Raw genomic sequence first — 57,671 nt, forward strand, 5'->3', positions numbered from 1 at the left:
TGGATATGGAATCTATCATTTGGCTGGAGAATTTCTTGAAGGATTATCCCGGTTCAATTGTTCTGGTAAGTCACGACAAACAGTTTATGACATCCATTTGTAACCGGACTTTTGATGTTAACAATAAAAAGATCGAGGACTACAAAGCCAATTATTCCAAATATCTGGAACTGAGAAAAGAACGTCGCGAAAAACTGGCGCAGGCCAAGAAAAATCAAGATGCGGAAATCAAGCAGATGGAAGATAACATCAATAAGTTCCGTGCGAGTGCGACCAAAGCTTCTTTTGCTCAGTCATTAATAAAGAAATTGGATAAAATTGAAAGAATCGAAATCGATAATGAAGATGTTTCTAAATTCAATATTCGTTTCCAACCTTCTGTTACGCCCGGAAAAGTAATTTTTGAGGCTAAAAATTTGGGAAAAGCTTATGGCAACAAACAGATTTTTGACAACGTAGATTTCTTTGTAGAACGTGGCGACAGAATTTCTCTTTTGGGACAAAACGGACAAGGAAAAACCACTTTGGCGAAGATTCTTGCTGGTGACATCAAGGATTATTCTGGAGAATGGAATCTTGGTCATAATGTAAGCATCGGTTATTTTGCTCAGAATCAGGAAGAGGTTTTGACACCGGATAAAACGGTTCTTCAGGAAGCAGAAGATTCTGCAACGGAAGAAACCAGACCGAGAGTTCGTGACCTTTTAGGATCTTTCTTGTTTCAAGGCGAAGATGTAACTAAGAAGACCAAAGTCCTTTCCGGAGGTGAGAGAAACCGTCTGGCACTTTGCAAATTGTTGCTTCGTCCGTTTAACACATTGATTATGGATGAGCCAACCAACCACTTGGATATTCAGTCAAAGGAAATTATCAAATTGGCACTTCAGAAATATGAAGGAACATTGATCGTTATTTCTCACGACCGTGAATTCCTGCAAGGTTTATCAGATAAAATCTTTGAATTCCGTGATGGAAAAATGAAAGAATTCCTTGGAAACATTGATGAATACTTAGAATACAGACAAAAAGAAAGCATCCGTGAAGTGTCTGCCGAAAGAGCAAAACTACATCAAGATGAAGTGGAAGAGCCAAGACAAAAGAAGCCAGAAACATCCGCTCCATCCGTAACTCCGACAGAAAACAGAACGGTTATTGTCAGTAAAGAGCAAAAGAACATTCAAAACAAACTGAAAAAAGTAGAAGAAAAGATCTCTGAACTTGAATTGAAAATCGAGGAATTCGAAAGTTCATTTACAAAAGATAATCCTTCTGAACAGGTTTTAGAAACTTACAACAAAACCAAAGAAGAACTGGATTTGACTTTGCAGGAATGGGAATATCTGGGGAGTCAATTGGAGAATTAATTAATTTTAAAATATTTAAATCCATTCATTTTGAATGGATTTTTTTATAAACCTATATAATTCTTATCTTCGACAAAGAAATTCAAAAATGAGCGACAAACTAAGACAACACATCGAAGAAATCACACCGATCACGGATAAGGAATTCGATTACTTGTTGTCCCATTTTTCTATCAAAAAACTTAAGAAACATCAGTTTTTGGTTCAGCAGGGCGACTTTGTCAGAAACGACCATTTCGTAATTTCAGGTTTATTGAAAGCTTGCCACACCGACCCTGTTGATGGCAAAGAACACATTCTCCAGTTCGCTTGGGAAAACTGGTGGATCACAGATTTCCAGGCCTATTTCAATCACACGAACTCTACTCTGAACATAGATTGTATAGAAGATGTCGAAGTTCTTTCCATCTCATTGGAAAATCGTGAAAAGATATGTGCAGACCTTCATAAGATTGAACATTTTTTCAGAAAGAAATCAAACTTCGGATACATTGCGTTGCAGCAAAGGATTCTTTCACTCTTGACTCACAGCGCAAGAGAACGCTATGACCAGATGCTCAGCAACTACCCTTCTCTTTTTCAGCGCGTTCCCAAATCTCTTATCGCATCTTATCTTGGTGTTTCCAGAGAAACGCTTAGCAGATTATCAAAATAATGTGACATACATCACAGAAAAACCTTGATCTACATCCTTTCTTTCGGTCTCGATTTTGTAGAATTTTGCGGTATCAAATTTTAAAATTATGATAATGAAAACCAAAGTTTTAATCTTTTCTGTTCTATTTGCATTCATTTCGATGTTGAATATTGTAAATGCACAGAATAAAAAATCTAACAAAGTTATGAGCAAAAAAATCTTATTCGTGGTGACAAGTCACGATAAAAAAGGAAGTACAAATGAACCAACCGGTTATTACTTTGGCGAAGTTTCTCATCCTTGGGAAGTTCTCCATTCTGGGGGTTACGATATCGATTTTGTAAGTCCAAAAGGTGAAAAAGCACCAGTTGATGGACTTAATCTAGAAGATGCTGTTAATAAAGAGTTCTGGGAGAATAAAGAATATCGTACAAAAATTGAAAACACAATGAAGCCTTCCGAAGTTGACCCGTCAAAATATGCAGCAATATTCTACGCCGGAGGACACGGAACAATGTGGGATTTTCCGGACAATGCAGAACTACAAGACATTGCAAGAAAAATCTATGAAAACGACGGCATCGTAAGTGCAGTTTGCCACGGTCCGTCTGCTCTTGTAAACCTTAAGTTATCAAGCGGAAAATATCTGGTTGACGGCAAAAAAGTAAATGCTTTCACCAACGAGGAAGAAACTGCTGTGAAACTGGAAAATGTAGTTCCTTTTCTTTTGGAAGATAAGCTGAAAGAACGCGGAGCAATCTTCGAAAAGTCTGGACTTTGGCAAAATCACGTGGTTGCTGACGGAAGATTGATCACTGGACAAAATCCACAATCTGCAAAAAGTGTTGGCGAAGAGATTCTAAAACAATTAAAACAGAAATAAACTTATTTCATCATATTCAATACATAAAAGCAAGACCGATTTTGGTTTTGCTTTTTTGTTCTTAAACTGTAATATTCGGTTTGGTTTTTGTAATTTCACATCAGATAAAAATCCGAATAATGATCAATAATCTCAAAAAATATCTAAACGAGGAACAAGATCCGAAAGCCGTAGAAAAGATCATAGAAAAAGTAAATGACCTGCTAACCAATGGAGAAACTGTGGAATACATTGCGGTGCAGAATAAACCAGCTATCAATATTTCTCCGGATTCGATCGTGCTTACTAATAAGAGAATCCTGTTTTTCCGCTCGAAATCATTCGGATTGGTGACGGATTTCAAGGATTACCTTTGGAAAGATGTTGCCGAGAGTCATATCAGCGAAGCCATCTTAGGCTCTACTTTCACAATGACAGCTATTACAGGATTCGTAGAAACAATAGATTATATTCCTAAATCACAAGCCAGAAAGCTCTATCAATATGCACAAGCTAAAGAAGAAGAAATGATAGAATACCGCCGACAAAAAGAATTGGAAGAGAAAAGAGCAGCTGCCGGCGGAATTACTGTCAATACACAAAATGAAAAACCTGAAGAACCACAAAAACCACAAGAAGTAAAACCAGAAGTACCTGCAGAAGACCCAATGGAAACCTTAATGAAACTAAAAGCTTTTCTGAACAATGATTTAATTTCTTTGGAAGATTACGAGACCAAAAAGAAAGAAATACTGGACAGGATGTAGAATATCATCAATAGATGCAAAGCAAAATATCAATCGGTGTTTTGCTTTTTTATTAAATTTACAATCAAATCACTAATCAATGTCCCAAGTCTTCAAATCCCATCTTGATAAATTCATCACCATAACCGATGAAGAATTTGCCTTGATATTAGATTATTTTGAGATCAAGACCTTCTGCAAAAAAGAAAACCTTTTGGAAGAGGGACAGATCTGCAGATCCAATTATTTTGTACTGAAAGGTCTTCTCCGCAAGTTTTTCCTCAATGAAAAGGGTGTTGAACAAACCACAGATTTTGCATTGGAAACATGGTGGATGACAGATAACTTCTCTTTTGAACGCAAAACCCTGGCCGATTTCAGCATTCAGGCTGTTGAAAAATCCGAAGTTCTTACGATCAGTGATGAATCACAGGAAAAGCTTCTTAATGATTTCCCCATTATGGAAAAGTATTTCAGGATCGTTTACCAAAGAGCTTTCGCCGCCAACCAAAGAAGGGTCAAATATATCTTCACCTACTCCAAAGAGGATTTTTATTTTTCATTAATTAAACAATATCCTGATTTTGTACAGCGTGTTCCACAATATCTCATCGCCTCTTTCCTCGGCTTCACGCCGGAATATCTGAGTGAAATCCGGAAGAAGAGTGTTTCTTAGTTTCACATCATCATTTTAAACACCAAAGTCGTATCCAATTTAAAATTTTGATTCTAATTAAATTATAGATTTTTAAATTGAGATGTATCGAATCTGTGATTAGCTAATGCTCCGAAAGAGCTAAATGTTTGTAGGATAAAGTAACCAAGCGTCAAAAAATGCCGTAGGCATGACACTTTCAGCGGATCTCAACAACATTTCAATTAGCAAATTACTAGGCAAGCCTTGCCTAAAAATATCGTACCTACGGCACTCCAATCTATTCATTGTTTTCCTACAAACATTTAGCTCCTCCGGAGCTTCTTAAAATACACATTAGATCCGTTCTTTTTCAAACCTTTGAAAAGGCTTTTTTCTTAAACCAGTTTAAGTTTTTCCCATTATCGATTTCTCAACTTTGTATCAACAAATTAAAACAATCAAAACAATGGAAAAACGTATCAATATCAGCAAAACAGATGCTACAGCTTACAAAGCAATGTTAGGACTAGAAGGTTACCTTGCACAGTCCGAAATATCTAAAACAATAAAAGAACTTATCAAGATCAGGGCTTCACAGATCAACGGATGTGCCTATTGTCTGGACATGCACACCAAAGATGCACTAAAATACGGCGAGACAGCGGAAAGGATATTCCTGATAAGTGCCTGGCATGAGGCAGACAGATTTTTCACAGAAGAAGAAAAGGTCGCACTTAAGATGACTGAAGAAATTACTTTTATCAGCCAAAATGGTCTTAGTGAGGAAACTTACCAAAAAGCAAGATCTGTCTTCTCCGAAAAACAAATTGCCGAAATCATTATGGCCATCGTAACCATCAATTCCTGGAACAGAATTGCACTGAGTACAAAACTGGAAATTGGTGAATTTTAGTTTTAATTAAACTTTCTCTTAAAAACATCCGTATGTTTTCATAAAAACATCAAGACCTTTTGAGTAAAACATCAGGACGTTTTAATGAAAACGTCCTGATGTTTTTTAATGCCTTTACAAACGCCCTATTCATAGGACTTGCAGAAGGCCATTTTTTTGAAATAATATTACTAAAATCCCGGCCGAATTGTGACCGGGACTTATAAGGAAAAATAAATCGAAAAATGAAAATTTATATATAAAAAACACTTACTTTCTTAGTCAGGAAATTCAAAGAAGAGGATTAGTGCGTCTTCGCTCAATGCTTCAAATTCCAGTTCTTCGAGATCCCATATCAAGATAGCATCACGAGTTTCCATCAATCTGTTTTGGAATTCGAAGGCACCATTGATAACCATTGTGAAAATTTTGTTACTGCTTCTCTTCAGAATATAACGTCCTTCTTCCCTACCATCAAAAACGCCAATGAATCCTGGAAAATTGAAACCTTCATCAATAAAATTCAGTTTGTTTCTGATTTCCAGATCAATGGTATTGACCCTGTAAGAATTCTCCGAAACCAGTTTATCAAAAACGATTACAAGAACATCGGTTTCCAGGTCCGACAAAGCATTACTGATAAAGATATCCTGCTCCACCACCGATTCCAGCACCACAACTTCGCCGGTTTCTATGATCTTATCAAAACTATTGATTCTTGCCTTTCCAAAAAGAGGAAGCACCAGCAGCTTTTGGTTGGATCTCAGACTTACAAAACTTTGAGAGTTTCCATAAATTACAAACTCTAAAACTTCATACAATTTATTGGGAAACAGTCCGCTTTTTACATCTTCATCTCTATATATCTCCGCAATAGCAGCACTGGGCGAAACATCCCAAAGCCTGTAATCTGATTTTAATATTTTTGAAGGACTTTGAACCAAAATATTTTTATTTATTGAATTAAAAAATTGATCGAATGTCTTCGAGAGCCTAAGACTAACGAGGTATCTCATATCAAGTTTGTCCTGATAACTTATCGAAACTTCTAAAAAATTCCGGAATTCTTTCAACAACCTATGAAAACGTGAACAAATCGAATTCCGGAAAAAAAATAAAAATTTATGAAATATCCTTTAAGACACTAGATATTAGACTTTCTTCTATCTTTATTCTTGTATCTTTATTATGCTTTAACTCTTATCGTATGTGCCAGAACAAAACCTGCACTTACAGAACCTGTGACGACACTCATCTCATTGGATGTCCCATCACTGAAGACATTGTCATTGGAATTATATGTATAACCGCTCATCCCTCTGTAACCACTGCTAGCATTTACCAGCTCCACGGCCGTTCCGGAACCTTCCGGAAAAGCAATCTGTGTTACCAGAAGTGATGTTCCCGCAGAATTATAAATATGAACGTGGATATGCGTTGCTCTTCCATCGTACCAACCCGGAAAAATAGACGTATAGCTCACCTTTCCGTTGGCATCTGTAGTTTGTCTGCCTCTCAGGAAATGATAGCCGGTATAATTGGTGGTTTGCATCTGCGTTCCGCCATACTCAGAATAGTTCCCGTCTTTGTCACAATGCCAGATATCTACAATCACGTCCTGCAAAACCGAACAGCTGCTATTCACATTCTCAACAACAATATTGATTTCAAAAGGAACACCCGTCCTGTCTCCTATAATATTGCTCTGTATAAGAGCCGATGGGGATTTGGTGGGGAAAGGTCCTTCCGTTTCCGAATTGGTAACCACACAATCTGTAGAAACAGAATTATCAATCGTTGCATTTCCAGCTGCATCATTCTCATCATCATTTCTGCAATTCAGAACAAATGGTGCGACGGCCATTGTAACGCCAGCCAGCCCCAGACTTTTAAGGAAGTCTTTCCTACTCACCATCCTCATCTTCTTAAATTCTTAAGTTTTACGAGTCAAAGGTATGTGTGATTAAAAAAAGGAAGAAATTTTTGAGGAAAACGACAGAAAAGTGTCGATTTTCAAGCGAAATCTTAAAAGAATCTTAATAATATCCAATGATTTTTTTCAAATCATCTTTGTAGGTTTCCCCAACAGGAATGATAAAATCATCGAGATGAATGTTCTTGTTTACAATACCTTTTATAGATCGGACAGGGAGAATATAAGATCTGTGAACACGCACAAAATCCTTCTCCGGAAGCTTTTCCATGATGCTTTTCATAGAAGACCTTGCCGTGAGCTTGGAAGAACTTTTCAAATGTATCTGGATATAATCGTCCAGACCTTCGATCAGTTTGATATCTTCAAACTCGATCTTATGAAGTTTGTAATCTGCACGGATAAGAAGAAACTGATTCTGAGTTTCCGATGTTGGCTTGATCTTAACCTTCTCAACAGCTTTCTGAAATCTGTCAAACGAAAAAGGCTTCACAAGATAATCGACAGCGTTAACATCAAAAGCATCGACTGCATATTCTGAAAAGGCAGTGGTGAAAATCACTTTGGTATCCTGGGAAAGACTTTTATAAAAGTCAAGACCATTTTTATTCGGCATCTGAATGTCCAAGAAAATCAAATCCACAGGAAACTTTCTGAGATACTTTTCAGCATCGCTTTGTTTGTTGAAAGTTTTCTCGAGACTCAAATTTTCAATCTTCGAAGCAAACGTTTCGATAATTTTCAGGGCAAGAATTTCGTCATCAATGGCAATGGCATTTATCATAAGCTAAGAACTAAGGTCAAGATTTAGTTCTACAAAATACGATTTTTTATTTTCATCGATGTTCAAAGAATATTTGCCTGCGTATAATTTATCCAAACGCTCTGTTGTATTCTTCATCCCGACCTTTGTAGATTCGTCCGCAGCGGAATAATTAACGATATTATTAAAAACTTTGAAGTTCAGTTTCTCTCCGTCAAGATTGACATTAATTGATATTTTCGAAGATTCTTCAGCATTATAACCATATTTGAAAGCGTTTTCAATAAAATTCAAAAGAATCATCGGAACAATTTTGACGCCTTCTGTATTTCCACTTTCTTCATAGGAAAAATCAAGACTGCTGTCTGTTCTTATGAGTTGCAAAGCAATATAATCCTTAATATAAAACAACTCTTTGGAAAGCAAAACAAAATCGTTTTCACTCTCTTCCACGATGTAGCGCATTACGTTTGACAACTTCAAAATCCCTTCCGAGGCATCATCTGACTTCATCAAAATCAGCGAATAGATGGAATTCAGTGTATTGAAAAGAAAATGTGGCTGAAGTTGATAACGCAGATTAAGCAAATCGGCTTTGGCTTTGGCACGTTCTATTTCTTTTTTCTTGATCGACTGATAAAGGAAAAAGGAACTAAGGAAGGAAAAGAGAAATGGTAAAAGTCCCGAGACATATTTTCTGGAAAAAGAGTCTTCCCCACCCATCATTTTTGGTGGAGGAAAACCTTTTCCATGAGGTCGAATCTTAGGAAGAGATGCAGGATGTTCCTTTTCGAAATAAGTTCTTTCTTCTTTGGAAATATCTTCAAAATGTCGTGGAGGACAATCTTCAAATCTTGGATGATCATTTTTATCGCCTGACATTTCATTTTGAAAAAAATCAAAACGCGGGTCGCCACCGTGATGATTTGGAAAAACAAAGAACGGGAGCGTGCAGATCCAGACGTATGAAACGAAAACACAAACCCAATATAAAAGTAGTTTCCTCTTGTCATAAAGCTTCGGCAAAAGCACTGCCAGATTGAGATAGAAAAAAACAATCAGAAAAACATATCTGGAAAAATCCCTTTGAAAAAAAGACGAACCCAACAATCGTAAACTACTGTCCAGCTCCGGCGATGACAAAACAGGAATCAGCAACAGAAGCAGGATCAGGATAATGTGATAGTAGATGTTTTTATTTTTCACTGAGGTTTAGTTTTTATTAAGAATTCTATAATTAATCGCACAATTGTTAAAATAGTTACAATTAAATTATTAAATCTGCAAAACGAAGTTAGTCAAAAAAATAGTTCAAAGTCAAAAACAAAAAAACGCTTCCAGATTTGGAAACGTTTTTCTTAAATTTTAAATAAGTCTTATTTGATAAAACCTCTGCTTCTGAGAAGTGGTTTAATATCGGCCTTATGACCTGTAAATTCCTCAAAAGCTTTGTTCAAATCTACACTGTTGCCGACAGACAGGATATACTTTCTGAATCTGTCACCATTTTCTCTCGTCAAACCGCCATTGGCCTTGATACATTCCCAAGCGTCTGAATCCAAAGTTTCTGACCAAAGATAAGCGTAATAACCAGCTGAGTATCCACCACCCCAAATGTGAGCAAAGTAAGGTGTATGATATCTAGGCGGAACTTGAGGAACAAGCAGTCCGTATCTGGACAAAGCCTGCTTTTCAAAATCCAGAACAGGAATTAGCTGGCTGTCAGAAGTCACCGTATGCCAGTTCATATCCAAAGTTGCAGCCGCTACTAATTCAGTCGTTGCATAACCTTGATTGAAGTTTGATGCTTTTTTAATCTTATCAATCAAAGCTTGTGGCATCGGTTGCTTGGTCTGATAATGCAAAGCATAATTTTTTAGAATCTCCGGCTCCAATGCAAAATGCTCATTGATCTGAGAAGGGAATTCTACAAAATCTCTCGGTGTATTAGCTCCGGAAATCGATGCATATTTTTGATCAGCAAACAAGCCGTGCAAGGTGTGACCAAACTCGTGAAACAAAGTCTCTACATCGTCATAAGAAATCAATGATGGTTTTCCCGGTGCAGGTTTTTGGAAATTATAAACGTTTACGATCACAGGCTTTTGTCCCAAAGAATGAGATTGTTGAACAAAATTATTCATCCAAGCACCTCCGCTTTTGTTGCTTCTTGTATAAAAATCAAGATAATATAATGCTAAAGATTTTCCATCTCTGTCAAAAACTTCATAGGCCACAACATCCGGATGGTAAACCGGAAGGTCTTTTCTCACTTTGAATGTGATTCCATAGAATTTCTCCGCAGCGTAGAAAACACCTTTTTCCAAAGCTGTTGTTACTTCAAAATAAGGTTTTATCTCGTTTTCATCAAGGTCATATTTTGCTTTTCTAACCTGCTCAGAATAGAAATTCCAGTCCCAAGGCTCAACTTGGAAACCACCTTTCTGAGCATCAATCACTTCCTGAATTTCCTTAGCTTCACGATTGGCCGTTTCAACTGCAGGTTTTGCCAATTGTGCCAAAAGCCCCATTGCAGCTTCCGGCGTTTTAGCCATTTGGTCTTGCAAGCTCCATTCTGCAAAGTTTTTCTTCCCGAATAATTGGGCTTTTTGTAATCTTAATTTGGCTAATTTTTCAACTGTTTCCCTTGTATCATTTTCGTCACCTTTCTCAGCTCTTGTCCAAGAAGCTTTGAAGAGTTTTTCTCTCGTAGTTCTGTTTTTAAGATTCTGCAAAAGTGGCTGTTGAGTCGTATTTTGTAAAGCTAAAAGATATTTTCCTTTTTGTCCCGCTTGTTCTGCATCAGTTGCGGCCGCAGCAATTTCGTCGGCAGAAAGGCCATCTAATTCTTTGACATCAGAAATCAGAACTGCTCCTTTTTTTCTCGCTTCTAATAATTTGTTACTGAATTGTGTCGATAAAGTAGCTAACTGCTGATTAATCTCCTTCAGTTTTTCTTTATTCTCGGCAGAAAGATTTGCTCCAGCGATTTCAAAATTAGTCAGATAAAATTCAGTCAGTCTTTTGCTTTCGGCGTCTAATTTATCGGTTTTTACAGCTTTTAATTTTTTATATAACTTTTCATTCAGTGTTATTTTGTCGCCGTGCGCTGCAAAGATTGGTGCATATTCTTCTTCTAATTTCTGAAGTCCGTCATTTGTATTAGAGCTAGTCAGATTATAAAAAAGAATGGTCGCTCTTCCTAAAATTGGCCCGCTATTTTCCAAAGCCAGAACAGTATTTTCGAATGTCGGTACCGCTTTATCATTCACAATTTTATCAATGTTGACCAATTGTTCTTTCAACCCCAATTCAAAAGCGGGTTTGAAATGCTCATCTTTTATTTTATCAAATTCCGGAGCTTGATATTGCAACGGACTTTTTTTAAGAAATGGATTACTGTTCATAGATTTTTCTGTAGTTGCAGAAGTTTTTTTCTGCTGAGCATTTATAATAACATTTCCTGCATTGAAAGCAATGAATGCGATTAACAAACTTGTTTTTATTTTCTTCATATATAATTTAGTTTTCAAAAAGTGCCGGTCTTTGTGTGATCTCATGATAACAGACAGAATTCTCATCAAAGAAATGAAATACCATGCTCTTCCTCGTCTTATCTTTGTTGGTATGAGGTTCTCCACCGTGTAAAACATTCGCATGCCAGATCAGCATATCTCCTTTTTTACATTCGAAAACCTCTTTTTTAAGGTTTAATTCTTTGACCTTCTCCTGAAGCATGATCTCGTAACCTTTGTTTCCTTTGTCGCCCAGCATCCAGAAATTACCCTCGTTATCATAATCAGAATTCATGTAATAAGGCAATTTGTGACTACCAGGATAATAATGGAGCGCACCCTGATCAGCTTTTATGTCTTCTAAAGCAATCCAAACCCCGATCAATCCTCCAACAGGAAAAGTAGTCATGTGGATGCTGTCAGAGTGTGTTTTTTGTTGGCTTCCATTGATGAAATTGATACTTTGAAAAAGCTTGGTTTTCCCATCTAATAAAAGGTCAAGCAATTCTAATAAAGATTTTTCCAAACCTATTTCTTTGATAATTTCTGACTTGTGTAACGCAAACATCAGCTTATTACCATATTTGAAACTGATCTCATTGTTATCCAAAAGCTTTTGGATCTCAGAATTGATCTGATCTGCCTGTTCTGCAGAAATGAAATTTCTGACAACGCTATAACCGTTCTCAAAAAACTGCGATAAACTTTGTTGATTTTCTGGCGTTTGATTTTTATAGAAATCTGTTTCAAGAATCGCTTCCGGTTTTTCTCTTCTAACGAACTGCTCTTCTACTTTTCTGAAATCTTTACTTGAAATAGGTGAAAAATAAAATTTATTGATCTTGAATTTTTTGTAAAGTGGAATATTGTGTTTTAATTTTTTTTTGTTGAATAAATTGAAAAATGCGTAGCTTAACTTACTATTTTTTATCAATGACATCATGGATCCTTATTTTTCTCAAATTTAAAAAAATAATTATTTATAAACGTTAAAAACAATTATTTATCATCCTCATCTCCATCGCCACTCCAATGATTTTCTTCGAAAGAAATGCTGTCCAAAGTCAATAGTTCGGCTTCACGTTCCAGAGATTCGCGGAGTGTGAAGGTAATCATATCCTTGTCTTTTTCTTTTGCCAAACGTCTGGTCATCGCTTTGTCAATCAGCATAAAACGTTTGCCCATTCTTCTGGCAGTATATTTTCTCATTCCGTTTTCCTGAAGTATATCTACTGCCATATCAACAGCAGTTCCGAGTGTTTCCCTATAGATATTATTGACTTTTTTATTAAGGAAATCATAAGCATCCAGACGGTTTTTGGCTCTTACAAAAATCTTGACATCAGGATAATTTTCTTTGACATAATCTACCAGAAATTTGTTTTTCTCCGGGTCGTCCAGACAAAGAACAAGAAGTTCTGCATCCTCAATTCCTGCTGAACGGAGCAATGCTGGTTTGGTAGCATCGCCGTAATAAACGTTGAAACCATTTGACCTCAACAAAGCAACTCTGTCCGGATCACTGTCCAAAACAGTTGAACGGATTCCGTTGGCTTTTAATAATCTTCCAACCGTACTTCCAAAAAATCCGAATCCAACAATAATTATTTTACGTTGCTTGATGATCCCAAGTTCGATATTCTCTTCAGTTTTTTGTTTGATGAATCGGCTGTCCAAAACCTTTTCCTTGAAAATCAGAAGTAGTGGAGAAATACACATCGTAATCGCTACAATCGCCATCAATTCTGAATTCGCCTGATAATCTATCAAATATAAACTCGCTGCAAAATTGACCAAAACAAAAGCAAACTCTCCAACCTGGGACAACGCAAAAGCGAGGAAAAAGCTTTGTTCATTATTCATTTTATAATACTTCCCAATCGCAAACAAAACAACCGCTTTGATTGCCAAAACGATAAATGCTGCCGAAAAAATAAAGACAGGTTTCGAAGCTATAATATTAAAGTTGATAGTTGCACCGACGCTTACGAAAAACACCGCCAGCAACAATCCTTTGAACGGGTCGATATCACTTTCCAACTCGTGCCGGAACTCACTGTTGGCCAACATCACCCCTGCAATGAAAGCGCCCAAAGCAGGACTCAATCCGACAGAAATCATCAGTTCAGAAACACCTATTACCAAAAATAAAGATGCTGCCGTCAGCAATTCATTTAGTCCGGACTTTGATACAAACCTCAAAAACGGAATGAAAATATATCTACCTAAAAGTATGAGCGCAGCAACGCCCAAGATCACCGTAAAAGGTTGCAACCAATCCGGAAGATATTGAAGTAATATTTTCTCGTGACCGGCTTGTTCCATTGCTCTCTTCGATTTAGACAAGAATGGCAACAATGCCAAAATAGGAATCACGGCCATATCCTGAAACAGCAAAATCGAAAAGGAAGATTCTCCGCTAACTGTCCGGAAAAGATTCTTCTCTTTCAGAGTCTGCAAAACAATCGCCGTGGATGACATCGCAAAACAAAGTGAAATAATGAATGATTTTTTAAGTCCAAACCCTGCAATATAAAACACGATAAAAATCCCGATAATACTGAGCAACATCTGGCTGACGCCCAAACCAAGTATCCGTTTTCTGATTTGCCAAAGTTTCTGAGGTTCCAGTTCCAGACCGACCAAAAACAATAGCATGATCACACCCAACTCCGAAGCGTGCATAATATCTTCTGCATCTCTTCCCGTCAATTGGAGACAAAACGGACCAATCAAAATCCCTCCCAAAAGATATCCGATAACCGAACTCAAACCCAATTTTTTTCCTAGCGGAACCATAATAATGGCTGCTCCAAGAAAAATCAGGATTGTCATTGCAATGGAACCTTGCATCTATTCTGTCTTTAGTATTTGAGATAATTCTTCACAATGTCTATCGAGTTCCGCATCGTTTAAATTATCGGCGTTGTAAATAATATGTATTTTTTTGAGGTCGATATTGTTGACGTCCAAAGAGATCTTGAGACCTGTCAGCAAGTCTTCTGCTTGGGATTTATATTTTCCTTCTAAAGAATAATTGTTTTCCCGTCCACCAACCGACGTAATGATTATCGCATCTTTCCCGGAAAGAATATTGAGTCCGTTTTCAGAAATCCAACGCATATCGAAAACCTCATCTATCCAGAGTTTCAATAAAGGAGGAAGCCCAAACCAAATAATGGGAAAATGGAAAATAATTCTTTCATATTCTACAATTCTTTTTCTTTCGCGAAAAGGCTGAATATGAAAATCGGGATAATCTTCGTACAAATCCCGAAGTGTGACATTGTCCATACCCTCATAACATTCTAACAATCTAACATTTGTGGTAGAATGTTCGAAGTAAGGATGCGCAAATAGAACCAATGTTTTTTTCAAAGAAATCTCGATTTTCGTAAATATAGTGATTTTTTGGTTTTATGTCAAGATTTGAACTGTTACGAAATTGAAAATAATTTTGTTGATGGGATTTATTTTGGGATATTTGAATAAACATTTACATTATTCTTGAGCATTATACTTTTAATTTCTATAAATGGTCAAAAGCATTTCATAATTTCAGGAAACCTTTCCGGATTTGAAACCAATGCCTTAGCAAAAATCACAAAAAACAATATCACTTTGGACAGTTGCATCATAAAGGATGGACAATTTTTACTCAAAGGAACTTTAGAAAATGTACCAACAAGTGTTGTCCTATTCATTAAAAATGGAGACAATTATAAATATTCCGAACTGTTTATTGGCAATGAATCGATAACCATCAATGCCGATATTGATGATTTCAAATGGAATGTAAGAACGAAAGGTTCAAAGTATGATGATCTGCGATTTGATTATTTCCAATTGATAAAAAATCTAAGTAAGGAAAGAGAAAATATTGAGAATGAAATATTTACCTTGAGAGACCATGGAAAATGGAATGATAGTTTGCAAAGTGCTTACTGGAATAGAAAAGAACCTTTCGGTAAAATAATTTTAGTTGACCGAGACATTGAAGAAATAAATAAAAAATTCATTGCAGACAACATCAATAATTACTATGGATTATATCTTCTGGATGCAAATAAAGTAGTACTTCCAAAGAAATTTGTTTCACAAACTTATAACAAAATCAAACCAGAGCTAAAAAAATCAGTTTCTGGAAAATCATTATATTCTTTTATCTATAATCCTGATTTAAACATTGGTGAAAGATTCCTTGATTTTGTTGCTTATAATAAAAGTGGTAAAAAAGTACGGTTCTCAAAATACTTTAATAGCAAATTTGTTTTGCTGGATTTTTCCACACCATATTGTGGTTTTTGCTTAGAATCTGTTCCGATTCTTAATAAATTAAAAAAAGATAATCCGAAGAAATTAGAAATTGTTACGTTTTATGTAGATGAAAACCCAAAGGGATTCGAAAAACTGGACAAAAAACACACTCCAGGCTGGGAAACAATTTGGGATAAAAAAGGAAGATTGGGAGAAACCTATTCCAAATACAAAATTGATGGAACCCCAATCTTATATCTCTTTAGCCCTGATGGAAAATTGATTGAAAAATTTGATGGCTTTGACGAAGATTTAGGAGCATTAATTGAGAAAAAATTATAAACTCTTCACAAAACTAAAAGATAAAAACCCAGACAAAAAATCCGGGTTTTATTGTATATTCATTTATCAATTTACCATCCACCGGAAGCACCGCCTCCACCGAAACTTCCGCCACCGCCGAAACCGCCGAAGCCTCCGCCTCCAGAACTTCCACCACCAAATCCTCCGCCGCCAAAACTTCCCGGAAATGGAAAAAATCCGCCTCTGTATCTTCGGTTTCCTTTTCTTGATAGCGTGTAATCATCATCGTCATTGCCCCAGCCACCTCCGTTGTTACCATTGATAATACTGAATAAAATAACAATTACGATAATAATGATGATAATCGAGCCAATACTGATTCCGCTTTCATTATTTTGTTTCTTGACAATCGGTTTGAATTTCCCTTGGACTGCCTCCATAATCGCAGAAGTTCCACGGTCAATCCCGTTATAGAACTCTCCTTTTTTGAAAGCCGGTGTTACAAGATAATCCAAGATCTGTCCCGCCACCGAAGCTGTTAAATATTGCTCTACCGCACGACCTTGCTGGATAGACATTGTATGGTCTTCTGTCGCAATCAGGAAAACCACACCATTATCTACACCTTTTTGTCCGATTCCCCACTTTTCGCCGTACATCGTTGCGAGATAATTGACATCTTCGCCACTTGTCGTTGGCAGAATAATGACCTCGATCTCTGTAGATGTAGAATCAGAGAACTTGATGAGTTTTTGATTCAGCGCATCTTTTTCAGATTCTGACAACAAATTTGCTTTATCATAAACAGGATAAAGAACCGCTGGTTTCTCCGGCACCAACTGAGCTTTGGAAAATAATCCAAAAATCAAGAATAATGCAAAAATGTATCGTTTAAGAGAAGCTGATATCATTGGGTAATTCATTGATATTTTCCCCAACTACAGGGAAATATTTTTTCAGTTCAAGTCCGGTTTTCAGAATGGCTTCTTTCAGACCTTTGTAATAATTTTCTTTGGCAAATTCAGACGTAATCTCATCGTGAAGATCGTCCCAGAATTGCTGCTTTACTTTTTTGTGAATGCCTTCGTCCCCAATAATCGTGAGATAATGCTGTTCAAAATTGACATAAAACAAAACACCATTTCTTTCCTTGGTCAAATGCATTTCCAAAGAACGGAAAATCGCAAACGCCTTTTTTGCAAAATCATCTTCAGCTGTAGAATCGATATGCACACGAATCTCTCCCGAAGAGTGGTCTTCTGCTAATTTAATGGCCTCCACAAGGGAAGCCATTTCTGTATCTGTGAGAAAATGATTCATTATTCTGAAAATACGCTTGGTGCTTTTTCTGCGCCAGCTTCAGCTTTGAAATATGGTTTTTCTTTGAAGTTGGAGAAATTAGCAATCACATTATTCGGGAATGTTTTGATATTCGTGTTATATTCTTTTGCAGCATCATTGTAATATACTGTTTCTGAACGGATACTGTTTTCAATCGCTGTATATTCTCTTTGGAAATTGATGTATTGCTGGTCAGCTTTCAGGTTTGGATAGCTTTCTACAACAGCCATCAATCTGCTCAATGAGCCACTCAATTCGCCTTGTGCTGCCTGGAATTTTGCCATATCAGCCTCGGTCATATTTGTTGGGTCGATGTTGATTGAAGTTGCTTTTGCCCTTGCTTCAACTACTTTTGTCAATGTCTCGGTTTCGAATTTTGCATAAGACTTTACTGTTCTTTCCAAGTTTGGAATCAGGTTCGCTCTTTTTTGGTAAACGGTTTCCACGTTTGACCATTTTGCATTCACATTTTGTTCCTGTCCAACAAATCCATTTCTAATGCCTACTGCCCAAAATCCGACAATAGCAATCAATGCAACAATTACGATTAATACAATACAACCTTTACCTTTCATAGTTTGATGTGTTTTAAAATTTTAATTAAATCAAATATACAAATTATATGCAATGATGGAATTTATTTTTAATTCCTGAAATCAATCAGGTTTCGATGATTTTTTTTCTGTGCTTAAGTCCCCATTCTACAAGATTTTCCGTGAGTGGCGTTACACTTTTTCCATATTCTGTGATCGCATAGAAAACCATTAACTGGTTGTCGTCTGTGACAGTTCTCGTGATGAGAAGATTAGTTTCCAATTCTTTCAGTTGTTTGCTCAGCATTTTTGCAGAGATTCCGTCAACTTCCCGTTCCAGTTTTTTGAAATGAATATCCTGATGCTGGCGGTTATTCAGATATCTTAAAATCATCAGTTTCCATTTTCCACCAAGGATTTCCAAGGAATCTCGCATTGCCCGAAGTTCCTCTCCACAAGTTGTTTCTCTTTCAGTATTGTTCTCTATTATTTTCATTCCGGTTTCATCAAGGTAAGTAGTTACCTTTGGTTAACTAGTAACAAATTTAAAGTATTTTACTAATAATTTTGTATTAAATTAAATGAAGATGAAAGCGATTATACTTAATAAAAATAATGAACTCAAAGATGAAAACATTGATTTAAGACCTATCTCTACTCACGAGGTAAAAGTCAAAATCATTGCTTCGGGATTTAATCCCATCGATTATCAGATGCGTGAAAATGAACACGAGCGACAATATCTTTTTTCGCCAATCTTAGGAAGAGAAGGCTCGGGAATCATTATCGAAATAGGAAAAAACGTTAATGATTTTAAAGTTGGTGATGAAGTTTTTTTCGCCTGTGGAAGTATGGGAAGCAACGGAACTTATGCAGAAGAAATCATCCTTCCGGAAGCAATCGTTGCTAAAAAACCAAATTCGATAACTTTTGAAGAAAGTGCAGGATTACCATCAATTGGAATCACGGCTTTTCAGATTTTTAATAGAGTTGATTGGAATCAAATAGAAAAAATTTTGATAACTGGTGCTTCTGGCGGAGTTGGAAACTTTATTCTTAGAATCTTATTGGGCAAATTCAGCAAAAAAATAATTATCACAGCGGGAAATAAAGAAAGTATCCAACAATTGATTCAGATTGGAATTAATGCTAATCAAATCATTAATTATAAACAAGAGAATTTGGCTGATAAAATTTTAGAAATTAACCAAAATCAAAAATTCGACATTGTGATTGATGCAGTTGGAATGCAATTTTCAGAAATTTCTGCCGAAGTTCTAAAGGCAAACGGAATCTATGTCAATATTACACATTTCATTACACCAAAAGCTAATGACTTACTTTTTGGGATTGGCGCAACGATTCTTAACATTTCAAATTTCATTTATGCACAGGAGAAGCAATATGATTATTTCAGAAGCTCACTAAATCAAATTAGAGAACTTATCGACAGTAAGATCATTCAACCATTACCCATAAAAATCGTTGGTGGACTTTTTGCAAAAACAGCGGAAGAAGCCAAGCAAGTATTGAAAGACAACAAAACACAGGGCAAAAAATTAATTATGAAAAATCAAGAATAAATGAGCAAAATAAAAGCAATCCCAAGACGAATCATCACAGGAACCAAAAACGGGAAATCCTTCATTGAAAAAGACGAAATCGTAACCAATGTTTCCGAACATTTTCCCGGATTAATTATCTCCGATGTTTGGCAAACCAGTAAAATGCCAGCCAGTTTTGAGCAGGAAAAACCGGTGGAAAATTCTGCCATTCCAACGGTTATCAAAAACGGAACTTATTTCCGTTATGTTCAGATTCCGCCAGATGAACAATTAGGAATCGAAGCGCCTGCCGGACAACCTCATCCGCTGATGCATCAAACCAAAAGTCTGGATTATATCATTATTCTATCCGGCGAAATTTATCTGATTACCGATACAGACGAAACACTTTTACAAGCTGGAGACATTGTTATCCAAACCGGGACTAATCACGCCTGGAGCAATCGTTCAAATGAAAATTGCATCCAATTAGCAGTTTTGATTGATGCTGAATAATCGATTAAAAAATCTCGCAGATTAAACTGATTTCGCAGATTTAATATAGATAAAAAATCTGGTCAATTTGCCAAATCTGCGAGATTATAAATTTCGACAGATAAGATTTATTTTTCAGAAACCTTCGCCTCTTCCCAAAGCTCATCCATTTCTACTAGATTAAGTTCAGCTAGGTTAAGATTTTTGGACAAAGCCAACTCCTCCATTTTCTGGAATCTCGAAATGAATTTTGAATTGGTTTTTTCCAAAGCCGTATCAGCATTCAGTCCGGAGATTCTGGCATAATTGATCAAAGAAAAAAACACATCGCCCAATTCCACTTCTTTTTTATCTTTTTCGGTTTCCTGATGGAACTCCTGCAATTCCTCCCGAACTTTCGCCCAGGCATCATCCGCAGAATCAAACTCAAAACCGATTCCTTTCACTTTATCCTGAATTCTATAAGCTTTTATAATCGGTGGTAAACCTTTCGGAACACCTTCTAAAACAGATTTGTTTCCTTCCTTCAATTTCAATTTTTCCCAATTTTGCTTCACCGCTTCTTCATCTTCCGCAACTGCGTCTCCATAAATATGTGGATGACGAAAAATCAGCTTCTCATTCAGAGAATTGATGACATCAGCGATATCAAAACTTTCCTTTTCCGAACCTATTTTTGCATAAAAAACCAAATGCAACAAAACATCGCCCAACTCTTTTTTGATTTCCTGCAAATCCTCATTCAGAAGCGCATCAGACAATTCGTAAGTCTCCTCCAAAGTCAGATGACGCAAAGTTTCAAAAGTCTGTTTCTGGTCCCACGGGCACTTTTCACGCAAATCATCCATTATATCGAGAAGCCTTCCAAAAGCTTCCATTTTTTCTTGACGTGTATTCATTTTGCTAACTGATAATTAAAATTAATAGTTAAAAATAGAAGCTTCAACTCCGCTCAGTTTGACAAAACTTAGAAACTTTTAGCACAAAAATTTGTCAAACTGAGCGGAGTCAACGTGTTTTCTATTTTAATGTGATTTATTCTGCAACATTGGGACAAATTTATAAACCCCAAATTCCTCTTTCTCAAACTGTGTATCTGATATTTTTGTAAATCTGTAAAGAATCTGTTCATCAGTTTTCCCTAATGGAATAACCATTTTTCCACCGACTTTTAATTGTTTTAATAATTCGGTTGGAAGAATTTCTGCACCACACGTCACCAATACTTTATCAAAAGGTGCAAACGTTGGCAAACCTGCAAATCCGTCTCCGAAGCTTTGGAATTTTGGCCGAAGATTCAATTCTCTAAAAATCTTGGTAGAAAAATTGTACAAATCCTTTTGGCGTTCAACCGTATAAACCAAAGCTTTCATTTGGATAAGAACCGCAGTTTGATAACCGCATCCTGTACCAATCTCTAATACTTTTTCGCCTTCATTCACCTCCAGCAATTCAGTTTGCTCGGCAACAGTTGACGGATGAGAAATCGTTTGTTTCGCAGCAATAGGAAAAGCGCGGTCTTCATAGGCATAATCTTCGAAAACACTTTCAATGAAAAGATGTCTCGGCACTTCGTTCATCGCATTGAGAACAAAAGAATCCGTAATCCCGATTTTCTGATGCAGATAATCGATCAATTGTTTTCTCTTGCCCTTGTGAACGTAAGTATCTCTCATTATTATAATTAGTAATTTTTCAAATCCAGTCTGCAATTTCGGAAGTAAAATTTTAAAATCCAAACCAGAACTTGTATTAAATTTATCAAAAATAGATTATTTGAAAAGAATAACTAATTTCATAAAAAACTTTTGATTTTATATTTTGCTTTCATAAAAATTATTACGACTTTGCATCTCCTAATTTATGTTTGAGATTATGAGACAAATAAAAACTGCTTTGTTGGCTTATGGCGGTTCTGGAAAACTATTTCATGCACCATTTCTTGAGGTCAATGATGGATTTGAATTAATAGGTGCTTACGAACGAAGCAAAAAAAACATACAGACCGACTATCCGAATGTTAAAAGCTTCGATTCTCTGGAAGAAGTTCTGGAAAGTGATGCGGAATTAATTGTTGTCAATACCCCAATTGAAACACATTTTGAATTTACTAAGAAAGTTTTGGAAGCCGGGAAACATGCTTTGGTGGAAAAGGCTTTTACCACAACATCCAAAGAAGCGGAAGAATTACATAAACTCGCCAAAGAGAACAATCTTAAACTCTGCGTGTATCAAAACCGAAGATATGACAGCGATTTCCGAACCGTGAAAAAAGTTTTGGAAGAAGATTATCTTGGCGATATTGTAGAAGCAGAAATCCGTTTCGAAAGATACAATCCGGAACTGAGTCCGAAAGCATGGAAAGAAGATGGAAATCCCGGCGCCAGTATTCTGATGGATCTGGGTTCACACGTGATAGACCAGGCATTGACCTTATTTGGAAATCCGGAAAAGGTTTTTGCTGATATCAGAAGAACAAGAGAAAATACTCAGATTGATGATTATTTTGACATTCTTCTTTATTACACGGATAAAAGAGTAAGATTAAAAGCAAGTTTCTTTGTGAAAGAAATGACCCCTTCTTATGTTTTCCACGGCAAGAAAGGAAGTTTTTTAAAACACAGAGCTGATGTTCAGGAAGACGAATTGAAAATCGGTAAAGTTCCGAATCGTGAGAACTGGGGAACGGAACCTGAGGAAAAAACAGGACTTTTGGTTTACAATGACAGAGTTGTCAACTTCCCAACGTTTCAAGGGAATTATCTGGATTTCTATGATGACCTTTACAACGCAATTGTAAATGACAAAAAAGTTCCCGTCACAGCAAAGCAAGCTTTCCACACGATGAAAGTGATTGAAGCAGCGAAGAAAAGTTCTGATAAGGGAGAAGTTATTTCTTTTTGATATTTTTATAAATCATTTGAAACCAGAATTCAATAAAAAATCGAACCTTCTAAAGTTCGATTTTTTATTTTGAGAAAGTCTAATATTTGATCATTAACACTCCACTTCCTTTGACTCTATACAAACCACCTTCTGGTAAGTCTTTATCATTTTGTGCTGTGGTCTCATTATCATAAGCCGGACATCCTTGGATAATGGCTGGCGTAATATCAGAGCTTTTCTTTATTACATGAAGTTGGGACGGAGGATTTTCTGCCAACGAAGCAGATTTAGCCAAAACTGAGCGATCAATTGTTTTCAAAACACCATTGGCGTCAACCACAACTATTCTGTCGCTTGGGTTGGTACTGATATAATTAGGGCGTTGGGCTGCCTGTAAAGTTTGCCATGCTGCTAATGTTCCATATCCTAATGCATCTATCCGTACTCCGCCTAATATCAAGTCCAATCTTTGGGTAGGATTTCTATAAAATGCCTCCGTTGGATCAGCTCCTAAAGCCCAATTACCTCTTTCATCCATAACAGCACGATAAACATTGGCTGCAGTAGATGATGCACTACCGTCACTATTTGCTCCTGAAGTTCCTAACCATATCTCTCCTCCAACTGATGTATACTTCCCTGTTCGTAAAACAATTCCGGCACGTTGTTGCGTAACCGCCGTGGTCAACCCATAATTATTACTGGACGTGGAAGTATGTCCCTCAAATGCAGCAATAGAAGTTCCATTTGGCCTGGCAGTCCTGGCTCCGATAGTTCCTGATGAGATAATATTGCGATGTACGATGGCCTGCGCATTATTGGTGGTCGCCAAACTATAATTGATGTCCAGATCGCTATTTGCCTGGAAGGTCCATTTATCATCAAACTGATTACTTCCAAATACAGTATCGGAAGGAGAATAACCAACTCCCACTCTTCCTTTTGGCGTTACAATGATATCGTCTAAAACCTGTGTAGCAGTTGGCGTTCCGGTCGTTGAGTTATCTTTTGCAGCATCGATATGAAAAGTTCCAACACCTTGGTTTGTTCCTATTGCAACATTACCCTTTTGATAAATATCTTGTGTATTAAGAGTCGCTTCTGTATCAGAAGTACGTACTTTCCAAGGTTCTGTTCCGCCAGAAGCTGTACCAACTGTAAACTTTTGCCAAAGAACTCCATCAAAATAGTAATAACCAGGAGCATCCACATTTGTTCTCGGAATATTTGTATCACCACCAGAAACATCGGTGACATACACAAGGGCTGCAGTTTGGTCTGTTCCATAAAGTGCGGTATTATTAGTAAGTTCGGCCCTGGTAAGCCTTGGAGACTGCAGACCGATATATTGAGTATTATCGGTAATAGTTCCCGAAACATCTCTTTTGGCACTGACGTCTAACGTAGTTTTTGGACTATTGGTATTGATACCAACTTGCCCAAAAGCATATCCAAATGCAACCATTGCAATGGACATATAACCTTTTTTCATCTTTTGTATTTTTGTTCAATGCAAATGTAAAAAAAATCAACAAAAAAATACCTTTATTATCTTTTTTAATAATTAAAATTAATATTATAAAAAATAAATTAAACAATAATTAATTAAAAACAACAAAACAACATCTATAATAAATAAAAAATACTTTTTATATAAAACTAACAGATTATGATTAGATTATTTGTATTTTAGAAAAGAAATATTACTAAGTATGTTTAAAATGAAATTGTTTGCCATCAATACTTGCTCTAAAAATTCCTGTAAATAACAAGACTCAAATCATGAAAAATTGTATGTCTTTTTTTTGATGCCGAGTTCCTATAATTCTTAAATTTACGCCTTAAGAAAAATTGAGCTATGATAAAAGCAGGACTTATAGGAGCAGGACATCTTGGGAAAATCCATTTGAGGTTACTGAATCAATCCGAGAAATATGAACTTGTTGGTTTTCACGATAAAGATGTAGAAAATGGTAAAAAACTGGCAGCCGAATTCGGTTATAAATATTTTGAAAGTTTTGAAGAATTATTGAACGAAATCGAAATGCTGGACATTGTAACCCCAACTGTTTATCACTACGATTATGCAATGGAAGCAATTGAAAAAGGAATCCATTTCTTCATCGAAAAACCCGTGACCCAAACCTTGCAGCAAGCAGAAGAAATTCTTTTCAAGTGCAGAGAATTTGGCATTAAAGCACAGGTGGGTCACGTTGAAAGATACAATCCGGCCTTCATTGCAACAAAAGATTACATCAAAAATCCAATGTTCATAGAGATTCACAGACTGGCGGAGTTCAACCCGAGAGGAACAGATGTTTCTGTGGTTTTGGACCTGATGATCCATGACCTGGATATTTTGCTAAGTCTTGTGAAGTCAAAAGTGAAACAGATCCACGCCAGCGGTGTTTCCGTGGTAAGCAAAACGCCGGACATCTGCAACGCCAGAATCGAGTTCGAAAATGGCTGTGTTGCGAATCTCACGACTTCCAGAATATCGATGAAAGCAATGAGAAAATCGAGGTTTTTCCAGCAAGATGCTTACGTTTCTGTAGATTTTCTGGAGAAAAAAGCAGAAGTTATCAGAATGAAACCTGCGCCGGAAAATCCTTCTGACTTTGACATGATCATTGAAAATGCGGAAGGTGAGAAAAACCAGATCCTTTTCGAATATCCGAACATCCAGCCAAACAATGCAATTCTTGATGAATTGGAAAGTTTCGCCAATGCTATCGAATATGATGTTCCCGTTCAGGTTTCTTTAGAGGACGGAACTGAGGCTTTGAAAGTTGCTTTGGAAATCGTGAGGTTGATATCGAAATAATTTAGAATTTGATAATGAAAAATCTTTTTGCTATTTTATTTTTAATTCCTCTGTCTGTATTTTCTCAAGAATCGCCGGACATAAAGTTCGACAAATATCAGGACAATCAAACCAATGTAATTTATGCGGACAATAATGAATCTTGCCCTATAAGTGTAGAGTATGAATATTCTGGTGAGAATGTATTGTCAAGCCAAGCTAATAAAAGTGTGATAGTTGTTCCTGCAAATGCTAAAAAGTTTATCATTTCCAAAATTGATGCTGAAAATATAACGAAAGGATTTAAGTTCAGTTATAATGTCTTTTATGTCTTTGGTGATATAAATGCAAAACCTTCAAATCCGGAAGAAGCTTATTGGTTACCGTATGCTGTTGGAACTTCACAATCAATTTATCAAGGGTACAACGGAAATTTTTCTCATCAGGATGCTTACGCATTAGATTTCAGTCATAAACTAGGAACAGAAATTTTTGCAGCAAGAAAGGGAAAAGTAGTTATCACAAAATCTGATTCTGACCAAGCTTGCTTTACAAAAGATTGTGCAAAATATAATAACAAAATCATAATCCTGCATGATGACGGAACTTTCGCAGAGTATGTCCATCTTAAAAAGAATGGTGTAATTGTAAAAATAAATGATGAAGTAAAACAAGGTCAACTTATCGGTTATAGTGGAAATACTGGCTGGAGTAAAGGACCTCACCTCCATTTTTCAGTTTTCTCCAATAAAATAGATGGGGAAAGGAATTATTATAAAACAAAATTCAAAGTAAAGGATAGTACGGAACCAATCTACCTTCAAGAAAAAAAGCGATATACACGAGATTATGAATAAAATCAGCCTAACTGACCCTTTATTTTTTGAACAGCTTGTTCCAACTTTTCTTTATCCTTGAGTTCACATTCCCAAATGGTTACAGACTTCCAATTCATCTCTTTCAACTGATCAATAGCTCTCAGATCTCTTGCTATAATATTTTCGAATTTGTTTTTCCAAAAATCTCTGTTGGTTTTCGGCAATTTGTATTGACAATGCGGACATCTATGCCAGAAGCAACCATTGACAAAAATCGCTATTTTTTTTGAGATAAAGGCAATATCCGGTTTGCCTGGAATTTTTTTTGAATGAAGTCTATATCCTCGGATTCCATTTTTCCATAGCTCTTTTCTAAGCAGCAATTCCGGTTTGGTATTTTTGCTTTTGTTCTTGCTCATAACCCTGGAAACACTCTCGTTTTTTGGTATCGGAGAACGTTTGTCCCGGATGTATGTTTCAGGTTGTTTCATTGGAAAAAGTCTGCTAATGGTCTGAATATTATGTTAAATCCAAAACTAAGACCAAAACTATCGATTATATATTATTTCCAAATTTTTATGATATATGAATAAGATCACTTTTCGGATTCGGAAAATATGATATATTTACAATCGAGTATCAGTATTAATAACAACAAGAATCCTTAATATTAATCAGAAAATTATATTGGAGTAATAAATCATTTTGAAAAGACAATCGAAATAATACTTTGCTTTCTCATATTATTTTCTTGTTCAGAAAATAAACAAACGGTTCTAAATTGTCAAGATGCTCAAAAATTAGCTAAATCAGATTTTGAAAAAGGCAAGTATGTATATTATGAATATCAATATTTGAATGACAATAAATCCTCAAATAAAGCATTTAGCAATATTTTGAAAGAGAACAATATTAAAGTAGTTTATAAAACAAAATACCCGCCTTCTTGTATAAGAACAGAAGCATTAAAACAAAATCAAAATATAGAATGAAAAACATCGTTGTCATCGGAGCTGGAACTATGGGAAATGGTATCGCTCATACATTTGCTCAAAGTGGATATCAAGTAAGTTTGGTGGATGTAAGCCAAGAAAGTCTTGACAAAGCTATCAAAACCATCACAACAAACCTCGATAGAATCATTGCTAAAGGTAATCTGACTGAAGATGAGAAAACAAACACACTTGGAAATATCATAACCTTTACAGATATCAAAGCCGTTGCTCCATCTGCCGACCTCATCGTAGAAGCAGCAACAGAAAATCTAGATCTTAAGCTTAAGATTTTCACTCAGATCGATGAATTGGCACCGCAGAATTGTATTCTTGCGACCAACACCTCTTCTATCTCTATTACGCAAATCGCCGCAGCAACCAAACGTCCGGAAAAAGTTATCGGGATGCATTTTATGAATCCAGTTCCGATCATGAAACTGGTGGAGATTATCAAAGGTTATTCGACATCTAAAGAAACATTTGATGCGATTTTTGAGATGTCAAAAAATCTGGGAAAAGTTCCTGTAGAAGTAAATGACTATCCAGGATTCGTAGCCAACAGAATCCTGATGCCAATGATCAATGAGGCTATCGAAACACTATATAACGGTGTTGCAGGCGTTGAAGAAATAGATACTGTCATGAAACTTGGGATGGCTCATCCAATGGGACCTTTGCAATTAGCAGATTTCATAGGTTTGGATGTTTGCCTTGCGATACTCAACGTGATGTACGACGGTTTCAAAAATCCTAAATATGCCCCAAATCCCCTATTGGTCAATATGGTAATGGCTGGTAAAAAAGGAGTAAAATCCGGTGAAGGTTTCTACGATTATTCCGAAAGTAAAAAGGCTGAGAAAGTATCAAAAATGTTTTTGAAATAATTCTAAAATCACCAATTAGTAATTTCGGATTACGATTTATAACTTTGTCAGAATCAGTTTTGACAAAGTTTTTTTATTTTTAAACTATGATTGCCATAAAACTCAATTCCAAATACGAGAAGATCCTTCAATTTTTTTTGATTGTTATAACTTATGTAATGATCATTCTAAGATTTCTCCTTAATGAAAAAGGACGTGTAAGTCCAGACTCGATAAGATATCTCCGGCAAGCTAATGTTTTCCCGATCATCGATGATACAATTGCACCTTTGGGCTATCCGCTATCTATCAAGTTCTTTACTTTCTTTGGTGTAGATGAATTTTGGGGAAGCAAGCTGGTAGGACTTTTCGCATATACTTTTATTCTGATCTTTTCTTATAATAAAAAGTTTTTTTTCAAAGAGCTTTTGGTAGTCTCTTCATTATTTAGTTTTGTGAGCATCTTTTCATTTACCATGAGCGAAGCTTTTACACTGCCATTTGTAATTCTGCTATTTTTTACAGCCCGGCAAATTTTCAAAAATAAATTGACCCAGATCCAGGGCATATTTTTTCTTACCCTATTACTTATAACCCTGCTCAATATCCGTTATAGTGCATTGTTCTTTTGCCTAGGTATTTTGGGGTTCGGGGTTATGAATTTCAGGAAAAACTACTGGAAGACCTTCGCCATTTCAGGAACTTTGGGAATCGGTTTTTATGGCCTTTATAAATTGATTTTCATTGATTATTTTAATGAGAATTATATTGCCCAATCTCTCGAAATCGGGTTGAAACCTACTTCTACTTTAGTCCCGGAATTATTTCAGGGACTTGCGACCACTTTTAATCCGTTTGTCCATATGACTGATCCCAATGGCGGAATAATCAATTATGGAATCTACGGAATTGGAGCTTTGACAATTGTTGCCATGATTTTCCTATTTGTAAAGACCAAACTATCTGAAACGGAGAAGTTTATTATTACTATTTCCCTTGTCTGCTTTATCTGTTCCTATTTCATCCAGTATTTTTATTGGATCAATCCTATGGATTACAGGTTGCTAGCTCCTTTTTCCATCGGGATATGGATAGTTTTTTTCAGGAAATTATTTCAGATATTTGATGACATTGTCTATTCTATTGCTTTTCTTAGTCTGATGGTGGGTTTCACATTCACCTGGCTATCCAGAGGTGATTATCTGGAAAACCGAAAAACAATTACAGAGTTCCTGGAAAAGGAAAAACTCAAAGACGAGACCTTCGAATATTATGTAAAAACTCTTGAAAATCTGGATGAAATTCAAGTTGCAGAGCTTATAAGTACCGTAAATCCCAGAGTTTATATCACCTTCAAAGCTGCAGATACTGTAAAAAACAATGTATTGACCAGATATAAAGTGGAAAGTAAGATCAGAATCAAAAAAAACAATTATCAATAATTCTTTTCGGGAAATTTTCTATCTTTGAACCATAGAGTGATGGTCACAAATGCTCTGATTTATATTAAAATTTTATATTATGAAATTACCTAAGTTTTTATTAGCCGACAATTCTGATTTCCCAGAAGATCTTTTTGTAGTACACACAGAGTATCCGCGTTTCATCCTTAACGTAGAAGAAGAGGATGTAGAATGGTTGGACGACTTGGAAGGAGATGATGAAGAAACTGTAGCAAACGAGGCTACAAAAGTTGTGGAGGAAGCCTTCAAATGGTGTGATGAAGAACTTGCAAAATACGATGACGAGGAAGACGAAGAATAATAAAAAAGGAACTCAAAATTGAGTTCCTTTTTTTGTTTAATTATTTTAATTTATTGTTGTTTATTGAACTTCAATAATAAAAGATTGTCTTTGTATAGTTCCAAAGTTGCTTCTGTTACCACATACTTGTTCACTTCTGGCAAAACGCTTAAGTAACTAGTTTCCGTGGTCATGTTGTTACACATTTTCCTTGTAGAACCAATAGCTTTAGCCGAGAAATTACCTGCAGAAGTGTCTATTGTAACGTCAGAAAAATAGTTATTGCAACCCGCATTTCCAGAAATCCTGTTTTGCTCGATCAATAACGTTGGCCTATTTGCGATATCGTCTGCCAAAACCCATTGTGTTCCCGTGATAGCTGCCTGACTTTTTCCGAGTTTGGAAGCATTTCCTACTCTGCTGGTACAGGAAACAATTGACAAAGCTAATATAGATGTAAAAAAAAGTTTTTTCATTTCTTATAGAATTACCTTTCAAAGATAAGATTTTATTCTTTAACATAATATTCATGCAGAAAAAAGGCAGTTTGAGGTCTTTCACAATCCTAGCACTAAATCATACCAATCAGGATTAAAAATATAATTTAACAAATTAATAATGAACACATTACTAAACTTTATTTTTAATAGCCTACTTTTGCGCCCGATAAAGAATTAGATTATGAAAAAAATTGGGGAATTCCGAAAGCTTCTTGGTATAGATAAAACAGCAACTTTGAAGGATTTGAAGACCATCTACAGGAATACGATGAAGGACACACATCCTGATAAATTCATCAATAATGAAGAAGGAAAACTGGAAGCAGAAGAAAAAAGCAAGACCGTGATAGAAGCTTATCATTTTTTAGTAAGCATCCACGAAGAAACTCAGGAAAAATATAAAGAAGAATATACAGAAACCATAACCAAGTCTAACATTCAGGATTTTTATCTTGAAAAATCGATTTTGACAGTTCAGCATCTCAATGGACAAATGTTCGAATACATCGGTGTTCCAAGAAATACTTATATCAAAATGGTCAACTCAGATTCGCCAAGTCGTTTTGCAAGAAGACACATCTACGGAAATTTTGTCTACAGAAAGTCCGGAGAGGTAATGGCGGATTAATTTTCTTGAATTAAAAAATACTTGAAGCTTTCAGTTTGGTCCGGAAGCTTTTTTTATTACTTCATCTCAGTTTATTTACATAGAAAAAGCGCATCAATTAATTGATGCGCTTCTCGGTTAACTTAATTAATTATATTAATCTACGTGTTTAGGCGTAAATCCGTCTTCACTTAGTTCTCTGTGTTCATAATCAGCTTTCATTTCAGCATCATAATCTATAGTTTCATGTTTACCCATTCTTCTCAAAATCGAATCAAATAAAGAGTAAACCACTGGTACAATAATCAATGTCAAGAATAATGACGATGTCAAACCACCAATAATTACCCAAGCCAAACCATTGTTCATCTCGGCTCCTGCTCCTTTTGCAATCGCAATCGGGATCATCCCGAATATCATCGCAATCGTAGTCATCAAGATCGGACGGAGACGGGCATGGTTCGCTTGGATCAAAGCGTCGTGCGTGTTAGCTCCTGCTGCTTTTCTCATATTAGCGAAATCGACAATCATAATCGCATTTTTCGCTACCAAACCAATCAACATGATCATCCCGAGCATCGTAAAGATATTCAAAGAGTTTCCTGTAATGGCCAGAATTACCATTACTCCAATCAATGCTAAAGGAATTGAGAATAATACCACAAACGGATATACAAACGAGTCATACAGGGAAACCATTACTAAGTAAACTAATACGATAGCCGCCAATAATGCGATACCTAAAGTACCGAAACCTTCGGTCTGGTTTTCCATATCTCCACTCCAGATATAAGTCACACCTGCAGGTTTTGTTTTTTCGTTATCCATAAACTGCGCTGCCCATTCGTTCGCAACATCCCCAACTGGACGACCAACAACTTTAGATTTTACTTTTACAGAAGGTGCTTTATCTCTACGTTCCAATAAACTTGGTCCGGAACCCATCTTCACTTCTGCAAACTGACTCAGTCTGATCTGTTCTCCCTTAGGATTTGTGAACATCAGGTTTCTTACGTCATCGATAGATTGTCTGTTGGCATCTCCAAAACGGATGTTGATGTCATACTCATATTCTCCGGCTCTGAATTTCCCATCTGTATTTCCACTAAATGCAGTCTGCATCGTTTGTCCAACGCTGGAAAGATTTAAACCTAAAGAAGCCATTTTATCTCTGTCGATATTCACCTGAACTTCTGGGCTTCCAGAATCGGTTGACAATTCGGCATCTACAGAACCGGGAACTTTTTTAAGTAACTCAAGAATTCTGTTCGCTTCTTTGTTTGCGGTTTCGTTATCCTGAGCGGTTACAACCATTTCGATTGGTGCATTATCTGCTCCCATTAATCCGATTGGTGCTGTTTTAAACTCAACTCCGGTGAATTTTTCTTCAAGGGCTCTTTTAATTTTAGCTGATTTGATATCTGTACTTTCGTCACGTTCAGACTTATCAACCAAAATTACCTGAATCTCAGACTGATACAAAGTGGCCTGTGCTCCACCAAAACCTGATGACTGCTGACCAACCGTTGTGATCATATCTACGACATCTTTATCATTTCTAAGGTATTTTTCAACCGCCAAGGTTACCTGATTAGTTTTTTCAACGGAAGCATCTTTCGGTAATTCCATCTGAACAAGGAACTGTCCTCTGTCCATTTTCGGGAAGAATTCTCCCCCGATAAATCCAAATGCCACCAACATAAAGGAAGAGATCAGGATAAGGAATGTTACGATAACGGTCATTATTCTTCTTAATGTCGATTTTAGGCACCATTCCAAAATCCCACTGATCCAATGCGTAAATTTCTCCAATTGTTTTTCGAACCAAAGGATGAATTTCTCAAATGGATTCTTTCCTGTTAAATGTACCAACTTACCAAATCTTGAAGATAACCAAGGAATAATGGTGAATGACGCCAATAATGACAACATCGTCGCAATAACAACGGTAACGCAGAACTGCGCCAGGATATCAGCCACCAAACCGGAACTCATCGCAATCGGTAAGAATACCACCACAATTACCAACGTAATCGCCGTTACGGTAAATCCAATTTCTGAAGCTCCATCGTATGCTGCCCGGATCCTGCTTTTCCCCATCTCCATATGACGGTAAACGTTCTCCAAAACTACGATGGCATCATCCACAAGAATACCTACCACTAGTGAAAGTCCCAATAAACTCATCAAGTTCAAAGTATATCCCATCAGGTACATTCCAATCACAGTTGCAATCAACGATACCGGAATCGAAACCATTACGATAAATGCATTTCTGATGTTGTGAAGGAACAATAACATTACCACCGCAACCAGGATAATTGCCAAGAATAAATCAAATATTACGTGATCCGCAGCTTCTAAAGTAAAGTCGGTTGTATCATCTACTATATTAACTTTGATTGCCTGCGTTTTATAATTGTCCTGAACCTGCTCAATTGTCTTCTTAACTAATTCTGAAACCGATACTGCATTCGCATCAGATTGTTTTTTCACCTGCATCAAAATAGTAGAATTCTGATTATATCGTGCTACTTTTTCAACATCTTTCTGAGTATCGAAAACCGTTGCAATATCAGACAAACGAACCTGCGCTCCATCTTTGTTGGAAACCACAAGGTTGTTCATTTCCTGTACATCTCTATATTTTCCGGAAAGTCTGATCGTAGATCTTGAAGTTCTAGTTTTCAAAGCGCCTGTCGGGAAATCTAAGTTTGAAGAAAGTATAGCTTGTTGTACATCTGAAATTGCAAGACCATACCCCTGCATTTTCTTTTCATCCAAACTTACTTGGATCTCTCTTTCCTGTCCACCTACAAGCGTAACCTGAGCAACCCCATTGACACGAGAAAAGACCGGTTCTATTTTTTTGTCTAAAAGATCATAAAGATCTTTATTATTAAGCTTATCACTGGAAATACTCAATGTCATGATCGGAAGGTCGTCTAAAGAGAATTTCTGCAATGAAGGCGGATCTGCATCATCCGGAAGGTCTGCCAAGATCGCGTTTACCTTACGTTGCGCATCATTCAAAGCATAGTTTACATCGGCACCCGTATTCAACTGAACCATGATAACTGATAAACTTTCATAAGATGAAGATTCTACTTTCTTCACATTTTCCAAAGATCCGACTGCATCTTCGATTTTTCTGGTTACCGAAGTTTCCACCTCAGAGGGCGAGGCTCCCGGATAAACCGTAGAAATGGTTACCATATTGGTCTCAAACTTCGGAATCAATTCGTACCCCATCATGGAGTAACTTAATAGACCACCCAGCGTCAGGATCGTAAATAATACGATAACGAGCGACGGTCTTTTAATGGATATTTCTGCTAACTTCATCTCTACTCTACTTTTTTACAATATTGATTTTTGAACCGTTATCCAGGTTGATCTGTCCGCTGGTAATGACTTGTTCGCCACCGTTAAGTCCGCTTAGAATTTGAACTTTATCACCATAAACTTTTCCGGTTGTAACTTTAATTAACTTAGCAGTACCATTATCTACGACAAACAATTGTCCCGAACTAACACCATTTACAAAAGCTTCTGCAGGAACGGTCAGCATATTTTGAGTTTCTGCACCGTGATTGGTTTTGAATACCGCAGTTGCATACATACCGGCTTTCAAATTCCCTCTGTTTTGAACTTCGATTTCAACTGGGAAATTCAGGGAAGCATCACTTTTAGGAGCAATGAAAGTAATCCTACCGCTGAAAGAATCTTCCGGTAAAACATTGACATTGATCTTTACTTCCTGACCCAATTGGATTCTTCCAACCTGACTCTCGTCCACCAAAACAGAAAGCTTCAGCGAATTGATATTAACAATCTCGAACAAAGCTGTTCCTGTTGAAACAACAGCTCCAGGCTCTACCATTTTTTTATTTATAGTACCACTAATCCCTGCACGGACACTTGTGTCATTGATTTTAACACCTTGGGCCCTCACAGCAGACTGTGCATTTTTAAGTTGTAATCTAGAATTGTCCAACTGTTGTTTTGTAACTCCTCCTGTTTTGAACGCATTTTCATAACGTTGATTATCAATAATTGCATTTTGCAAATTGTTCTGAGCCTGAGTTACATCAACTTCGATCGCATCTCTTTTGATCGTTGCCAAAACTTGGCCCGCACTTACTCTAGAACCTTCTTTTACGAATACATTTACCACACGGCCAGCAATATCAGCCGATTGCTGTGTCTCTTGTTTTGGAATAAAAGTTCCATTTGCAGAATAATCTGTATCGATATTTTCTCGGGAAACTGTGATCACGTTAACATTTATTTTGTCAACTTGTCTTGCAACTTCTTTCACTTCAGTCTCCTGTTTCTTTTTGTTATCAGCAATTTTCCAAGCTGCCAAACCAATTAATACAGCTGCGACGATGATATATATTAATGTTTTTTTCATTTTATAGTTTATTTTAAATAAGTTTTAAGTTCTCCTTTTGATTTGTAGTATTGTACTTCTGCAATTTTATAATCCAGAACAGCCGTAGTGTAATTATTTTTCGCTTGGACCAAAGAGTTTTCAGCATCTAAAAGATCCGTAAGTGTTGCCAGCCCATATTGATAATTACTTTTTGTATCAGCAAGCACGCTTTCAGCCAATGTAACATTTGCTTTTTGATTTTCAATTGATGACAGACTGTTTTCGATTTGTGACTTAGCGTTCTGATATGCTTGGTCTAATCCAAGCTTGGTATCTTTCAGGTCTGCTTCCAGTTTATCGATCTCGATTTGATTTTGCTGAACCTTCGCTTTAGTAGCAAATCCATTGAAGATTGGAATGTTCACCCCTAGACCGATAGCTGAATAATCTGACCAGTATACACCGCTTGACTTACCATTGGTCAAAGGGAATTTTGGCCCCAATCCTTGCCAATTGTAGTTGGCTGTTAAATTAACTGTTGGATAATATTTTGCGATTGTAGCTTTTTTCTGATATTCAAGAAGCTCTTTATTTTTTAACAAAACCTTAATTTCAGTCCTGTCATCGGTGCTTACCATATTTTCTAAAAGATGCGGTGTCACTTCCATATCTCCAGGCACAAGCTGGATCTTAGTTTCAATAGGCATTCCCATATAAAACTTCAGAGCATTTTCTGCCTGGGCAATTCCGTTATTGCTCTGCTTGATATTGGTTTCGATATTAGTCAAATTAACATTAGTCCTGTCCAGATCGATTTTTTTGGACAATCCGTTATCGAACAAACTCTTGATCACGTTTCGTACTTTCTCTGTACTTGCAAAGCTACTTTCCAAAGTACTTTTCTTTTCCTGAGCTGTGAAAACCTGGAAGTAAGCATTCGAAACTCTTTCAATAATCTGCTCATCTGTCAAATCCGCATTCAATTGATAAAATTCTTTTGTTGATTTTGCAGCCTTCAATCCTATGAATACCTGCTGGTCAAAAAGTGCTTGTTGCAATTGAACACCCGCACTAGCAATCCATTTTTGTCCCATTGCAACCATTTGGATATTGCTAGGTCCTCCACTGAAAGCACCCACATCGATAGCCGTTTGTTGTAAAATAGGGTTATAGCTAAGATTCGCAGTTCCATTGATCTTGGGAAGTGCGCCAGCTTTCGCTTCCAGTATTTTAGCCTCTGCATTTGTAACATCAAGCTTTGCTTTCAGTGCGTCAGACTTATTCTGCAAAGCATATTCTATGGCTTGTTTCAAGGTAATGCTTTGCTGGGAATACAAGAGTGATCCCGTAACAGTCAAAACGCCTAAAGCCAGTTTTCTCCACTTTATCATTTTGTTATTAATCATAGTTTATTACTTCGTTAATTTTTTTTATATTTTCTTTTATTTTTTTGTAAGCTTTTACTCTTAAGTGACGGATGATTTTTCAAAATACTTTAATATTATTTTCAATTTTTAAATAACATATTAAGAATAATATCTTTTCTTTCAGAAATCAATCTGTCAAATTCTTTATCATCGATCATCATATTATCTTTTATCAAAGGTCTTGCTGCACTGGAAAAAATCAGAAGTGATATCATATTGAAAAGAAACTGGATAGGTTCCATTCTTTCTATATTTCCCAGATCCATTTCTTTTTCAATATCCTTATACAGATTTTCCAGATCTTCTGATTCAATATCTTTTTTTTGGCAACTTCCTTTATTGATTTGAGAAATAATGTAAGTTTCAAGATATGGATACTGAAGACTCGTGGACAAACTACCTTCTATAAATTGAGTAATTTTCTCCTTGAAAGGCAGATCGGACCTCATAATAATTTCCGATTTTTCTTTTTCAACTCTTTGCGCATCCTCAAAAACAATCTGGATTAAATTATCTCTGGATCTGAAATAATAATTGATGAGCGTTCTATTGACCCCAGCCTCGTCTGCAATCTCCTGAGTTGTAGCATCAAATCTTCCTTGAACAAAAAACAGACTCTTAGCTGTTTCTTTAATCAATTCTTGTGTTTGGTCTTTTTTTTCTTGTTTTGACATTTTTGTTAAACAATTTTGTGCAAATTTATTTCAAATTTATTTTTTGACAAAATTGTTAAACAAAAAAATTAAACTTTTTTTGAAAATTTAAAATAAAATTAACATTGCTGTTGTTCTCAGTACTTTTCATAAGGCAAGAATTAATAGACAGCACGTTGAATTATATTTTCGTTAGGCGTTTTAATTTTTAGTAAATTTGCAAACTTGATATTTCAACTATTCTTATGGAACTAATTCACCGAAATCTTTTAATCGGCATTCACGATTCTCTTCAGGAAACTTTTTTCGAAGACAGAAAATACGCAGACAAAGTCATAGAAAGACTTCTAAAATCTCATAAAAAATGGGGAAGCGAAGACCGAAAAGTAGTTTCCGAGATCTTCTACAATATCATCCGTTGGAAAAAACGCCTTGAATATTATATGGGCGAAGGTGTAAAACCAACCAATGTTTACAAGATGATCATTGCTTACTTACTTTGGAGCAAAACACATTATAAAAAATTTGAAGAATTTGACGGAATCAAAGTTGCAGATATCCTTACAAAACTGAAAAAAGGAACGGTGCCTACAAAAGCAATAGAATATTCGATTCCAGATTGGTTAGCTGAAACGCTTGAAAAAGAATTGGGCAAAAACTGGGAAAAAGAAATGCTGGCGCTTAATGAACAAGCTCCCACAGTTCTCCGTACGAATACCCTCAAAACAACTCCAAGAGAACTGATCGCCGATCTAAATGATGAAAATGTAGAGGCTTTTACAATCAAAAATTATCCCGATGCCATTCAATTGGCAGAAAAGAAAAATGTATTCTTAACCTCAGCTTTCAAAGATGGCCTATTTGAAGTTCAGGACGCAAGCTCTCAGAAAATAGGAGAATTATTGGATGTAAAAGAAGGAATGCGAGTTGTAGATGCCTGCGCCGGAGCAGGAGGAAAAACACTGCATTTGGCCGCTTTGATGAAAAACAAAGGTCAGATTATCGCACTCGACATCTATGAATGGAAATTGGCCGAATTGAAAAGACGTGCAAAAAGAGCCGGAGCCCACAACATAGAAGCCAGAGTGATTTCCGATAATAAAGTCATCAAGAGATTACACGAAAAAGCAGACAGGCTTTTGATAGATGCACCTTGCTCCGGACTTGGTGTTTTGAAAAGAAACCCGGATTCTAAATGGAAGATCGACCAAGCTTTCATCGACAGAATCAAAGGTGAGCAACAACAAATTTTACAAGATTATTCTAAAATTTTGAAAAAGGGCGGACAAATGATCTACGCAACTTGTTCTATTCTTCCCTCAGAAAACAATGAACAGGTAAAAACATTCTTAAAGAACAATCCCGATTTTTCTCTTATCAAAGATGAAAAAATAATGCCTAGTGAAGGCTATGACGGATTCTACATGGCATTGATTAAACGTAATGCATAAAAAAATTCCCAGGATACACAAGGTATTCCTAGGAATTAAAAACACAAATGATGAAAGCGCAAATCTAAGACTTATTTTATTAAAATGTCTTATCATTTGGTAAGAAAAAAGAATTTTATAAATTTTTTAACATAAAAAAGAGATTCAATTGAATCTCTTTTTCTTTATAGTTTAATTTAATTAACTATTCTCATCAATGCAATTGGGATTCGTTTAATTTTCTGCACAAACTAATCAATCTCATATTTTAGAATCATTCTAAAATCATATTTAATCCTTAAATTTGCGATTCCAAAAATTCTTATAAATGTTTGAAACAGATATCATTATAATAGGTGCTGGCCCAACAGGGCTTTTTGCCGTTTTTGAAGCTGGATTACTGAAATTGAGATGCCATTTGATTGATGCTCTTCCTCAGCCTGGCGGTCAGTTAACGGAACTTTATCCAAAAAAACCAATCTTTGACATCCCAGGATTCCCAAGTGTGGATGCTGGTGTTTTGGTTGATAATCTGATGGAACAGATCAAACAATTTGAACCTCAATTTTCATTAGCTCAAAAAGCAGTTAGCTATCAAAAAACCGAAGAAGGCGACTTCATCATAACTACAAGCCGTGGCGTAAAAGTAAAAGGAAAAGCAATTGCAATTGCCGGAGGATTGGGAAGTTTTGACCCGAGAAAACCAGAATTGGAAAACATCGATAAATTTGAAGAAAATGGCGTCGAGTATTTCGTAAGAGAACCGGAAATGTTCCGTGATAAGAAAATCGTGATTGCAGGCGGTGGAGATTCTGCATTGGACTGGTCGGTTTTCTTAGCTGATGTTGCATCAGAAGTAACGTTGATACACAGAAGAAATGAGTTCCGAGGTGCACTTGATTCCGTAGAAAAAGTAACTGAACTGAAACATCAGGGCAAAATCAATTTGATCACACCCGCTGAAGTTACAGGATTGATCGGTGATGATAAATTAACGGCTATCGAAATCGAAAAAGATGGTGAAAAATCAATTCTAGAAACAGATTATTTGATTCCTTTATTTGGATTGACTCCTAAGTTAGGGCCATTATCAGAATGGGGATTGGAAATCGAAAAAAATGCAATCAAGGTAAATAACGCATTAGACTATCAAACCAACATTGATGGAATCTACGCCATTGGTGACATCAATACCTATCCCGGAAAATTAAAATTGATCCTGTGTGGTTTCCATGAGGCAACTTTAATGGTTCAAAGTGTTTATAACAGATTGAACCCAGGAAAAAAATTCGTTTTGAAATATACAACTGTAAGTGGTGTTGACGGTTTCGATGGAACCAGAAAAGAAGCTGAAAAGGCGGTTGTAAAATCTATTGATTAGAAATCAAGAAAATAGACAAATAAATAATTTTCAAATATAATTTTTGTCTATTTTCTATCATCTAAAAATCTATTTTCTATTTTCTATCTTTGCAATATGTCAGACGTTAATATTACAATCATAGACAGAGAAGGTGTTTCTCACACAATTCCAGCACCAACAGACATGGCGATGAGCATAATGGAAGTTATCCGCGCATACGAATTGGCAGAAGAAGGAACAATCGGTATCTGCGGAGGAATGGCAATGTGTGCTTCCTGCCAGTGTTATGTTTTAAGTGAAGATGTTCCACTCCCGGAAATGTTGCCCGATGAAGATGCAATGCTCGCAGAAGCATTTAATGTGAAACCTAACAGCAGATTAGGATGCCAAATTCCTGTAACTCCAGAATTGGAAGGACTTATTATAGAATTAGCTCCAGAATATTAGACTCAAAATTGAATATAATAAAAAGAGAGAAAATAGGATTTCTATTTTCTCCCTTTTGTTTTCAGTTATTCCAAAATAAACTTTTTAGTAATGATTTTCCCGGATTTGGTTTTGAAAATGGCTAAATAAAGGCCATCATTAATCTTATTCAAATCAACTTTTCCAAAAGGAAGAAGATTTTTTGTTCCCAATAATTGTCTTCCACTTGTATCCACGACCACGATGGATTCTGCGATTTCAGTCCCTAATTTATAATTAAGTGATTTATCTTTCACAAAAATATCTACAGAGTTTTTCTCTAGTTCAGAAATTGCCAAAACAGAACCTTTTGCAGTTTCAATAATGAATTCTAAACCCAACTTAGCAAATTTCGCAGCGTGTGTTGCGCTGTTTCCCATATTGGAAAGTTTATCACTGGTTGTATGGATATTTGGATTATATTGAGTAAAAGAAGCCTCGAAAGGAAAAGCCGCATCATAACCATTATCTGCCCAACTGAAATGATCTGAACAGCCATAATTGCAGATCGTATTTCCGTAAGTGAAATTGTGAGAGCCTGTTTTATTGTAATGCTCCATCAATTCGATCAAAAATAAATTGAGATCATTACTATTATACGGATCTGTTGTCAGATAAATATCTTTCGTAGATCCTTTATAGTTGGTCATATCGAACTGAACAAAAGAAACCACATTTTTATTATTAAGAGCATAATCCTGGGCGATTTCCGAAGAACCGACCAATCCAATTTCCTCAGCAGCAAAAGCCATGAACTCAACCGTTTTCGATGGTTTGTAATTCACATCCAATAACACTCTTATCATTTCGGAAATCGTAGCAATTCCAGAAGCATCGTCATCCGCTCCGGGAGCATTAGTGGTGGTATTGGTAATGGAATCCATATGTGCGCCAACAATGATAAAGTCATTAGGAGCAGTTGCTCCAGTGATTGTAAAAACCAAAGAAGGCATTGGCGTTCCAAAGTGATTAACGATTCTTACAGAAAGGTCTGTTCTTCCGGAAGCCGTAATCAAGGCCTGCCATTTCGTCCTCAGGTCCTGAACGGCAGTTTGCGCCTTCGCAGTCGTATGATGACGTGTTCCATAATTTTCCAGCACCTGAATATGAGCTTTGATATTATCTGCATTTACTTTTGCAATAGCCGAATTGACAGCGGCATCTTGGTCAATTGTAAATGATAAAACCCTATTCGATTTTTTAGGTTTATTAATTGCTGACAATGCTTCTTCTTCGGAAGATTTATAAACATAGCCCGGACCATGCGTGATAACATTATGATGAAGAAACTCAGCTGCCTTTTTAGTCAGAAAAATAGCAGATTGATTTCCAGCAGAACCTACAATTTCAATTTCTTCCGGGAATTTTTCTTTCAGTTCTTTTGCATTTTCTGAATCTGTGGTTGCATAGAATTTATCAGATTGTGCGAAAGCCTGATTAAAAACTACGAGTGAAAATATAGAAAGTAATTTTAGTTTCATTAATTATTGATTTTTCAACTTTTATTTCTGTAAAAATAATCAAATTCCTCAACAAATTATTGAATTAATTATCATTTTGATTTTCAATTTCATTAAATAAATATTTTGATGGAATCATTTTTGAAATAGGATGAGAATAAATCTAAGTATGAAAAATTCATTTTTAAAAATGGCAATTCCTATTTCTGTTGGTGTTTTGGGAATTTTGATATTTAAATCCTGTTCAGTTGGAATTCCTGAAAATGCGACCGCAATTCAGAGTTTTGATTCAGAGAAATATTTAGGAAAATGGTATGAAATTGCAAGATTCGATTTCAAATTTGAGAAAAACATGAATCAGGTCACGGCAACATATTCCAAGAATCCTGACGGAACCATAAAAGTTGATAATAAAGGCTATGATTATGTAAAAAAAGAATGGAAACAAAGCATCGGCGAAGCAAAATTTGTGAATTCTGAAAACGAAGCAAGATTGAAAGTTTCCTTCTTCAAGCCATTTTGGGCCGGGTATAACGTCATTGACCTGGTCGATTACAAATATGCTTTGGTTGTCGGGAAAAATCTGGATTACTTGTGGATTCTATCCCGTGAAAAAACAATCCCCGAAAATATTAAAACCCAGTTTCTTGAAAAAGCCAGATCCATTGGTTATGATACTTCTAAGTTGATCTGGGTAGAACAATAAATGTTTTTGGGCTTTAGGACTTGACCAGCGAAAAGAAATAGTGGCTGACGGCACTAAAAATCAGCATGAATAATTTGTCTTTTGATAGACAAATCGTTAACTTAGAACATCTAAATTCTGATAAAACTAACTGATAATATGGCATTTATAGACTATTATAAAATTCTTGGACTCGAGAAAAATGCATCTGCGGATGATATCAAAAAAGCCTACAGAAAGCTGGCGCGAAAATATCATCCGGATATGAATCCCAACGATAAGGAAGCAGAACAAAAATTCAAGGAAATCAATGAAGCGAATGAGGTTCTGAGCAACCCGGAAAACCGTGCGAAGTATGACAAATATGGTGAAAACTGGAAACACGGGGAAGAGTATGAACGTGCACAGCAACAGCAGAGACAGCAACATTCTGGGAACTACGGTGGATTTTCGGGAGCGGATTTTGGAGAAGGCGAAGATTTTTCTGATTTTTTCCAGTCGATGTTTGGAGGTTCGGGTGGTGGTTTTGGCAGAAGCTCAAGAGGAAGTGCGAGCGGGAAATTCAAAGGTCAGGATATTTCAGCCGAACTGAATCTCGGTTTGAAAGATGCCGCAAAAACACATCAGCACACTTTTGATATCAATGGTAAAAAAGTGAGGATCACAATTCCGGCAGGTATTTATGATGGCCAGCAGATCAAGCTCAAAGGCCACGGAAATCCCGGAATGAATGGCGGACCAAATGGCGACCTTTATATCACATTCAATATTTCGGAAGATAAGGATTTTAAGCGTGAAGGCGATAATTTGAGAACGTCAGTCGACCTAGACCTTTACACAGCTGTTTTAGGCGGCGATGTTAACATCCGGACACTTGACAGTTCGGTTAATCTGAAAGTGAAACCCGAAACTCAAAACGGAACAACTGTAAGGCTGAAAGGCAAAGGTTTTCCGGTTTATAAAAAGGAAGGTGAATCTGGCGACCTGTACGTGACATACAACGTAAAAATCCCGGCCAACCTTACCGATAAACAAAAAGACCTTTTTCAACAACTCAAAAATTCTTAGCAATGAACGAAAGAATCTCCATAGAAGAAATTATCAGGTTATATAAAATAGATCATTCTTTTCTTGACCAGCTCATCGAGTCGGAATTATTGCATCCAGAAACCGATAACCGCGTCCGGTATATCATCTACGAAGAGCTACCTCACCTTGAACGTTTTGCGAATTGGCATTACGACCTTGATATTAATCTTCCGGGCATCGAAATCATCCATAAACTTCTCAATCAACTAGAAGAATTGAGAACAGAAAACAGGCGATTAATCAATGGCTTCCGAGATAGAAATTAAACTCATTAATATTTAATACAAAAAATAATTCGCATTAGTCTCTGATTTGTGTAATTTTGTACTAAACACAAATCACGATGAAAAAAATCGTAATACTGATCATATTAATGATCAGTATATTTGCACACTCGCAACAATGCGGCATCACTGCGACAGATATTTTCGGGAATACTACTGTTGATTTCAATTGTGGGGCCGGCAGACAAAGGACGCTGGAACATATTCCCTAACAGTTATTACAGAAACCTTTGCAGCTATACAGATTATTTTGAGGTGATAGCTAACGAAGTCCCGATTATAGAAAATTTGATAACTTTAGGAACTACTTCTTATCAGGTTATTGCAACCGGTAGTCAAAAAATCCTATACTCTATTGATGATATCAATTGGCAAGAGTCACATATTTTTGAGAATCTAAACCCGGACCTATAACTTTTTATGTTAAGTTTGAAGACTCTGGCTGTAAAGGCAAAACAAAAGATGGACTATCTGTACAGATCACGAATATAATAACACCAAATGGCGACGGGGTCAATGACACATGGGTTTTTAAAGACCTGGGTGTGTTCAAAGATACACCATCTAACTTGAAGATATATGATAGAAATGGCAGACTGATTTTTGAGCAATCTAGCACTGATAAATTTATATGGGACGGAAAATATAATGAAAGAACATTGCCCACTTCAAACTATTGGTATAAAATAACACTTCCTGATAGGATTTTGGATGATTGGATTCTTTTAAAGAACAGGGATTAATATCATCCCAATACATTAAATTTGTAAGATGGAATTATATGATGTTCTTATTGTCGGCGCTGGTCCTATAGGATTAGCCTGCGCTTTGGAAGCTAAAAAAAATAATCTGAAATATATCGTAATTGAAAAAGGAACAGTTGCGAACAGCCTCTACAACTATCCTTTATATATGACTTTTTTCTCAACTGCGGACCGATTGGAAATTGATGAGATTCCCTTCATCACAACCAAACCAAAACCCGGTAGACAAGACGCCTTGGAATATTATCAGGGCATTGCGCGACAAAAGGAAATCAATATACGCACTTACGAAAAGGTTATCAATATTCAGAAATCTGTTTTTTTTCAAGTAGAGACAAGTAAACAGCTTTATTTTGCAAAAAATGTCGTGATTGCAACCGGATTTTATGACATTCCGAATATGATGGATATTCCTGGGGAAGATTTACCAAAGGTTAAACATTATTACACGGAACCTTATCCTTACGCTTTTCAGAACGTAGTAGTTATCGGATCCAGCAATTCTTCTGTAGACGCGGCTTTGGAAATCTATAGAAAAGGAGGCAACGTAACAATGATCATTCGTAATAACGAAATTTCTAAAAGTGTAAAATATTGGGTAAAACCAGATATAGAAAACCGAATCAAAGAAGGAATTATCAGAGCCTTTTTCGGGGCAGAGCTTTTAGAAGTAAAACCTCGTTCAGTTATTTTTAAAACCAATAATGGTGAAACACAGGAAATTGAAAATGATTTTGTCCTAGCAATGACTGGCTATCTTCCTGATTTTAAATTCTTGAAAACTATTGGAATCGATTTGAAAGGCGAATGCCAGAATCCACATTACAATCCCGAAACAATGGAAACCAACGTTGACGGAATTTACCTAGCCGGCGTTGTTTGTGGTGGAAAAGACACGCATCTTTGGTTTATTGAGAACTCCAGAATTCACGCAAAACAAATTATAAAAGATATTATAAAGAAACATTTATAATCCATCAAATTATAGTTTTTTAATAATTAGTTGGTATTCTTTTTGTAACTTATAGACGCAGAAAGAAAAACTATGAACATCAAATTAATTAAAAACACATTTCCTCTATTCATCGCAGTTTCGTTATTTCTGATTCAATGTAAAAAGGACGAATCTGTTCCTTCCTCAGATAAAAATGATAATCCAATTACGGATATTTTGGGAACTGATGACAAAAAAGACAAAGACTCAGTAAAAGAAGAAAAACCCAAAATTCCGGACGTCGTTATCCCAAGAAAAGATTTCGGGTTTTATCCTTGGGTTTATAAAAATACAGACTCAGTTTCGCAAAAAAACAAAAAAGAGTTTACAGGAAAAGCGCTTTACACTATTCTTGCACTCAACCGCCTTGACAGAGCCAATATTGGTGCAGCAGACACCTTGGTCGTTCCTGCAAAAATCGAAGACGATTTCCTAATATATTCGCCGTTTCCAGGACACGTTACAAGTCTTGAAAATGTAAGAAAATTCGTTTTCTTTTCTTATCCGATCCAGGCTTTTGGTGTTTATGAAAACGGAAACCTCATCAAATGGGGACCGACAAGTATGGGTAAAAAAGCAACGCCAACCAAAAAAGGTTTGATGTTTGCCAATTGGAAAAAAGAAGTCGCCATCTCAACCGTAAGCGACGAGTGGAAACTCCGCTGGAATGTCAATGTAGCTAACTTTGATGGCATCGGTTGGCATCAATACGCAATGCCTGGCTATCCGGCCTCCCACTCATGTCTCAGAATGTTGGAAGAAGACGCCAAATGGATGTATACTTGGGTGGACACTTGGATTCTTAACAAAGGTGGAGCAACTACCAGAGCCAAAGGAACACCGCTCATTGTTTACGGTGATTATCCTTGGGGAAAAAGACGACCTTGGAAAAAACTTCTTGACTCTCCGGAAGCTAACAATATATCTGAAGACGAAATGAACAAAATCATCGAACCTCAGCTTGCCGAAATTATGAAAGAACAGGAGAACCTAGACATCGTTCTCCAACAGGTTGAGCAGGAGAAAAAAGCCAAAGCAGATTCTTTAGCTAATATAAAAAACCAACTCTCAGCCAATCTGAATTAAATTTTTCAGGAGCTTAATCCCGCTGGTAATTTATCCTGAGCTTGTCGAAGGGCTATATCTTTTTTGTCATTGCGAACGAAGTGAAGCAATCTGTTGAAACTTTTCCCGCAATGCCAAAAAAGGATGCCGTTCCTATCGGGGCTATGAGATTGTCCTAATAAACACTATCTATCAATAAAATACAAGAAACCCTTCCAAATTTGAACTTTGAAAGGGTTTTATAATTTTAAAATCTAAATAATTCTACAAATTCAGCAAATTATTAAGCCGGAAAAATCTATTAAATCTGCTGGATCTGCGAGAAAATTTTATACAATATTATTCTAAATATTCCCAACCACAGTTTTCACCTGCGCGAATTCTTTAATTGCCAACAAAGACAATTCAACGCCATAACCGGAAGATTTCGCTCCACCGAAAGGAAGTCTTGCATCAGAACTTGTCGATTTATTAATAGAAACAGTTCCCGCTTCCAGATTATCAATAAAAAATTGAGCACGTTTTTTATCTTTTGTCCAAACCGAATTTCCTAATCCAAACGGAATATCATTCGCTAATTTGAGGATTTCTTCATCATCTTTTCCAACCATCAGAATAGCCAAAGGCCCAAATAATTCTTCCTGCAAAATGGTGTTTCCTTCTTTTACCCGAATAATCCCGGGACGAAATTCGTTTTCAGAAATACGTTCCAAAGCAAGAACCACTTCTGCTCCATTCTTCAAAGCTTTTCTATATTGATTTTCCAGTTCATCAGCCAAATCTGGTCTTGCCATTTTACTCAACTTCGTTTCCATTTTAAATGGATCTGCTGGCTGGAAGGAGTTGTATTCTTCAATAAATAAAGGCAGAAAATCCTTTTCAATATTTTCGTGAATAATGAACCTTTTTGCCGCATTACAAATTTGTCCCGTATTAGATAATTTTGCAAGCGGCCCATCTTTTGCCGCTTTCTCAAAATCAGAATCTTCCAAAACGATAAAAGCATCACTTCCACCTAATTCTAAAATTGATTTTTTAATATTTTTTCCTGCAAGAGAAGCAACCTCACTTCCAGCTTTTTCGCTCCCGGTGAGACTTACACCTCTTACCAAAGGGTTTTCCAAAATGTCTTTGATTTCATTGTGCCCGATTTTTAGATTCTGAAAAATATATTTTGGAAAACCAGCTTCTGCAAAAGCCTTTTCAATCTCATCACCACTTCCGAAACAGATAGATGCATGTTTCAATAGAATAACATTCCCTGCAAGAATTGCCGGAACTGAAAACCTCAAAACCTGCCAAAATGGAAAGTTCCAGGGCATTACGCCAAGGATAATTCCCATTGCGTCATAATGAACTTCACTGACATTGAATTCTGTTTCGATTTTCTCAGGTTTCAATACATTTTCTGCATTAGCATAAAACCTGATCATTCCTGCACTTTTTTCTATCTCAGCAATCGATTGAGAAATGGGTTTATGCATTTCTGTTGTTATGATTTTCGCATAAGCTTCTTTGTTTTTATCCAGAACATCTGCCAGTTTCAAAAGTAGCTTTTGTCTTTCTTCAAAAGGAGTTTTTCTCCAATCTTGAAATGATTGATGCGCTGAATTAATATGTTTTGACAAGTCCATTTCTCTTTGATTTTATTAAATATTGGGTTGCATTAATTGTACCAATTTTTGCGAGCCTAAATGTACAAAGTTGAAAATGAAACCCACATTTATTTTTATATTTTTTATAAATTTTTGCAGTAAATTTTATAAATAATGAAATGTAATTTTTGAAAGTATTTTAAAAACAAAGAATTGCCTGCGCCCCGACCTGAGTGGAGCTCTTTTGCTTTTTTCTCAAAAAAGAAAAAAGCGGGAACGGAGGGCGGATAAAGGCGCCCAAAATATTACATTAATTTTTTTTGCTACTTCTGAAAAGTAAAACGGCGTTGAGGAAAATGAGCAGTAAATCCAGTGTCACCCATATACTAAGCTTGATATTATCATATTTGAGTTCGCCGATCTTGTCCGTTGCAATAGCAGATAATTTGAGACTGTTATTGATATAATTTTTCACCTCGATGATTTTGTCCTCATTTTTATTAGGAACTGCAACCTGAGAAAAATAAACCAACTTATCTTTACCGATGTACCCAACCACCCAAAACTCGTTGGATTTCTGCATATTGAGATACTCTATCCTAAAATATTCCGGACGAATCTGGCCAACGTGCTTAGAAAGATATTTGGTTTCTTTTTCTCCGTCCTGAATCCTGATGATATAAAAGTCAATCGGCTGTGGCAAATAGTTGATAACCTGTACCGCCAAAGAGTTTTCTAAAAACTGAGATACGCTTCTCTCTACAAACCAAAATGTGAAATATGCCGCCGCAGAAATGGTAATAATCGTCCTGACAGCTTTATTCCACAGACTCCATTTTCCTGTCCGAAAACCGGAAAGGAAAAGAGCGATGATGAGAAAAATGAGGATTAGGATGATTATCATTGAAACAAAGATAATGGTTTCTTGTTAATTAAAACGAGACATTCCATTCTTTGTAGAATTCATCAAGGAACTGAAGCATAAACTGATGTCTGTGCTCAGCTATTTCCTTAGCTGTTATTGTATTGAGTAAATCTTTGAGAAGCAACAGTTTTTCATAGAAATGATTGATTGTTGTCCCGTTGGATTTTTTGTATTCTTCCTTTGTTTGACTAAGTTTTGGTTCGATATCCGGATGATACATCAGGTTGTTTTTGTAACCTCCGAAATTGAAAGTTCTGGCAATTCCAATGGCTCCGATTGCGTCTAATCTATCCGCATCCTGAACAATTTTCAGTTCCAAAGGCAGATTTGCAGGAGCATCATTTCGGTTTTTGAAGGACATATTTTCTATAATGAAAATGACTTTTTGAATGGTTTCCGAATCAACATTTTGTTCTGTAAGAAAATCGTTGACAATTTTTGAAGCGAGAGTTTCGTCGCCATTATGGAATTTTGGATCAGCAACGTCGTGTAACAACGCAGCCAATTCGATAATCAATTTGTCGCCGCCTTCTTTTTCCTGAATTTTCAGACTGAGCTTCCAGACGCGTTCTATATGAAACCAATCGTGACCAGATTCTGTTCCTTCTAATTTTTGTTTTACTAATTCTATTGTTTTGTTAATTAATTCCATATTTTTTGAACGCAAAGAGCGCTTAGTTTTTATTATAATTATTGAAAATATTTTAAGATTCGCAAAGACGTAAAACTCATCAAAAGAGGAAACTACATTCAGCTTTTTTAATCTTCTGACTTCTAACTTTTAGCTTCCAACCTTTCTAAAATAATATTCCAGAGCTTTTTATTATAACTTCTGAAAAAATTAATATGCCCTATTTCGTTTTTTTCTGATTCTGATGTTTTTATTAATCTATAAGTCGGCTTCAGATTTGGATATGTGTTTTTTAAAAGCGATTTCACGCCTTTTTCTGTGAGCCAAGCATCATCTTCTGCCCTTACTACAAAAACTTTCTGAGCCAGATTTTTAGAGAAATCCTCTGACTTTTCCAGAAGTTTATTTGTTGATTTTTTATTGAGGATCAAAGTTCTCCAATCAAAAGCGCTTCCCGAAGGTAAACTTTCTCCCAAGCCGAACCAATCCGCTGGAAAATAGCCTAATAATTTGGTCGATAACGGTTGTGCAATCCCGAAGCCAATATAAGCTTCAATCTTCGTTTTGAATTTTAGATTTCCTACAAAAGCATTCTGAGTTCCGACAAATATAAATTCCTCAAACATACCTGAATCCTTGTTCATTCCTAAAATCAAAGCACCAACCGAATGTCCCAAACAGAATTTCTGATAATCCGAAAAATTGGTTTTGATATAATTGGTCACAGCTTTGTAATCCTTCGCTCCCCAAATTCTCATCGAAGCTTCGAAACCTTTCATTTTATCAGGTTTTGAAAGTCCAATCCCACGATAATCGTAAGTAATTACAGTAAAACCCTGCTCAGAAAAAAACTGAGCAAATGAGAAATAAATCTGCTGTTTGACACCAGTCGCAGAGTTTATCAATAAAATTTTTCTATTTGGATTTTGAGGTTCAAAAATATGTACAGACAAACTGTAATGATCCTCGGCTCTGATATTAATACTCTTCATTAAAAATGATTTTATAGAATCATTCTATAAAAGTAAAAAATTCACCCTGTTGAAAATTATATTTCGATATGCTGGAAATATTAATTCTGAAAATCGTTAAGATACGGCAAACCTTTCTGAGAACCTCTGTAATCAGCCGCTTTAAGTGCTACATCGTTTCCAAACTGAACACAATCCTCGATAGAATTACCATGAAGCAATGCAATGGAAAATCCCGATGTAAAAGCGTCTCCTAATCCCATATTGTGTGATTGGGTATTTGGATTCTTTCGGAAATATTTCATCTCGGAGCCGTCAAAATAACTGGTACTGTTGGCGCCATCTCTTACAAATAATTTGTTCGGAAGGTGTTTGATGATTTCTTCATGATTACCTTCTCCAAAAATAGTTTCCAGATCTGTACTTTTTGCAACTATAAAGCTTGCATAATCTATAATTTCATCTGACAATCTATTTGCCGGGGCGGCATAAATTCCGATTTTCTTTCCCAGACTTTTTGCTTTTTTGAAAAGATATTCAACAGTTTTCAAAGGAATCTCCAACTGAGTCAAGATCAGATCTGCTGTTAAAAGATATTTTTCAGCTTCGTTAATGTCATTTGGAGACAAATTATAGTTCGCAGCGGGAACAACCGTGATGGCGTTTCCTTCGTCAGATGCGTTCACATAAGCCGTTCCTGTATCTTCGTCCTCGTCTTCTACAACGTAAGCCACATTCACATCTTCATCATCCAGATTTCTAAGAACCTGCTGTCCATACGGGTCCATTCCTACGCGACTTATCAGAGAAGTATGAGCTCCCAAACGTGATGTTGCAATCGCCTGGTTTGCCCCTTTTCCTCCAAGAAAGCTTTTCAGGCTATCTGCCAGAACAGTATTATTTGCAGTCGGTATTTTAGATGTTTTGAGAACCAGGTCGATTGATGAGCTTCCTACAACTACAATCTGTGGTTTTATATTACGTAACTTCATTGGTAATATTAATTGTTTAAAGTCAAAATGAATTGTGATTTATCGTTTCATTTTCTGCTAATGTAACAATTTAATCCATTCCGATTTCTATAAACTCAGAAATTAATTTAACAACCTGATTGTCTTTAGAATACCCAATATATGTTGCATAAAAACCTTCGCCATATCCCGTTTCAAAAGCTACGATATTTTCCTTTTTATCGTTATAAGGTTTCAGAACTGCGAATTGGTCAATTGCCCCTTTTTCATCGAAAAAATGAGAATGGAAAAACTCCTCATAGATTCCCATAAAATCTGCTCCTTTTTTATGGAAAAGCTCCTGTTCGAGATTATTCAGAGCGTTCTGAGCATCTTTGTCCATGAAACTTCCCATTCCGGATTCCACGGGATAACCGAAGATCTCGCCTTCTTTTAGATCCTTCAGATCTTGGTTATCACATAGAGCCATAGTCCAGTTTTCAGCCAATTGATCTTTATCGAAGACAATTTCAGCATAAGCCACACAATTGGATTCTCTTTCTTTATGGATCAAAACCGTAAAATCACCTTTAGGAAACTCTTGGTCGAATGCAGATTTATCAGGCATGATCAAAGCATCACTGGCTACAATCCGTCCTGATGAAATATGAATTTCCCCGACTTCGTAGGTTTCCAATAATGGATTTTCTACGAAGTCTCGGGAGAATAATTTTTTAATATTTTCTATATGGGTCATTACAAACTTTTCAGTTTTTCTTCTAGCAAAGCAATTTTGTCCTGAGCATCTTTTTGTTTTTTGCGCTCCACTTCTACGATCTCTGGTTTTGCATTAGCCACAAATTTTTCGTTCGATAATTTTTTATCAACAGAGATCAAAAAGCCTTTCAGATATTTTAACTCTTCCTCGGTTTTTGCTTTTTCTTCGGCCAAATCTAAGTTTTCACTTAAAGGAATTGAAACTTCAGTAGCTCCAACTAAGAAAGTAAAACTCGGCTTATCAGTTTTTGTTCCGAAATGAATTTCGGAAACATTAGCCAATTTTCTTACAACTGCTTCATTAGGAAATTCTGTAGCATTAGTGAAAATTTCAACCGCTTCTCTTGGCGAAACTCCTTTTGTCTGGCGGTAATTTCTAACGCCTGAAATCAATTCTTCTGAAGTTTCGAAGTTTTTGATGATGTCTTCACTAAAAGAATCTGCTTTTTTCTGTTGAGCGATCACCAAAGCTTCGGCTGTACTTCTTTCGGAAATTGCCTGCCATAATTCCTCCGTCAAGAAAGGCATAAATGGGTGAAGCAACTTCATCAATTCTTCAAAGAACTCAATTGTTTTATTGTAAACATCTTTAGAGATTCCTTCTCCGAAATTTGGTTTAATAGCTTCCAAATACCATCCACAGAAATCGTCCCAAATTAATTTATAGATCAAATGCAAAGCATCAGAAATCCTGAATTTTTCGAATTGGTCATTAATTTCAACAATCGTTTTATTCAATTTGTTTTCAAACCATTCAATAGATTGTTTGTCAGAATCATTCAGAGGTTTGTCTTCGTGATTCCACATATTGATCAATCGGAAAGCGTTCCAGATTTTTGTAGCAAAGTTTCGTCCTTGTAACATCAGATCTTCATCAAATAGCAAATCGTTTCCTGCAGGTGCACTCAACAAACTTCCTACACGAACACCATCGGCACCATATTTTTCAATTAAATCTATAGGATCAGGAGAATTCCCCAATTGTTTAGACATTTTTCGTCTTTGCTTGTCTCTCACAATTCCTGTGAAATAAACATTTTTAAAAGGAACTTTTCCTCTGAACTCCAATCCGGCCATGATCATTCTGGCAACCCAAAAGAAGATAATATCCGGACCAGTCACCAAATCCGAAGTCGGATAATAGTAATTGATGTCTTCATTTTCCGGATTATTCACTCCATCAAAAACCGACATTGGCCACAACCAAGATGAGAACCAAGTATCAAGAGCGTCTTGGTCTTGTTTTAGGTTGTCTGTTGTCAGTTGGTGGTTGTTAGTTTTTTGTTTTGCTAATTCCAATGCATCGCTGATATTCTCTGCAACTACGAAATCGTCTTCGCCTTCACCATAATAATAGGCAGGAATCTGCTGTCCCCACCACAGCTGACGAGAAATATTCCAGTCACGGATGTTTTCCATCCAATGTTTGTAGGTATTTTTGAATTTTTCCGGATAGAATTTTACTTCATCATCCATTACAACATCCAAAGCGGGTTTTGCAATTTCTGACATTTTCAAGAACCACTGTACGGAAACTTTTGGCTCGATAACAGCACCTGTTCTTTCCGAAGTTCCAACTTTATTAACATAATCTTCCGCTTTCAGAAGAAGGTCATTTTTTTCTAATTCCTTAGCAATTTCTTTTCTTACCGTGAATCTTCCCATTCCTTGATAATGCATTCCGTGCTCGTTGAGAACAGCGTCATCATCAAGAGAATCAATGATCGGCAGATTATGTTTTTGACCGATTTCGTAGTCGTTAACATCGTGGGCCGGTGTAATCTTCAATGCACCTGTTCCGAACTCGATGTCAACATATTCGTCTTCGATTATTGGAATTACTCTATTTACAATCGGAACGATCACGTTTTTACCTTTCAAATGAGCATATCTCTCATCATTAGGATTGATACAAACCGCTGTATCTCCGAAGATAGTTTCAGGACGTGTTGTCGCTACGGAAAGAAATTCTTCCGAACCTTCGATCTTATATTTTAGGAAATATAATTTTCCGTTTTGTTCTTTAAAGATCACTTCTTCATCAGAAATATTGGTTTTAGCCTCCGGATCCCAGTTAACAATCCTTGAACCTTTATAGATAAGGCCTTTATTGTACAACTCAACAAAAGATCTGATAACCTGCTGAGACATTTTATCTTCCAAAGTGAATCTTGTTCTGTCCCAATCGCAGGAACAACCCAGCTTTTTCAGCTGTTCAAGGATAGTTCCGCCATATTTATCCGTCCAATCCCAGGCGTGTTTCAAAAACTCCTCACGCGTGATATCGGCTTTGTTAATACCCTCTGATTTTAATTTAGCAACAACTTTCGCTTCTGTCGCTATAGAAGCGTGATCTGTTCCCGGGACCCAACAAGCATTGAAACCTTGCATTCTTGCTCTTCTGACCAATACATCCTGAATCGTATTATTCAACATGTGTCCCATATGAAGAATCCCCGTCACGTTAGGTGGCGGAATTACAATTGTGTAAGGAGGCCTGTTATCTGGTGTTGAATGGAAATATTTGTTTTCTAACCAGAAGTCATACCATTTTTGTTCAGTTTCCTGTGGATTGTATTTGTCTGCAATCTGCATTTTAAAAATTATTTTTGGCTTGTAATCTGCAAAAATAAGATAATGTGAAAAAATTAACATCACATATTTAAATTATTTATAACTTTGTTCTTTAAAATTTAATTAAAACAAAAAAAATATGAAAAAGATTCTTGCAGGATTATTTATGACAGGAGCTATCGCTTTTGCATCTGCTCAAACAATCTCATTTGATAAAACAACTTTCGATTACGGAAATGTAAAAGCCGGTTCTGACGGACATAGATTCTTCACAGTAAAAAATACAGGTGACAAACCTCTTATCATCAGCGAAGTAAAACCTTCTTGCGGATGTACAACTCCAGAATGGAGCAAAGACCCTATCTTACCAGGAAAATCTGCCCAAATCAAGGTTGGGTACAACACCGGTATCAAAGGCGCTTTCAATAAATTGATTGAAGTTTATTCCAACGACCCTGCAAACAACAGATCAGTTCTTTATATCAAAGGAAATGTTGAAGATCTATCAGCTGGTACGGCTGTGACTACAGCAGAAGCTAAACTTACGGCAGCTCCTGTAGCTGAAGCTAAAGCGATTCCTGCGTCTGCTAAAAGAGTTGCAAAGAAAGCTGCTGTTGCTCAAAAAGCAGAAGCTGCTAAATAATAAAAATCTACAAATTTTATAAAACCGTTTCTTTTTAAGAAACGGTTTTTTATTTTTACACTAAATCAAATTCTCATGGGATATAACTTTTCTGATGATTTTCTAATAAAAGAAAATTCAAATTTCGAGATAAAAAAACATAAGACGAGCTATAAAGGAAAAATCAATAAAGATGAAGCGAAAGAGCTTTTGGAGATAGAAAATGAAAAATTACGTGTTCTACAAGAGAAACTTTACGCTGACGGAAGTCAATCTTTGTTGATAATACTACAAGCAATGGATGCTGCCGGAAAAGACAGCTTGATAGAACATGTTTTCGGAGGTGTGAATCCGCAAGGCTGTGAAGTGACCAGCTTCAAAAGTCCAAGCACAAAAGAGTATTCCCACGATTTTCTCTGGAGACACTATGTTGCGCTTCCTGCAAAAGGAAAAATTGGAATTTTCAATCGTTCTCATTACGAAAGTGTTTTGGTATGTAAAGTTCACCCGGAGTATAACCTCAGTGAAAAGGTTTGGAAAGATGTGAAACAATTCGACAAAAAATTCTGGGAAAACCGTTACGAAAGCATCCGGAATTTTGAAAAGCATTTAGCAAATAATGGAACAAAAATCATCAAAATCTTCCTGAATGTTTCCAAAGAGGAACAAAAGCAACGCTTCCTTGACAGAATCAATGAGGATGATAAGAATTGGAAATTTTCTTCTGCCGATATCACCGAAAGAGGATTCTGGGATGATTATCAAAATGCTTATGAAGAAGCAATTAATGAGACTTCTACAGAGTCTGCACCTTGGTTTGTGATTCCCGCCGACCAAAAATGGTTTTCCAGAGTTGCCGCGATCCAGATCATCATTGATAAACTGGAGGAAATGAATCTGCAATATCCAAAACTTTCCGAAAAAGAGAAAATCGGATTAGCAGAATCTAAAGCAAAACTGGAAAGCGAAAAATAATTTCCCTATTACGGAAAACCTCAATTTTACAACCTAAAATTACTTTAAAATTGTAAAAATTAATAAAATCAAATGGAAGTTATTTATGCATTTGTTGGAATGACCACTGGAGTAATTTTGGTTTTTCTTGTGATGAAATCGCTGTATGTAAGCAAGAAAAACATTGACATTCTGAATGAAAAACTCATCCGTTCACAGGAAAACGAGAATCATCACCAACAAAAAATTGATGAACTAAAACTTTCAAATTCTGATTTGACAAAAGAAATTTCGTCAATCCAAAGAAGTAAAGAAGAACTACTTTTCACCAATGCAGAACTGAATGCGCATTACAAAAACTTACAAGACCAACTTGAAAATCAAAAAGAAGAATTTTTGAAAATTCAGGAAACGACCCGTTTGCAATTTGAGAAGACGGCCAATCAAATCTTGGAAGAGAAGTCTGAAAAATTCACGCGACTTAATCAAAATCAACTCAAAAATATTCTAGAACCTTTCCAAGAAAAAATCAATGAGCTGAAAAATACGGTGAATGAAACTTACGACAAAGAAGCCAA

At 36.3% G+C, this 57,671-nt stretch carries 58 protein-coding genes (2 of these 58 cut by a window edge); 29 read left to right on the forward strand and 29 right to left on the reverse strand.

The window, feature by feature from the left end; all coding sequences use genetic code 11:
• The 6 genes from RTX21_RS02270 to RTX21_RS02295 form a co-directional block, all read left to right on the forward strand.
• Positions 1 to 1,364 carry the 3' portion of an ABC-F family ATP-binding cassette domain-containing protein gene (locus RTX21_RS02270; protein WP_312765100.1) on the forward strand. The gene continues 580 nt to the left of window position 1, outside the view, so only the last 1,364 of its 1,944 coding nucleotides appear in the window; the start codon falls outside the window, past its left edge; it ends in the stop codon at positions 1,362 to 1,364.
• Positions 1,365 to 1,452: 88 nt separating this feature from the next.
• Positions 1,453 to 2,019, forward strand: coding sequence for a Crp/Fnr family transcriptional regulator (locus RTX21_RS02275; protein ID WP_312765101.1), 567 nt, complete (start codon positions 1,453 to 1,455; stop codon positions 2,017 to 2,019).
• A gap of 94 nt (positions 2,020 to 2,113) precedes the next feature.
• Complete coding sequence (locus tag RTX21_RS02280) at positions 2,114 to 2,884, forward strand: type 1 glutamine amidotransferase domain-containing protein (protein WP_312765102.1); 771 nt, start codon at positions 2,114 to 2,116, stop codon at positions 2,882 to 2,884.
• Between the two features lie 119 nt (positions 2,885 to 3,003).
• Complete coding sequence (locus tag RTX21_RS02285) at positions 3,004 to 3,630, forward strand: PH domain-containing protein (protein WP_312765103.1); 627 nt, start codon at positions 3,004 to 3,006, stop codon at positions 3,628 to 3,630.
• Positions 3,631 to 3,709: 79 nt separating this feature from the next.
• Entirely contained in the window at positions 3,710 to 4,285 is a 576-nt protein-coding gene (locus RTX21_RS02290; RefSeq protein ID WP_312765104.1) for a Crp/Fnr family transcriptional regulator, read from the forward strand.
• Positions 4,286 to 4,712: 427 nt separating this feature from the next.
• Complete coding sequence (locus tag RTX21_RS02295; protein ID WP_312765105.1) at positions 4,713 to 5,159, forward strand: carboxymuconolactone decarboxylase family protein; 447 nt, start codon at positions 4,713 to 4,715, stop codon at positions 5,157 to 5,159.
• Between the two features lie 257 nt (positions 5,160 to 5,416).
• Here the strand turns inward: RTX21_RS02295 and RTX21_RS02300 are convergent, their stop codons facing one another.
• The 8 genes from RTX21_RS02300 to RTX21_RS02335 form a co-directional block, all read right to left on the reverse strand.
• Complete coding sequence (locus RTX21_RS02300; RefSeq protein WP_312765106.1) at positions 5,417 to 6,082, reverse strand: hypothetical protein; 666 nt, start codon at positions 6,080 to 6,082, stop codon at positions 5,417 to 5,419.
• 242 nt (positions 6,083 to 6,324) lie between these two features.
• On the reverse strand, positions 6,325 to 7,053 hold the full coding sequence (locus RTX21_RS02305; RefSeq protein WP_312765107.1) for an intradiol ring-cleavage dioxygenase: 729 nt from the start codon (positions 7,051 to 7,053) through the stop codon (positions 6,325 to 6,327).
• 121 nt (positions 7,054 to 7,174) lie between these two features.
• Positions 7,175 to 7,855 (reverse strand): LytTR family DNA-binding domain-containing protein, encoded by a 681-nt coding sequence (locus tag RTX21_RS02310; protein WP_312765108.1) that lies wholly within the window; start codon positions 7,853 to 7,855, stop codon positions 7,175 to 7,177.
• A 3-nt stretch (positions 7,856 to 7,858) separates the two neighbouring features.
• Positions 7,859 to 9,040 (reverse strand): histidine kinase, encoded by a 1,182-nt coding sequence (locus tag RTX21_RS02315; RefSeq protein WP_312765109.1) that lies wholly within the window; start codon positions 9,038 to 9,040, stop codon positions 7,859 to 7,861.
• A 170-nt stretch (positions 9,041 to 9,210) separates the two neighbouring features.
• Entirely contained in the window at positions 9,211 to 11,241 is a 2,031-nt protein-coding gene (locus RTX21_RS02320) for a M3 family metallopeptidase (RefSeq protein WP_409414967.1), read from the reverse strand.
• Positions 11,242 to 11,356: 115 nt separating this feature from the next.
• On the reverse strand, positions 11,357 to 12,292 hold the full coding sequence (locus RTX21_RS02325; protein WP_312765111.1) for a phytanoyl-CoA dioxygenase family protein: 936 nt from the start codon (positions 12,290 to 12,292) through the stop codon (positions 11,357 to 11,359).
• A gap of 56 nt (positions 12,293 to 12,348) precedes the next feature.
• Complete coding sequence (locus RTX21_RS02330) at positions 12,349 to 14,202, reverse strand: monovalent cation:proton antiporter-2 (CPA2) family protein (RefSeq protein ID WP_312765112.1); 1,854 nt, start codon at positions 14,200 to 14,202, stop codon at positions 12,349 to 12,351.
• Entirely contained in the window at positions 14,203 to 14,727 is a 525-nt protein-coding gene (locus RTX21_RS02335; protein ID WP_312765113.1) for an NAD(P)H-dependent oxidoreductase, read from the reverse strand. It abuts the gene before it with no gap.
• Positions 14,728 to 14,856: 129 nt separating this feature from the next.
• Here RTX21_RS02335 and RTX21_RS02340 point away from each other — a divergent pair, with 129 nt between their 5' ends.
• Positions 14,857 to 15,948, forward strand: a complete 1,092-nt coding sequence (locus RTX21_RS02340; RefSeq protein ID WP_312765114.1) for a TlpA disulfide reductase family protein — start codon at positions 14,857 to 14,859, stop codon at positions 15,946 to 15,948.
• A gap of 71 nt (positions 15,949 to 16,019) precedes the next feature.
• Here the strand turns inward: RTX21_RS02340 and RTX21_RS02345 are convergent, their stop codons facing one another.
• The 4 genes from RTX21_RS02345 to RTX21_RS02360 form a co-directional block, all read right to left on the reverse strand.
• Positions 16,020 to 16,820: a TPM domain-containing protein gene (locus RTX21_RS02345; protein WP_312765444.1), complete on the reverse strand. Its 801-nt coding sequence runs from the start codon at positions 16,818 to 16,820 to the stop codon at positions 16,020 to 16,022.
• Positions 16,801 to 17,229: a TPM domain-containing protein gene (locus RTX21_RS02350; RefSeq protein WP_409414963.1), complete on the reverse strand. Its 429-nt coding sequence runs from the start codon at positions 17,227 to 17,229 to the stop codon at positions 16,801 to 16,803. Before RTX21_RS02350 ends, RTX21_RS02345 begins: the two co-directional genes overlap by 20 nt.
• Entirely contained in the window at positions 17,229 to 17,825 is a 597-nt protein-coding gene (locus RTX21_RS02355) for a LemA family protein (protein WP_312765115.1), read from the reverse strand. The genes RTX21_RS02350 and RTX21_RS02355 overlap by 1 nt, the downstream gene beginning before the upstream one ends.
• A gap of 85 nt (positions 17,826 to 17,910) precedes the next feature.
• Positions 17,911 to 18,279 carry a helix-turn-helix domain-containing protein gene (locus RTX21_RS02360; RefSeq protein ID WP_312765116.1) on the reverse strand — a complete coding sequence of 123 codons (369 nt, stop codon included), beginning with the start codon at positions 18,277 to 18,279 and terminating at the stop codon, positions 17,911 to 17,913.
• Between the two features lie 91 nt (positions 18,280 to 18,370).
• Between RTX21_RS02360 and RTX21_RS02365 the strand changes: the two genes are divergently transcribed.
• On the forward strand, positions 18,371 to 19,366 hold the full coding sequence (locus RTX21_RS02365) for a zinc-binding alcohol dehydrogenase family protein (RefSeq protein WP_312765117.1): 996 nt from the start codon (positions 18,371 to 18,373) through the stop codon (positions 19,364 to 19,366).
• Complete coding sequence (locus RTX21_RS02370; protein WP_312765118.1) at positions 19,367 to 19,843, forward strand: cupin domain-containing protein; 477 nt, start codon at positions 19,367 to 19,369, stop codon at positions 19,841 to 19,843.
• A 107-nt stretch (positions 19,844 to 19,950) separates the two neighbouring features.
• Here RTX21_RS02370 and mazG read toward each other — a convergent pair whose 3' ends face one another.
• On the reverse strand, positions 19,951 to 20,721 hold the full coding sequence (gene mazG, locus RTX21_RS02375; RefSeq protein ID WP_312765119.1) for a nucleoside triphosphate pyrophosphohydrolase: 771 nt from the start codon (positions 20,719 to 20,721) through the stop codon (positions 19,951 to 19,953).
• 126 nt (positions 20,722 to 20,847) lie between these two features.
• Positions 20,848 to 21,498, reverse strand: coding sequence for a protein-L-isoaspartate(D-aspartate) O-methyltransferase (locus tag RTX21_RS02380; RefSeq protein WP_312765120.1), 651 nt, complete (start codon positions 21,496 to 21,498; stop codon positions 20,848 to 20,850).
• Between the two features lie 199 nt (positions 21,499 to 21,697).
• On the opposite strand from RTX21_RS02380, the gene RTX21_RS02385 reads away from it, so the two are divergent.
• Positions 21,698 to 22,726, forward strand: coding sequence for a Gfo/Idh/MocA family oxidoreductase (locus RTX21_RS02385; protein WP_312765121.1), 1,029 nt, complete (start codon positions 21,698 to 21,700; stop codon positions 22,724 to 22,726).
• A 79-nt stretch (positions 22,727 to 22,805) separates the two neighbouring features.
• On the opposite strand, the gene RTX21_RS02390 is transcribed toward RTX21_RS02385, so the two are convergent.
• Positions 22,806 to 24,200 carry a hypothetical protein gene (locus RTX21_RS02390; protein WP_312765122.1) on the reverse strand — a complete coding sequence of 465 codons (1,395 nt, stop codon included), beginning with the start codon at positions 24,198 to 24,200 and terminating at the stop codon, positions 22,806 to 22,808.
• Positions 24,201 to 24,566: 366 nt separating this feature from the next.
• Between RTX21_RS02390 and RTX21_RS02395 the strand changes: the two genes are divergently transcribed.
• Positions 24,567 to 25,532, forward strand: a complete 966-nt coding sequence (locus RTX21_RS02395) for a Gfo/Idh/MocA family oxidoreductase (protein WP_312765123.1) — start codon at positions 24,567 to 24,569, stop codon at positions 25,530 to 25,532.
• 14 nt (positions 25,533 to 25,546) lie between these two features.
• Entirely contained in the window at positions 25,547 to 26,368 is an 822-nt protein-coding gene (locus tag RTX21_RS02400; RefSeq protein ID WP_312765124.1) for a M23 family metallopeptidase, read from the forward strand.
• A 2-nt stretch (positions 26,369 to 26,370) separates the two neighbouring features.
• On the opposite strand, the gene RTX21_RS02405 is transcribed toward RTX21_RS02400, so the two are convergent.
• Complete coding sequence (locus RTX21_RS02405) at positions 26,371 to 26,820, reverse strand: very short patch repair endonuclease (RefSeq protein ID WP_312765125.1); 450 nt, start codon at positions 26,818 to 26,820, stop codon at positions 26,371 to 26,373.
• A gap of 497 nt (positions 26,821 to 27,317) precedes the next feature.
• Between RTX21_RS02405 and RTX21_RS02410 the strand changes: the two genes are divergently transcribed.
• From RTX21_RS02410 to RTX21_RS02420, 3 genes are all read left to right on the forward strand, one after another.
• Entirely contained in the window at positions 27,318 to 28,208 is an 891-nt protein-coding gene (locus RTX21_RS02410; protein WP_312765126.1) for a 3-hydroxybutyryl-CoA dehydrogenase, read from the forward strand.
• 86 nt (positions 28,209 to 28,294) lie between these two features.
• Positions 28,295 to 29,629 (forward strand): hypothetical protein, encoded by a 1,335-nt coding sequence (locus RTX21_RS02415; RefSeq protein WP_312765127.1) that lies wholly within the window; start codon positions 28,295 to 28,297, stop codon positions 29,627 to 29,629.
• A 79-nt stretch (positions 29,630 to 29,708) separates the two neighbouring features.
• Entirely contained in the window at positions 29,709 to 29,951 is a 243-nt protein-coding gene (locus RTX21_RS02420) for a hypothetical protein (RefSeq protein ID WP_027384090.1), read from the forward strand.
• A 50-nt stretch (positions 29,952 to 30,001) separates the two neighbouring features.
• Here the strand turns inward: RTX21_RS02420 and RTX21_RS02425 are convergent, their stop codons facing one another.
• Positions 30,002 to 30,406 (reverse strand): META domain-containing protein, encoded by a 405-nt coding sequence (locus RTX21_RS02425; RefSeq protein ID WP_312765128.1) that lies wholly within the window; start codon positions 30,404 to 30,406, stop codon positions 30,002 to 30,004.
• Between the two features lie 205 nt (positions 30,407 to 30,611).
• Here RTX21_RS02425 and RTX21_RS02430 point away from each other — a divergent pair, with 205 nt between their 5' ends.
• Positions 30,612 to 31,058, forward strand: coding sequence for a KTSC domain-containing protein (locus tag RTX21_RS02430; protein ID WP_312765129.1), 447 nt, complete (start codon positions 30,612 to 30,614; stop codon positions 31,056 to 31,058).
• A 135-nt stretch (positions 31,059 to 31,193) separates the two neighbouring features.
• Here the strand turns inward: RTX21_RS02430 and RTX21_RS02435 are convergent, their stop codons facing one another.
• The 4 genes from RTX21_RS02435 to RTX21_RS02450 all read right to left on the reverse strand — a co-directional run bounded on the left by RTX21_RS02435 (position 31,194) and on the right by RTX21_RS02450 (position 37,516).
• The gene (locus tag RTX21_RS02435) at positions 31,194 to 34,382 is read right to left on the reverse strand and encodes an efflux RND transporter permease subunit (RefSeq protein ID WP_312765130.1); all 3,189 of its coding nucleotides are present in this window, start codon (positions 34,380 to 34,382) and stop codon (positions 31,194 to 31,196) included.
• 7 nt (positions 34,383 to 34,389) lie between these two features.
• On the reverse strand, positions 34,390 to 35,454 hold the full coding sequence (locus RTX21_RS02440) for an efflux RND transporter periplasmic adaptor subunit (protein WP_312765131.1): 1,065 nt from the start codon (positions 35,452 to 35,454) through the stop codon (positions 34,390 to 34,392).
• 8 nt (positions 35,455 to 35,462) lie between these two features.
• A complete protein-coding gene (locus tag RTX21_RS02445) occupies positions 35,463 to 36,806 on the reverse strand; it encodes a TolC family protein (RefSeq protein WP_312765132.1) in 1,344 nt (447 codons plus the stop codon).
• A 116-nt stretch (positions 36,807 to 36,922) separates the two neighbouring features.
• Complete coding sequence (locus RTX21_RS02450) at positions 36,923 to 37,516, reverse strand: TetR/AcrR family transcriptional regulator (RefSeq protein ID WP_312765133.1); 594 nt, start codon at positions 37,514 to 37,516, stop codon at positions 36,923 to 36,925.
• 224 nt (positions 37,517 to 37,740) lie between these two features.
• On the opposite strand from RTX21_RS02450, the gene RTX21_RS02455 reads away from it, so the two are divergent.
• The 3 genes from RTX21_RS02455 (at position 37,741) to RTX21_RS02465 (ending at position 40,735) form a co-directional block, all read left to right on the forward strand.
• Positions 37,741 to 38,946 (forward strand): methyltransferase domain-containing protein, encoded by a 1,206-nt coding sequence (locus RTX21_RS02455; protein WP_312765134.1) that lies wholly within the window; start codon positions 37,741 to 37,743, stop codon positions 38,944 to 38,946.
• Positions 38,947 to 39,253: 307 nt separating this feature from the next.
• Positions 39,254 to 40,306 carry an NAD(P)/FAD-dependent oxidoreductase gene (locus tag RTX21_RS02460; protein ID WP_312765135.1) on the forward strand — a complete coding sequence of 351 codons (1,053 nt, stop codon included), beginning with the start codon at positions 39,254 to 39,256 and terminating at the stop codon, positions 40,304 to 40,306.
• A gap of 96 nt (positions 40,307 to 40,402) precedes the next feature.
• Complete coding sequence (locus RTX21_RS02465) at positions 40,403 to 40,735, forward strand: 2Fe-2S iron-sulfur cluster-binding protein (RefSeq protein ID WP_312765136.1); 333 nt, start codon at positions 40,403 to 40,405, stop codon at positions 40,733 to 40,735.
• A gap of 65 nt (positions 40,736 to 40,800) precedes the next feature.
• On the opposite strand, the gene RTX21_RS02470 is transcribed toward RTX21_RS02465, so the two are convergent.
• Positions 40,801 to 42,234 carry a M20/M25/M40 family metallo-hydrolase gene (locus RTX21_RS02470; protein WP_312765137.1) on the reverse strand — a complete coding sequence of 478 codons (1,434 nt, stop codon included), beginning with the start codon at positions 42,232 to 42,234 and terminating at the stop codon, positions 40,801 to 40,803.
• Positions 42,235 to 42,382: 148 nt separating this feature from the next.
• Between RTX21_RS02470 and RTX21_RS02475 the strand changes: the two genes are divergently transcribed.
• From RTX21_RS02475 to RTX21_RS02505, 7 genes are all read left to right on the forward strand, one after another.
• The gene (locus tag RTX21_RS02475) at positions 42,383 to 42,919 is read left to right on the forward strand and encodes a lipocalin family protein (protein WP_312765138.1); all 537 of its coding nucleotides are present in this window, start codon (positions 42,383 to 42,385) and stop codon (positions 42,917 to 42,919) included.
• Positions 42,920 to 43,057: 138 nt separating this feature from the next.
• Entirely contained in the window at positions 43,058 to 43,966 is a 909-nt protein-coding gene (locus RTX21_RS02480; protein ID WP_312765139.1) for a DnaJ C-terminal domain-containing protein, read from the forward strand.
• 2 nt (positions 43,967 to 43,968) lie between these two features.
• The gene (locus RTX21_RS02485) at positions 43,969 to 44,253 is read left to right on the forward strand and encodes a chaperone modulator CbpM (protein ID WP_312765140.1); all 285 of its coding nucleotides are present in this window, start codon (positions 43,969 to 43,971) and stop codon (positions 44,251 to 44,253) included.
• Between the two features lie 177 nt (positions 44,254 to 44,430).
• Positions 44,431 to 44,685: a hypothetical protein gene (locus tag RTX21_RS02490; RefSeq protein ID WP_312765141.1), complete on the forward strand. Its 255-nt coding sequence runs from the start codon at positions 44,431 to 44,433 to the stop codon at positions 44,683 to 44,685.
• Positions 44,686 to 44,759: 74 nt separating this feature from the next.
• Positions 44,760 to 45,014 carry a T9SS type B sorting domain-containing protein gene (locus RTX21_RS02495; RefSeq protein WP_409414968.1) on the forward strand — a complete coding sequence of 85 codons (255 nt, stop codon included), beginning with the start codon at positions 44,760 to 44,762 and terminating at the stop codon, positions 45,012 to 45,014.
• 28 nt (positions 45,015 to 45,042) lie between these two features.
• Positions 45,043 to 46,008 (forward strand): YpdA family putative bacillithiol disulfide reductase, encoded by a 966-nt coding sequence (locus RTX21_RS02500; protein WP_312765142.1) that lies wholly within the window; start codon positions 45,043 to 45,045, stop codon positions 46,006 to 46,008.
• A 72-nt stretch (positions 46,009 to 46,080) separates the two neighbouring features.
• A complete protein-coding gene (locus RTX21_RS02505; RefSeq protein ID WP_312765143.1) occupies positions 46,081 to 47,115 on the forward strand; it encodes a L,D-transpeptidase in 1,035 nt (344 codons plus the stop codon).
• Positions 47,116 to 47,438: 323 nt separating this feature from the next.
• Here RTX21_RS02505 and RTX21_RS02510 read toward each other — a convergent pair whose 3' ends face one another.
• The 7 genes from RTX21_RS02510 to RTX21_RS02540 form a co-directional block, all read right to left on the reverse strand.
• Positions 47,439 to 48,728, reverse strand: a complete 1,290-nt coding sequence (locus RTX21_RS02510) for an aldehyde dehydrogenase family protein (RefSeq protein WP_312765144.1) — start codon at positions 48,726 to 48,728, stop codon at positions 47,439 to 47,441.
• 271 nt (positions 48,729 to 48,999) lie between these two features.
• A complete protein-coding gene (locus tag RTX21_RS02515) occupies positions 49,000 to 49,593 on the reverse strand; it encodes a hypothetical protein (RefSeq protein WP_312765145.1) in 594 nt (197 codons plus the stop codon).
• Between the two features lie 28 nt (positions 49,594 to 49,621).
• Positions 49,622 to 50,266 carry an HD domain-containing protein gene (locus RTX21_RS02520; protein ID WP_312765146.1) on the reverse strand — a complete coding sequence of 215 codons (645 nt, stop codon included), beginning with the start codon at positions 50,264 to 50,266 and terminating at the stop codon, positions 49,622 to 49,624.
• Between the two features lie 122 nt (positions 50,267 to 50,388).
• Positions 50,389 to 51,237: a serine aminopeptidase domain-containing protein gene (locus RTX21_RS02525; protein WP_312765147.1), complete on the reverse strand. Its 849-nt coding sequence runs from the start codon at positions 51,235 to 51,237 to the stop codon at positions 50,389 to 50,391.
• A gap of 80 nt (positions 51,238 to 51,317) precedes the next feature.
• Positions 51,318 to 52,208 carry a PfkB family carbohydrate kinase gene (locus tag RTX21_RS02530; RefSeq protein ID WP_312765148.1) on the reverse strand — a complete coding sequence of 297 codons (891 nt, stop codon included), beginning with the start codon at positions 52,206 to 52,208 and terminating at the stop codon, positions 51,318 to 51,320.
• A 70-nt stretch (positions 52,209 to 52,278) separates the two neighbouring features.
• On the reverse strand, positions 52,279 to 52,923 hold the full coding sequence (locus RTX21_RS02535) for a DUF4241 domain-containing protein (RefSeq protein ID WP_312765149.1): 645 nt from the start codon (positions 52,921 to 52,923) through the stop codon (positions 52,279 to 52,281).
• The gene (locus RTX21_RS02540) at positions 52,923 to 55,538 is read right to left on the reverse strand and encodes a valine--tRNA ligase (RefSeq protein WP_312765150.1); all 2,616 of its coding nucleotides are present in this window, start codon (positions 55,536 to 55,538) and stop codon (positions 52,923 to 52,925) included. Before RTX21_RS02540 ends, RTX21_RS02535 begins: the two co-directional genes overlap by 1 nt.
• Before the next feature lie 118 nt (positions 55,539 to 55,656).
• Here RTX21_RS02540 and RTX21_RS02545 point away from each other — a divergent pair, with 118 nt between their 5' ends.
• The 3 genes from RTX21_RS02545 to RTX21_RS02555 form a co-directional block, all read left to right on the forward strand.
• Positions 55,657 to 56,160, forward strand: a complete 504-nt coding sequence (locus tag RTX21_RS02545; protein WP_409414964.1) for a DUF1573 domain-containing protein — start codon at positions 55,657 to 55,659, stop codon at positions 56,158 to 56,160.
• Between the two features lie 75 nt (positions 56,161 to 56,235).
• Positions 56,236 to 57,114: a polyphosphate kinase 2 family protein gene (locus tag RTX21_RS02550; protein WP_312765151.1), complete on the forward strand. Its 879-nt coding sequence runs from the start codon at positions 56,236 to 56,238 to the stop codon at positions 57,112 to 57,114.
• Positions 57,115 to 57,186: 72 nt separating this feature from the next.
• Positions 57,187 to 57,671: the 5' portion of a DNA recombination protein RmuC gene (locus RTX21_RS02555; protein WP_312765152.1), read on the forward strand. 862 nt of this gene lie beyond the right edge of the window; the window shows 485 of its 1,347 coding nt (coding positions 1–485); the start codon lies at positions 57,187 to 57,189; its stop codon lies off the right edge, out of view.

This window comes from Epilithonimonas sp. (assembly GCF_032054305.1).
In the GTDB taxonomy this organism is placed as follows: domain Bacteria; phylum Bacteroidota; class Bacteroidia; order Flavobacteriales; family Weeksellaceae; genus Epilithonimonas.

Coding starts and splice junctions, on each gene's coding strand:
- RTX21_RS02325 (WP_312765111.1), bottom strand. CDS start 12,292: ATGATGTCATTGATAAAAAATAGTAAGTTAAGCTACGCATTTTTCAAT.
- RTX21_RS02430 (WP_312765129.1), top strand. CDS start 30,612: ATGAAAAAAATTGGGGAATTCCGAAAGCTTCTTGGTATAGATAAAACA.
- RTX21_RS02365 (WP_312765117.1), top strand. CDS start 18,371: ATGAAAGCGATTATACTTAATAAAAATAATGAACTCAAAGATGAAAAC.
- RTX21_RS02370 (WP_312765118.1), top strand. CDS start 19,367: ATGAGCAAAATAAAAGCAATCCCAAGACGAATCATCACAGGAACCAAA.
- RTX21_RS02475 (WP_312765138.1), top strand. CDS start 42,383: ATGAAAAATTCATTTTTAAAAATGGCAATTCCTATTTCTGTTGGTGTT.
- RTX21_RS02395 (WP_312765123.1), top strand. CDS start 24,567: ATGATAAAAGCAGGACTTATAGGAGCAGGACATCTTGGGAAAATCCAT.
- RTX21_RS02305 (WP_312765107.1), bottom strand. CDS start 7,053: ATGGTGAGTAGGAAAGACTTCCTTAAAAGTCTGGGGCTGGCTGGCGTT.
- RTX21_RS02295 (WP_312765105.1), top strand. CDS start 4,713: ATGGAAAAACGTATCAATATCAGCAAAACAGATGCTACAGCTTACAAA.
- RTX21_RS02470 (WP_312765137.1), bottom strand. CDS start 42,234: ATGAAACTAAAATTACTTTCTATATTTTCACTCGTAGTTTTTAATCAG.
- RTX21_RS02280 (WP_312765102.1), top strand. CDS start 2,114: ATGAAAACCAAAGTTTTAATCTTTTCTGTTCTATTTGCATTCATTTCG.
- RTX21_RS02445 (WP_312765132.1), bottom strand. CDS start 36,806: ATGATAAAGTGGAGAAAACTGGCTTTAGGCGTTTTGACTGTTACGGGA.
- RTX21_RS02425 (WP_312765128.1), bottom strand. CDS start 30,406: ATGAAAAAACTTTTTTTTACATCTATATTAGCTTTGTCAATTGTTTCC.
- mazG (WP_312765119.1), bottom strand. CDS start 20,721: ATGAATACACGTCAAGAAAAAATGGAAGCTTTTGGAAGGCTTCTCGAT.
- RTX21_RS02525 (WP_312765147.1), bottom strand. CDS start 51,237: ATGAAGAGTATTAATATCAGAGCCGAGGATCATTACAGTTTGTCTGTA.
- RTX21_RS02500 (WP_312765142.1), top strand. CDS start 45,043: ATGGAATTATATGATGTTCTTATTGTCGGCGCTGGTCCTATAGGATTA.
- RTX21_RS02480 (WP_312765139.1), top strand. CDS start 43,058: ATGGCATTTATAGACTATTATAAAATTCTTGGACTCGAGAAAAATGCA.
- RTX21_RS02345 (WP_312765444.1), bottom strand. CDS start 16,820: ATGATATCAGCTTCTCTTAAACGATACATTTTTGCATTATTCTTGATT.
- RTX21_RS02550 (WP_312765151.1), top strand. CDS start 56,236: ATGGGATATAACTTTTCTGATGATTTTCTAATAAAAGAAAATTCAAAT.
- RTX21_RS02485 (WP_312765140.1), top strand. CDS start 43,969: ATGAACGAAAGAATCTCCATAGAAGAAATTATCAGGTTATATAAAATA.
- RTX21_RS02545 (WP_409414964.1), top strand. CDS start 55,657: ATGAAAAAGATTCTTGCAGGATTATTTATGACAGGAGCTATCGCTTTT.
- RTX21_RS02285 (WP_312765103.1), top strand. CDS start 3,004: ATGATCAATAATCTCAAAAAATATCTAAACGAGGAACAAGATCCGAAA.
- RTX21_RS02290 (WP_312765104.1), top strand. CDS start 3,710: ATGTCCCAAGTCTTCAAATCCCATCTTGATAAATTCATCACCATAACC.
- RTX21_RS02510 (WP_312765144.1), bottom strand. CDS start 48,728: ATGGACTTGTCAAAACATATTAATTCAGCGCATCAATCATTTCAAGAT.
- RTX21_RS02420 (WP_027384090.1), top strand. CDS start 29,709: ATGAAATTACCTAAGTTTTTATTAGCCGACAATTCTGATTTCCCAGAA.
- RTX21_RS02465 (WP_312765136.1), top strand. CDS start 40,403: ATGTCAGACGTTAATATTACAATCATAGACAGAGAAGGTGTTTCTCAC.
- RTX21_RS02505 (WP_312765143.1), top strand. CDS start 46,081: ATGAACATCAAATTAATTAAAAACACATTTCCTCTATTCATCGCAGTT.
- RTX21_RS02415 (WP_312765127.1), top strand. CDS start 28,295: ATGATTGCCATAAAACTCAATTCCAAATACGAGAAGATCCTTCAATTT.
- RTX21_RS02275 (WP_312765101.1), top strand. CDS start 1,453: ATGAGCGACAAACTAAGACAACACATCGAAGAAATCACACCGATCACG.
- RTX21_RS02385 (WP_312765121.1), top strand. CDS start 21,698: ATGAGACAAATAAAAACTGCTTTGTTGGCTTATGGCGGTTCTGGAAAA.
- RTX21_RS02535 (WP_312765149.1), bottom strand. CDS start 52,923: ATGACCCATATAGAAAATATTAAAAAATTATTCTCCCGAGACTTCGTA.
- RTX21_RS02330 (WP_312765112.1), bottom strand. CDS start 14,202: ATGCAAGGTTCCATTGCAATGACAATCCTGATTTTTCTTGGAGCAGCC.
- RTX21_RS02380 (WP_312765120.1), bottom strand. CDS start 21,498: ATGAGAGATACTTACGTTCACAAGGGCAAGAGAAAACAATTGATCGAT.
- RTX21_RS02320 (WP_409414967.1), bottom strand. CDS start 11,241: ATGAACAGTAATCCATTTCTTAAAAAAAGTCCGTTGCAATATCAAGCT.
- RTX21_RS02530 (WP_312765148.1), bottom strand. CDS start 52,208: ATGAAGTTACGTAATATAAAACCACAGATTGTAGTTGTAGGAAGCTCA.
- RTX21_RS02450 (WP_312765133.1), bottom strand. CDS start 37,516: ATGTCAAAACAAGAAAAAAAAGACCAAACACAAGAATTGATTAAAGAA.
- RTX21_RS02460 (WP_312765135.1), top strand. CDS start 39,254: ATGTTTGAAACAGATATCATTATAATAGGTGCTGGCCCAACAGGGCTT.
- RTX21_RS02355 (WP_312765115.1), bottom strand. CDS start 17,825: ATGAAAGGTAAAGGTTGTATTGTATTAATCGTAATTGTTGCATTGATT.
- RTX21_RS02410 (WP_312765126.1), top strand. CDS start 27,318: ATGAAAAACATCGTTGTCATCGGAGCTGGAACTATGGGAAATGGTATC.
- RTX21_RS02540 (WP_312765150.1), bottom strand. CDS start 55,538: ATGCAGATTGCAGACAAATACAATCCACAGGAAACTGAACAAAAATGG.
- RTX21_RS02440 (WP_312765131.1), bottom strand. CDS start 35,454: ATGAAAAAAACATTAATATATATCATCGTCGCAGCTGTATTAATTGGT.
- RTX21_RS02390 (WP_312765122.1), bottom strand. CDS start 24,200: ATGAAAAAAGGTTATATGTCCATTGCAATGGTTGCATTTGGATATGCT.
- RTX21_RS02520 (WP_312765146.1), bottom strand. CDS start 50,266: ATGGAATTAATTAACAAAACAATAGAATTAGTAAAACAAAAATTAGAA.
- RTX21_RS02435 (WP_312765130.1), bottom strand. CDS start 34,382: ATGAAGTTAGCAGAAATATCCATTAAAAGACCGTCGCTCGTTATCGTA.
- RTX21_RS02455 (WP_312765134.1), top strand. CDS start 37,741: ATGGAACTAATTCACCGAAATCTTTTAATCGGCATTCACGATTCTCTT.
- RTX21_RS02360 (WP_312765116.1), bottom strand. CDS start 18,279: ATGAAAATAATAGAGAACAATACTGAAAGAGAAACAACTTGTGGAGAG.
- RTX21_RS02400 (WP_312765124.1), top strand. CDS start 25,547: ATGAAAAATCTTTTTGCTATTTTATTTTTAATTCCTCTGTCTGTATTT.
- RTX21_RS02350 (WP_409414963.1), bottom strand. CDS start 17,229: ATGAATCATTTTCTCACAGATACAGAAATGGCTTCCCTTGTGGAGGCC.
- RTX21_RS02515 (WP_312765145.1), bottom strand. CDS start 49,593: ATGATAATCATCCTAATCCTCATTTTTCTCATCATCGCTCTTTTCCTT.
- RTX21_RS02310 (WP_312765108.1), bottom strand. CDS start 7,855: ATGATAAATGCCATTGCCATTGATGACGAAATTCTTGCCCTGAAAATT.
- RTX21_RS02405 (WP_312765125.1), bottom strand. CDS start 26,820: ATGAAACAACCTGAAACATACATCCGGGACAAACGTTCTCCGATACCA.